General features: G+C 70.0%; 48 protein-coding genes and 1 pseudogene (2 of these 49 only partly in view). 33 read left to right on the top strand and 16 right to left on the bottom strand.

What is annotated here, in order from left to right; translation table 11 throughout:
* The 7 genes from nth to ABD437_RS28600 form a co-directional block, all read left to right on the top strand.
* Positions 1 to 168 carry the 3' portion of an endonuclease III gene (gene nth, locus ABD437_RS28630; protein WP_344652041.1) on the top strand. The gene continues 588 nt to the left of window position 1, outside the view, so only the last 168 of its 756 coding nucleotides appear in the window; the start codon falls outside the window, past its left edge; its stop codon occupies positions 166 to 168.
* Positions 165 to 749 (top strand): TlpA family protein disulfide reductase, encoded by a 585-nt coding sequence (locus ABD437_RS28625; protein ID WP_344652040.1) that lies wholly within the window; start codon positions 165 to 167, stop codon positions 747 to 749. The genes nth and ABD437_RS28625 overlap by 4 nt, the downstream gene beginning before the upstream one ends.
* A gap of 124 nt (positions 750 to 873) precedes the next feature.
* The gene (locus ABD437_RS28620; protein ID WP_425558277.1) at positions 874 to 1,587 is read left to right on the top strand and encodes an NUDIX hydrolase; all 714 of its coding nucleotides are present in this window, start codon (positions 874 to 876) and stop codon (positions 1,585 to 1,587) included.
* Positions 1,588 to 1,663: 76 nt separating this feature from the next.
* A complete protein-coding gene (locus ABD437_RS28615; protein ID WP_344652039.1) occupies positions 1,664 to 2,056 on the top strand; it encodes a cupredoxin domain-containing protein in 393 nt (130 codons plus the stop codon).
* A gap of 45 nt (positions 2,057 to 2,101) precedes the next feature.
* Positions 2,102 to 3,283, top strand: a complete 1,182-nt coding sequence (locus tag ABD437_RS28610) for a MarP family serine protease (protein ID WP_344652038.1) — start codon at positions 2,102 to 2,104, stop codon at positions 3,281 to 3,283.
* Positions 3,276 to 4,022, top strand: a complete 747-nt coding sequence (locus ABD437_RS28605; RefSeq protein ID WP_344652037.1) for an SseB family protein — start codon at positions 3,276 to 3,278, stop codon at positions 4,020 to 4,022. The genes ABD437_RS28610 and ABD437_RS28605 overlap by 8 nt, the downstream gene beginning before the upstream one ends.
* On the top strand, positions 4,019 to 4,432 hold the full coding sequence (locus ABD437_RS28600) for a hypothetical protein (protein WP_344652036.1): 414 nt from the start codon (positions 4,019 to 4,021) through the stop codon (positions 4,430 to 4,432). Before ABD437_RS28605 ends, ABD437_RS28600 begins: the two co-directional genes overlap by 4 nt.
* On the opposite strand, the gene ABD437_RS28595 is transcribed toward ABD437_RS28600, so the two are convergent.
* From ABD437_RS28595 to eccCa, 5 genes are all read right to left on the bottom strand, one after another.
* On the bottom strand, positions 4,383 to 5,117 hold the full coding sequence (locus ABD437_RS28595) for a hypothetical protein (RefSeq protein ID WP_344652035.1): 735 nt from the start codon (positions 5,115 to 5,117) through the stop codon (positions 4,383 to 4,385). The two genes, ABD437_RS28600 and ABD437_RS28595, sit on opposite strands and share 50 nt — an antisense overlap.
* Before the next feature lie 59 nt (positions 5,118 to 5,176).
* Positions 5,177 to 6,016, bottom strand: coding sequence for a type VII secretion protein EccE (locus ABD437_RS28590; RefSeq protein ID WP_344652034.1), 840 nt, complete (start codon positions 6,014 to 6,016; stop codon positions 5,177 to 5,179).
* A 2,391-nt stretch (positions 6,017 to 8,407) separates the two neighbouring features.
* A complete protein-coding gene (locus ABD437_RS28585; RefSeq protein WP_344652033.1) occupies positions 8,408 to 10,105 on the bottom strand; it encodes a WXG100 family type VII secretion target in 1,698 nt (565 codons plus the stop codon).
* Between the two features lie 11 nt (positions 10,106 to 10,116).
* Positions 10,117 to 10,701 carry a hypothetical protein gene (locus ABD437_RS28580; protein ID WP_344652032.1) on the bottom strand — a complete coding sequence of 195 codons (585 nt, stop codon included), beginning with the start codon at positions 10,699 to 10,701 and terminating at the stop codon, positions 10,117 to 10,119.
* Between the two features lie 64 nt (positions 10,702 to 10,765).
* Positions 10,766 to 14,719, bottom strand: a complete 3,954-nt coding sequence (gene eccCa / locus ABD437_RS28575; protein WP_344652031.1) for a type VII secretion protein EccCa — start codon at positions 14,717 to 14,719, stop codon at positions 10,766 to 10,768.
* Between the two features lie 98 nt (positions 14,720 to 14,817).
* On the opposite strand from eccCa, the gene eccD reads away from it, so the two are divergent.
* On the top strand, positions 14,818 to 16,182 hold the full coding sequence (eccD, locus tag ABD437_RS28570; protein WP_344652030.1) for a type VII secretion integral membrane protein EccD: 1,365 nt from the start codon (positions 14,818 to 14,820) through the stop codon (positions 16,180 to 16,182).
* On the opposite strand, the gene ABD437_RS28565 is transcribed toward eccD, so the two are convergent.
* Positions 16,114 to 17,004 carry an SUKH-3 domain-containing protein gene (locus ABD437_RS28565; RefSeq protein WP_344652029.1) on the bottom strand — a complete coding sequence of 297 codons (891 nt, stop codon included), beginning with the start codon at positions 17,002 to 17,004 and terminating at the stop codon, positions 16,114 to 16,116. The two genes, eccD and ABD437_RS28565, sit on opposite strands and share 69 nt — an antisense overlap.
* A 96-nt stretch (positions 17,005 to 17,100) precedes the next feature.
* Here ABD437_RS28565 and ABD437_RS28560 point away from each other — a divergent pair.
* The 14 genes and pseudogenes from ABD437_RS28560 to ABD437_RS28495 form a co-directional block, all read left to right on the top strand.
* A pseudogene (locus ABD437_RS28560) lies at positions 17,101 to 17,289 on the top strand (type VII secretion protein EccB); the annotation flags it as partial.
* A 152-nt stretch (positions 17,290 to 17,441) separates the two neighbouring features.
* Positions 17,442 to 17,765: a WXG100 family type VII secretion target gene (locus ABD437_RS28555; protein WP_344652028.1), complete on the top strand. Its 324-nt coding sequence runs from the start codon at positions 17,442 to 17,444 to the stop codon at positions 17,763 to 17,765.
* Positions 17,766 to 17,779: 14 nt separating this feature from the next.
* Complete coding sequence (locus ABD437_RS28550) at positions 17,780 to 18,085, top strand: WXG100 family type VII secretion target (protein WP_344652027.1); 306 nt, start codon at positions 17,780 to 17,782, stop codon at positions 18,083 to 18,085.
* A gap of 107 nt (positions 18,086 to 18,192) precedes the next feature.
* Positions 18,193 to 18,588: a YbaB/EbfC family nucleoid-associated protein gene (locus ABD437_RS28545; protein WP_344652026.1), complete on the top strand. Its 396-nt coding sequence runs from the start codon at positions 18,193 to 18,195 to the stop codon at positions 18,586 to 18,588.
* Complete coding sequence (locus ABD437_RS28540; RefSeq protein ID WP_344652025.1) at positions 18,585 to 18,956, top strand: hypothetical protein; 372 nt, start codon at positions 18,585 to 18,587, stop codon at positions 18,954 to 18,956. Before ABD437_RS28545 ends, ABD437_RS28540 begins: the two co-directional genes overlap by 4 nt.
* A 50-nt stretch (positions 18,957 to 19,006) precedes the next feature.
* Entirely contained in the window at positions 19,007 to 27,418 is an 8,412-nt protein-coding gene (locus tag ABD437_RS28535; protein ID WP_344652024.1) for a toxin glutamine deamidase domain-containing protein, read from the top strand.
* Between the two features lie 12 nt (positions 27,419 to 27,430).
* A complete protein-coding gene (locus ABD437_RS28530; RefSeq protein WP_344652023.1) occupies positions 27,431 to 27,646 on the top strand; it encodes a hypothetical protein in 216 nt (71 codons plus the stop codon).
* 2,281 nt (positions 27,647 to 29,927) lie between these two features.
* Positions 29,928 to 31,109 (top strand): toxin glutamine deamidase domain-containing protein, encoded by a 1,182-nt coding sequence (locus tag ABD437_RS28525; protein ID WP_344652022.1) that lies wholly within the window; start codon positions 29,928 to 29,930, stop codon positions 31,107 to 31,109.
* Positions 31,106 to 31,780, top strand: a complete 675-nt coding sequence (locus ABD437_RS28520) for a YwqJ-related putative deaminase (RefSeq protein WP_344652021.1) — start codon at positions 31,106 to 31,108, stop codon at positions 31,778 to 31,780. The genes ABD437_RS28525 and ABD437_RS28520 overlap by 4 nt, the downstream gene beginning before the upstream one ends.
* Positions 31,777 to 32,259 (top strand): SUKH-3 domain-containing protein, encoded by a 483-nt coding sequence (locus ABD437_RS28515; RefSeq protein WP_344652020.1) that lies wholly within the window; start codon positions 31,777 to 31,779, stop codon positions 32,257 to 32,259. Before ABD437_RS28520 ends, ABD437_RS28515 begins: the two co-directional genes overlap by 4 nt.
* A 62-nt stretch (positions 32,260 to 32,321) precedes the next feature.
* Entirely contained in the window at positions 32,322 to 32,720 is a 399-nt protein-coding gene (locus ABD437_RS28510) for a YwqJ-related putative deaminase (protein ID WP_344652019.1), read from the top strand.
* The gene (locus ABD437_RS28505) at positions 32,717 to 33,199 is read left to right on the top strand and encodes an SUKH-3 domain-containing protein (RefSeq protein ID WP_344652018.1); all 483 of its coding nucleotides are present in this window, start codon (positions 32,717 to 32,719) and stop codon (positions 33,197 to 33,199) included. Before ABD437_RS28510 ends, ABD437_RS28505 begins: the two co-directional genes overlap by 4 nt.
* Positions 33,196 to 33,912, top strand: a complete 717-nt coding sequence (locus ABD437_RS28500; RefSeq protein ID WP_344652017.1) for a histidine phosphatase family protein — start codon at positions 33,196 to 33,198, stop codon at positions 33,910 to 33,912. Before ABD437_RS28505 ends, ABD437_RS28500 begins: the two co-directional genes overlap by 4 nt.
* Positions 33,913 to 34,256: 344 nt before the next feature.
* Positions 34,257 to 34,562: a hypothetical protein gene (locus tag ABD437_RS28495; protein ID WP_344652016.1), complete on the top strand. Its 306-nt coding sequence runs from the start codon at positions 34,257 to 34,259 to the stop codon at positions 34,560 to 34,562.
* An 11-nt stretch (positions 34,563 to 34,573) separates the two neighbouring features.
* Here the strand turns inward: ABD437_RS28495 and mycP are convergent, their stop codons facing one another.
* A complete protein-coding gene (gene mycP, locus ABD437_RS28490; protein ID WP_344652015.1) occupies positions 34,574 to 35,887 on the bottom strand; it encodes a type VII secretion-associated serine protease mycosin in 1,314 nt (437 codons plus the stop codon).
* Between the two features lie 264 nt (positions 35,888 to 36,151).
* Here mycP and idi point away from each other — a divergent pair, with 264 nt between their 5' ends.
* A complete protein-coding gene (gene idi, locus ABD437_RS28485; protein ID WP_344652014.1) occupies positions 36,152 to 36,733 on the top strand; it encodes an isopentenyl-diphosphate Delta-isomerase in 582 nt (193 codons plus the stop codon).
* Here the strand turns inward: idi and ABD437_RS28480 are convergent.
* Positions 36,696 to 37,619, bottom strand: coding sequence for an alpha/beta fold hydrolase (locus tag ABD437_RS28480; protein ID WP_344652013.1), 924 nt, complete (start codon positions 37,617 to 37,619; stop codon positions 36,696 to 36,698). The genes idi and ABD437_RS28480 overlap by 38 nt on opposite strands.
* A gap of 119 nt (positions 37,620 to 37,738) precedes the next feature.
* Here ABD437_RS28480 and ABD437_RS28475 point away from each other — a divergent pair, with 119 nt between their 5' ends.
* Positions 37,739 to 38,725: a WD40 repeat domain-containing protein gene (locus ABD437_RS28475; RefSeq protein WP_344652012.1), complete on the top strand. Its 987-nt coding sequence runs from the start codon at positions 37,739 to 37,741 to the stop codon at positions 38,723 to 38,725.
* An 82-nt stretch (positions 38,726 to 38,807) separates the two neighbouring features.
* Here ABD437_RS28475 and acs read toward each other — a convergent pair whose 3' ends face one another.
* Positions 38,808 to 40,772 (bottom strand): acetate--CoA ligase, encoded by a 1,965-nt coding sequence (gene acs, locus ABD437_RS28470; protein ID WP_344652011.1) that lies wholly within the window; start codon positions 40,770 to 40,772, stop codon positions 38,808 to 38,810.
* Between the two features lie 161 nt (positions 40,773 to 40,933).
* Here acs and ABD437_RS28465 point away from each other — a divergent pair, with 161 nt between their 5' ends.
* Both ABD437_RS28465 and ABD437_RS28460 read left to right on the top strand, forming a co-directional pair.
* The gene (locus ABD437_RS28465) at positions 40,934 to 42,337 is read left to right on the top strand and encodes a TolB family protein (RefSeq protein ID WP_344652010.1); all 1,404 of its coding nucleotides are present in this window, start codon (positions 40,934 to 40,936) and stop codon (positions 42,335 to 42,337) included.
* Positions 42,338 to 42,354: 17 nt separating this feature from the next.
* The gene (locus tag ABD437_RS28460; protein ID WP_344652009.1) at positions 42,355 to 43,089 is read left to right on the top strand and encodes a Fic family protein; all 735 of its coding nucleotides are present in this window, start codon (positions 42,355 to 42,357) and stop codon (positions 43,087 to 43,089) included.
* Here the strand turns inward: ABD437_RS28460 and ABD437_RS28455 are convergent.
* On the bottom strand, positions 43,086 to 43,976 hold the full coding sequence (locus tag ABD437_RS28455) for a hypothetical protein (protein WP_344652008.1): 891 nt from the start codon (positions 43,974 to 43,976) through the stop codon (positions 43,086 to 43,088). The genes ABD437_RS28460 and ABD437_RS28455 overlap by 4 nt on opposite strands.
* A gap of 379 nt (positions 43,977 to 44,355) precedes the next feature.
* Positions 44,356 to 45,297 (bottom strand): HAD family hydrolase, encoded by a 942-nt coding sequence (locus ABD437_RS28450; protein ID WP_344652007.1) that lies wholly within the window; start codon positions 45,295 to 45,297, stop codon positions 44,356 to 44,358.
* A 504-nt stretch (positions 45,298 to 45,801) separates the two neighbouring features.
* Here ABD437_RS28450 and ssd point away from each other — a divergent pair.
* From ssd to ABD437_RS43100, 7 genes are all read left to right on the top strand, one after another.
* Positions 45,802 to 46,878, top strand: a complete 1,077-nt coding sequence (gene ssd, locus ABD437_RS28445) for a septum site-determining protein Ssd (protein WP_344652006.1) — start codon at positions 45,802 to 45,804, stop codon at positions 46,876 to 46,878.
* Entirely contained in the window at positions 46,875 to 48,056 is a 1,182-nt protein-coding gene (locus ABD437_RS28440; protein ID WP_344652005.1) for a TadA family conjugal transfer-associated ATPase, read from the top strand. Before ssd ends, ABD437_RS28440 begins: the two co-directional genes overlap by 4 nt.
* Positions 48,050 to 48,928: a hypothetical protein gene (locus ABD437_RS28435; RefSeq protein WP_344652004.1), complete on the top strand. Its 879-nt coding sequence runs from the start codon at positions 48,050 to 48,052 to the stop codon at positions 48,926 to 48,928. The genes ABD437_RS28440 and ABD437_RS28435 overlap by 7 nt, the downstream gene beginning before the upstream one ends.
* Positions 48,925 to 49,674 carry a type II secretion system F family protein gene (locus ABD437_RS28430; protein ID WP_344652003.1) on the top strand — a complete coding sequence of 250 codons (750 nt, stop codon included), beginning with the start codon at positions 48,925 to 48,927 and terminating at the stop codon, positions 49,672 to 49,674. Before ABD437_RS28435 ends, ABD437_RS28430 begins: the two co-directional genes overlap by 4 nt.
* A gap of 98 nt (positions 49,675 to 49,772) precedes the next feature.
* Positions 49,773 to 49,937: a DUF4244 domain-containing protein gene (locus ABD437_RS28425; protein WP_344652230.1), complete on the top strand. Its 165-nt coding sequence runs from the start codon at positions 49,773 to 49,775 to the stop codon at positions 49,935 to 49,937.
* A gap of 11 nt (positions 49,938 to 49,948) precedes the next feature.
* On the top strand, positions 49,949 to 50,323 hold the full coding sequence (locus ABD437_RS28420) for a TadE family type IV pilus minor pilin (RefSeq protein ID WP_344652002.1): 375 nt from the start codon (positions 49,949 to 49,951) through the stop codon (positions 50,321 to 50,323).
* Complete coding sequence (locus ABD437_RS43100) at positions 50,209 to 50,682, top strand: Rv3654c family TadE-like protein (RefSeq protein WP_425558271.1); 474 nt, start codon at positions 50,209 to 50,211, stop codon at positions 50,680 to 50,682. Before ABD437_RS28420 ends, ABD437_RS43100 begins: the two co-directional genes overlap by 115 nt.
* A gap of 1,135 nt (positions 50,683 to 51,817) precedes the next feature.
* On the opposite strand, the gene ABD437_RS28415 is transcribed toward ABD437_RS43100, so the two are convergent.
* The 5 genes in view from ABD437_RS28415 to ABD437_RS28395 are tightly spaced (at most 53 nt apart) and all read right to left on the bottom strand, a layout consistent with a single transcriptional unit that may run on beyond the window.
* The gene (locus ABD437_RS28415) at positions 51,818 to 52,153 is read right to left on the bottom strand and encodes a DUF4440 domain-containing protein (RefSeq protein ID WP_344652001.1); all 336 of its coding nucleotides are present in this window, start codon (positions 52,151 to 52,153) and stop codon (positions 51,818 to 51,820) included.
* Entirely contained in the window at positions 52,150 to 53,538 is a 1,389-nt protein-coding gene (locus ABD437_RS28410) for a metallopeptidase TldD-related protein (protein ID WP_344652000.1), read from the bottom strand. The genes ABD437_RS28415 and ABD437_RS28410 overlap by 4 nt, the downstream gene beginning before the upstream one ends.
* The gene (locus tag ABD437_RS28405; protein ID WP_344651999.1) at positions 53,535 to 55,055 is read right to left on the bottom strand and encodes a TldD/PmbA family protein; all 1,521 of its coding nucleotides are present in this window, start codon (positions 55,053 to 55,055) and stop codon (positions 53,535 to 53,537) included. Before ABD437_RS28405 ends, ABD437_RS28410 begins: the two co-directional genes overlap by 4 nt.
* A 28-nt stretch (positions 55,056 to 55,083) precedes the next feature.
* Positions 55,084 to 55,758 (bottom strand): chromosomal replication initiator protein DnaA, encoded by a 675-nt coding sequence (locus ABD437_RS28400; RefSeq protein ID WP_344651998.1) that lies wholly within the window; start codon positions 55,756 to 55,758, stop codon positions 55,084 to 55,086.
* Between the two features lie 53 nt (positions 55,759 to 55,811).
* A protein-coding gene (locus ABD437_RS28395; protein ID WP_425558276.1) for a DEAD/DEAH box helicase crosses the window boundary here: on the bottom strand, positions 55,812 to 57,671 show its 3' portion. It continues 489 nt past the right edge of the window; 1,860 of the gene's 2,349 nt are visible here — the last part of the coding sequence; its start codon lies beyond the right edge, outside the window — the gene reads right to left on this strand; it ends in the stop codon at positions 55,812 to 55,814.

Here is a 57,671-nt window from a genome sequence, read left to right as displayed (position 1 = left end):
ATCTTCCACGGCCGCCGGGTCTGCCACGCCCGCAAGCCCGCCTGCGGTGCCTGCACGCTGAAGGCGCTGTGCCCGTCGTACGGCACCGGCCCCACCGATCTGCCGGCGGCGGTGAAGCTGCTCAAGGGCCCGCGTGTCGACGAACTCGCCGCGATGGCCGGAGCATGAGGCGGGTCCTCGCCGTCGCGCTGGTGCTGCTGCTGGCGGCGTGCTCGGGCGGTGGCGGGGGGTCCGCACCGGCAGCGGCTCCGACGTCGAACGCGTTCGCGAACAGCAAGTTCGCCGCCTGCCCGGCGGCAGTCGGCGCGGTGCCCGGTGACAGCCCACTGCGGAGCGTCGAGCCGCTGTTGTGCATGGATCCGTCGGGCGAGCAGGTGACGATCGGCGCGCCGACGGGGCGTCCGGTGGTGCTCAACCTGTGGGGCTCCTGGTGCCCGCCGTGCGGGAAGGAGATGCCGTCGTTCGTCCGCCTCGCGGCTGCGGCGGGTGACCGGCTGAGCGTCGTCGGGGTCAACACGTCCGACGACGCCGCGCGTGCGGTCGCCGCGGCCGACGAACTCGACGTCCGGTTCGCGAACGTTTTCGACCGGGGCGAGGAGGTGCGGAGGGCGCTCGGCGTCACCGCGCTCCCGGCCACCGTGTTCGTCTCCGCGACGGGGGAAGTCGTCCACGTTTATCGCGGTACGCCGCTCACCGACGCGACGTTGACCGCTCTGGTCAGGCAACATCTCGGGGTGACGGTGGAATGACCGGGGCCGTCCGCGCCGTTGCTCTGCTCATGCGAAACCGTCGGCGACTGTGCGATGACGCGCCGCGGGGGCACTCTGGTGTGGTGACGACGCGAGAAGCGGTGCCGGAGTGAGCTTCCCGACCATAGGTCCGGACACTCCCGGGCATCCCGAACCCGGAGTCGAGAAGCTCCCGCCGTGGCTGCACCAGCTGGTGAACGCGTTGCCGCGTGTCCGCAGCGAAGAGATCTCCCGGTTCGTGCCACCTCCCGACGGGAGCGGCCGGCCGTCCGCCGTGCTGATCCTGTTCGGCGATGGGCCGGACGGGCCGGATGTCCTCCTGCTGCAGCGCGCGGCGACCTTGCGTAAACACGCTGGTCAGCCCGCGTTCCCGGGTGGCGCGACCGACCCGGGGGACGACGGGCCGGTCGGCACCGCGCTGCGCGAGGCCAACGAGGAGGTCGGTCTCGACCCGGCCTCGGTCCACGTGATCGGCGAACTCCCGCCCGTGCTGATCCCGGTCTCCGGCTTCGTCGTCACCGGCGTGCTCGGTTGGTGGGAGCGGCCGCACACGGTCGGCCCGGCCGATCCCGCCGAGGTCGCCACCGTCGCCCGGGTGCCCCTCGCTGATCTCGTCGACCCGTCCAACCGCTTCCGCGTCCGCCACCCCAGCGGGATCGCCGGCCCCGGCTTCGACGTCTGCGACATGTTCGTCTGGGGCTTCACCGCGGGTCTGATCTCGTTCGTCCTCGAGCTTGGCGGGTGGGCGAAGCCGTGGAACCGCAACTCGATGCGTGATCTGCCGGCGGAGGATCTCGCGCTGGCGATGCGGACACGTCCGCCGGACGCCGTCCGGTGACCTGGTAGCAGTTAGCTACGGTGGCCTTGTGCATTTGTCGCGTCGTCCCGGGGCTCTGACCCCACTGGCGGCCGTCGTGGTGCCGGTGATCGCCGCCGCACTCTCCGTGCTCGTCGTCGGCTCCTGCTCGAACGGCGGGCCGGGCGGCGAGGCACAAGAGTCGCCGACGACGATGGCGAGCGCGACAGCCGGCGCCGACGGGATCCAGACGATCACGGTTACCGGTGACGACCAGCTCCGTTACGAGCCGTCAGTAATCAGGGCCAAACCTGGCAAGTTGCGGATAACCCTCCGGACAATTGGCGGAACGCCCCACGATCTGGAGGTCCGTCCCGCCAAAATCAACACCGGCTTGGTTTCCAAGGACCAGGAACGGTCGATCGAGGTCACGCTCAGTCGCGGGCGCTATGACTTCGTCTGCACATTCCACCTCACGTCGAACATGGTCGGTGTCATCGACGTGAGTTGAGATATGAGTTAGCCCGCGACGTAAACCGCACCGGAAGGACCTCGAGTGGACGGAAGCCTCCTCGACCTCGCTTTGCTCGTCGGAATCGTGGGCTTCGCCGTGAGCGGCTACCGCCAGGGGTTCGTCGTCGGGGCACTGTCGTTCGTCGGGTTCTTCGGGGGAGCGCTGTTCGGTGTCCAGTTAGCCCCGGTCATCGCGAACCAGTTCGCGAGCCAGACGAGCAAAGTGGCGACCGCGCTCGCGGTCGCCTTCGGTTGTGCGCTGATCGGTCAGGTACTCGCCGTCGCGATCGGCAGCCGCGTGCGTGCCGGCATGCGTTCGTCCGGCCTGCGGGTGGTCGACGGCTTCGGCGGGTCGATCGTCTCGGTCATCGCGCTGCTCCTGGTCGCGTGGATGGTGGCGACGCCGCTCGCGTCGTCGTCCTCGCCGTGGCTCGCCGGGCAGGTGCGTCGGTCGGTCATCATCCCCGCCGTCAACGACGCCGTGCCCGACACCGTGCGATCGCTCTACGACCGCTTCGGTGACGTCGTCGAGCAGGGCGACTTCCCGCAGGTGCTGGGCCCGCTCACGCCCACCGAGGTGCGCCCGGTCGCCCCGCCGGACAACGCGCTGACGCGCTCGGAAGTGGTCCGGGCGTCCGAGCAGTCGATCGTCAAGGTCATCGGCCAGGCACCGTCCTGCGATCGCCGGCTCGAGGGCACCGGTTTCGTCTACAGCGACGGCCGGGTCATGACCAACGCCCACGTGGTCGCCGGCACCGAGGACGTCCAGGTGGAGTCCCTCGGCGAGAAGTTCCAGGCGAAGGTCGTCTACTACGACCCCAACGTGGACGTCGCCGTGCTCGACGTCGACGGTCTCGACGCCCCGGTGCTCAACTTCAACCAGCGGGCGTCCAGCGGCGACGACGCGATCGTCGTCGGCTACCCGGAGGACGGCCCGTACACCGCCACGGCCGCGCGCATCCGCGACGAGCGGACGATCAAGGGCCCGAACATCTACCAGTCCGGGCAGGTGACGCGCGAGGTCCTGATGTTGCGCTCGCAGGTTCGCAGCGGCAACTCCGGTGGTCCGCTGCTCGCCAAGGACGGCACCGTCTACGGCGTGGTCTTCGCCGCCGCCGTCGACGACAAGGACACCGGCTTCGCGCTCAGCGTCGACCAGGTCTCCGACGCCGCCGTGCAGGGCAAGCGCGCCACCGAGGAGGTCAGCACGCAGGGCTGTGACTGACGAACTGGGTGCCGCGCTCGCCGCGCTGCGGGACGCCGATCTCGTGGTGCCGGTGCCGCCTGTCGAGCCGTTGACGTGGGCGACGGTGTCGGTCTCGGGTCGGACGTGGCTGCCGGCCTTCTCGTCGGCGGAGTTGGTCGCCGAACCGTCGCGGCCGATCGCGCTCCGGCAGCTCGCCGCGTTCTGGCCGGATCCGAGGTGGGGGCTGGCCGTCGATCCGGGGTTGCCGTCGCAGCTGCTGCTGGAGGCGGGAACGGTGGCGAGGCTGGCCCGCGAGCCGACCGGCGGTGGCTTGCTGCAGATGGTGGTGACGTTCGACCAGGTGACCGGCTACCTCGGTGGCGAGGCCCTCGACATCAGCGGTTTCGCGCACGCCTGCGACGACGCTCGACTGCCGGGGTCTCCTGGTTCGTTGCTGGAAGCTCTCGGTCTTCCGGCTTCTGACGACGTCTATCTGCTGCGGTGGTTCTCGGTCGACCCGGCGCTGTACCGGATCCCGTACGGCTGGACCTCCGAGGCCGGAGCGGAAGCGATGTCGGGCTGGGTCGTCGAGCCGCCGCCGTTCCGTGGCACCGGTTTCGTGGCCGGCCCGGCGCTGGTGATCCGCGAGTACAAGGTGGACGGGCTGCTGCCGCCGCACGGGAGCGAAATCTTCCACCTCCCGGCCGACGGCCCCGAGCGGCGCATCGCGGTGTTCGACGCCGACCACCGGCGCTGGCTGATGGTGCGGCGCTCATGAACTACCGGGCGGTCTGGCAGGGCCAGACGTACGAGGCGTTCCCGGCACCACCGTCACCGGAGATCCGGCTGTACTCGGACGCCGCGGTGGACGGTTTCGAACTCGTGGGCGAGGGCCGGTGGCGCCGAGTGGTTCCGCTGTCCTCGGTGTCGCGGCTGACGTACGTGCGGGTGGTCGGGGTGTGGCGTGGTGAGCCGGTGCTGGTGCGCTCGTTCGCTGACGGCGGCTTCGCGTTGGTGGAGTACACCGGGGGCAACGCGGTGGTGGCCGAGAGGTTGGGGTGCGAGCGGGTTTTGAGGGGGGTCTATCGGGCTCGGGCGCGTGCCCTGGAGCTGGTGGACGTCCGGGAGGACGAGGTGGTCATCGACCTCGAAGAGCTGGCCCGAAATAGTGGTTCTCGACCGGCGTGATGTGGAGGTGCCCGGAACGGACGCGGTGACGATCCACGATCGTGAGGGTGGTTGGGGGTTGGTGGGGGCTGATTTTCTGGGGGATCAGGGCGGTTTCTTGGGGGGTGAGGGGTTGCAGGAGGAGGAGGTCCGCGTGGTCGATGAGGGTGGTTTCTCGAGGGGTTAGTGCTTCGCGGATCGTGAGGACGGTGGTCCAGGGGGTGGTGGGTAGGTCGGGTGGTGTCGGGGCGTCGTTGATGTAGAGAAGTGGTTGGGTGCGGTGGGCGGCTTCAGGGGTGGGTTTGTTTCGGGTGTCCTGGTTGGTTAGATCGGGTTCGCCGTTGTGGGTGGGCGGGACGGGCAGGCCGTCGGCGGTTTCCGAGTGGGTGTCGAACGGCGGGACGGGTAGGCCGTCGGCGGTTTCCGGGTGGGCGTCGAACGGCTGGATGAGTGCGCCGTGGGCGGCGATCGGTGCCCAGACGCGTGGGCGGGCCGTATTGACGATGACGTGTGCGCCGGTAGCCAGGGCGCGGTAGGCGATGAGCTGTGCACAAGCCGGAGAGCCGACGAATAACGCTCGGGTGTGAGCGGAACGAAAGAGGCGAACGCTGAGCGGTGCGCTCTGCTGATGACCGAGCACTACGCCGTCGCCACCGACTCGAAGGGACAGCGCCGAGCCGGAGCCTGAAACGACGTGCGTGGGCACGTGTCCCGGGGAGACAGCGGAGGCCGGCCGACGCTCAGCCAGCGGAGGTCGCCGCCGCGTCATCGGAGGAACGCTCCTAGCGGAAGGGTCGAAGCCACGCCGTGGACGTGCTCACCGTCCATCCGACGGAGCCGAAGCCCCCATGCCGCACCCGCCGCGTTCACGGCCGAGGCGGCTCGGTCGGCGTCGCGCTGAGTGGCCGCCACAAGCCGAACCGAGGCCTCGACCTCAACGCCGCTTTGGTCGCCGCTCTCGATGCTGGTGTTTGCTGCGCCGGCCGTGGCGTTGGCGTTGGCGCCCCGACCGACGCGCCGGATGCCGAGCGCCAGCACCGTAGGCACCCCCGCGACCTCCGGCAAGCGATCGATCACCGACAGATCACCGCTCGCGACCACCGAAAGCGTGACCGCAACGCAAGCAGGCGTACGCCAGTGCGCCCACTCCTCGACGATCGCCTCCCCGTCGTACCCGAGTTCCTCGATCGTGCCGGCAAGCTCCTGCGCCCCGAGCACGCGAGAACTGAACCCCGACTTGCCGAGCCGCCGCTGCGTACGACGTATCGCACCAGTAAGCGCGGCCCGAAGCTCGTCGACGTCGGAACCAGACCGATCGTTGGTGCGCACGGCCTGCAGAGCAACCCAGCCATGACGACGGGCGGGTATTGCTGAATCCGACACCGGAACGGTCTCGACCACGATCTGCGCTGTGATCGGCGGCTCCCCCACCTCGGCCATCGGCAGCAGCGCAAGAAGCGGCGGAAGCGGCGCCGGTGTATCGAGCTCCGGTTCGATCTCAAGCACGGCCGTGAGGCCGCCTTCATGAGCGATAACACCACCGGTGCAGTTCGGAAGGTCGATCTCGCCGATGCGCGCGCCGGGAGAGACGGCAGTGAGGACCAAAGGCTCGAGCTCATCGGTCCGTCGCCAGCTACGCCGACGGAGTGAGTAGCGGGCCGCCAACCCGAGCCACTCGTAGCCCCAACGACCCCGAAACCGAACTGCGGTGAGGCCAAGCGCGAGCCCTGAAAGGCCAGCGACCGCAACGGCGAGACCAAAGGGGCGGCCAATCGTCGCGACGAGCGCCGCAGCGATGGCCTGCCAACAGGCGATCTGCCCCAGGTGGACACGGACGTTTCGGGTGGTCGGTTTGCGTGGGGTAGTAGCCGCCGCCGCGGCAGCAGACGCCGCGGGGTGAGGAGCGGCGAGTCGACCTGAGCCGCGGTGGACTGCGGCGAGATGGGTTGAGGCAGCGCGGGCTGCGCCCGCTTGAGCTGCGGTCGCTCGAGCTGCGGTCGCTCGAGCTGCGGTCGCTCGAGCCGCGGTCGCTCGAGCCGCGACGGCATGGGCTGCGGCGGTGTGGGGTGCGGTGCCGTGCGCTGGGGCGCTGTGGGCTGGGGCGCTGTGGGCTGGGGCGCTGTGGGCTGGGGCGGTGTGGGGTGCGGCGCTGTGGGATGCGGCGGTGTGGGGTGAGGCGGTGTGGGGTGCGGCGCCATGGGATGCGGCGGTGTGGGGTGCGGCGCCATGGGATGCGGCGCCATGGGATGCGGTGGTGTGCGGCGCTAAAGCTTGCGGGACCGCGGCGCGCGGTGCGGTCGTGCGCGGGGCGGCGATCAACGGCGTTGCGGCGGCGTGAGGGACGGCTGTAGTGGCGCGGGCTGGAGCTACCACGCGACCGGTTGCGACCGGGCGGGCAACGCCCCCGGCCGCTGGAGCCGCCGTCGCTCCGAGCCGTGGCTGCGCCGGATGTCCGCCCACCGGCCCTGGCTGCACCACCGCGCGACCCACCGAGCCCGAGCCAGCACCTGCGCCTGCGCCCGCGCTTGGGTAAGTAGCCGGTTCCCGACGGGCTCCAGCGGCGGAATGCGGTCCCACTTCAGAACGCGCTTCAGCGCCGGGACGAGGCGCCACCTCCGACCGCATCTGAGCGTCGAGATTAGGTGCCACCTCCGACCGCATGTGAGCGTCGAGATTAGGTGCCACCTCCGACCGCATGTGAGCGCCGAGAGCAAGCGCCACTTCTGACCGCGCTCCAGCACCGGGATGAGGCGCCGACTCCATGCCCGCTCCAGCGCGTAGGTGGGGCACAAGATCTGAACGCGCCCCAGCGCTGCCGTGAGGCGCTGGTTCCGAACGTTCTGCAGCGCCGCGATGATGTGCCAACTGTGAACGCGCGCCAGAACTCAGATGAGGCGCCGGCTCCATGCGCGCCCCAGCGCTTGGGTGAGGTGCCAGGTCTGACCGCGGTCCAGCGCTGGAAGGAGGCACTGGTCCTGTGTGCACTTGGGCGCCGGGATGGCCTGCCGATGCGGGATACGCCGTAGCGCTGGCACGAGATGCCGCCTCCGGGTGCGCCCTAGTGGCAGAGCGCGGGTCTGAAGACACGTGAGCCGCCGGGCTCGAGCGCGATTCTTCGTCCGGGTGCACAACTCCGCTCGTGGGAGGCACTGAGTTCGCATGCGCCGCTGGGCTGGGGCGGGACTCCGATTCCGCCGGTGACACTGGCCAGGAACGCGGCGCCGAATCAGAACCCACCGCTGGGTGAGGCTCCAGCTCCCGCGACACCCCCGACCCGGGGTACGGCGCCGCGTAAGGGCGCGGAGCCGGATTGACGCCGGGGAAGGGCGCTGGTCGTTGATGGGGCTCGAGTGCGCGGGGTGCCAGCTCAGGGCGCTGCGGCCTCAGTTCTGGGCGGGGCGCCACTGCCTGGAAACCCATCTCCTGGTGGTGTCCGGTCTGGTGGGGGGCGCTCGGATGCGGCGCGCTCTGGTGCGGCGCGGTCTGGTGGGGCGCGGTCTGGTGGGGCGCGGTCTGGTGGGGCGCGGTCTGGTGGGGCGCGCCCGGATGCGACGCGGTCTGGTAAGGCGCGCTCGGATGCGGCGCGCCCTGGTGCCGCGCCGCCTGGGAGCGGGTGGCGGGATCGGGTTGCGCAGCTGCAAGCCGGTGAGGTGCCGGGACTTGGTCCCCACTGAGGTCTGATCGCAGAGCGGGAAGGACGGGCCCAGCGACAACCCCCGCTTGACCTGGTTGACCGAACGCAGTCTCCGAGTGGGCTGCCGCGGCTGGCAGTTGGCCGGGGGTAGTCGGCCGCATGGGCCACGTTGATGTCCCAGGTGGTGCTGAGTCTCCGCCGGGAGACGGGTCAGCCCCCGTAGGAGCAGACGCGGCAACGTCCCAACCCGGCGCCACCATGCCGAGGCGAGTAGCACCGGGCGTCTCCGCCGGCGATGGAGCGGCATGACGGCCACCGCTGGAACGCTCGGGCGTACTCGGATCGACGGTCATGGTCCCTCCTTACGATTCCGACGCTCGGCCGAGAGCAGGCCCGGCCGGCTGGGCAGCGGGAGCAGTCGGGCGCTCGATCACGGGAGGCGCCGACTCCGCCGGAGCGAACGACTCCTCCGGCATGGACACCAAGTCGGGGCCGGTACGACGGCCCTCCACGGCCGGACGGGTGTCGGGTGGCTGGATTCCGTGCGGAGCGGCTCGCCCGGTGAGTTCAGGAGCGGACGCCATGGCAGGAGCGGACGCCGCGAGAGGCGTCGAACCGCGGCGGCCTCCGAGCGAGGGCGGGGTTGGAGAGCGCGGGACGATCGCGGACGGATCCGCGCCTGGCTCGTTGGCCGTCGACCGGGCGCGCCGGAACTCGGAGGGCACGCTGCCGGACGTCGATATGGGCTTTAGTGGGTCACCGATTCGGCCGGGAAGGTGTGGCGGAGCTGCCTTGGGCAGTGTTTTTTCAGTGCGGCTCGAGCCGACCGGCGCGGATCGGCCGCCAAGGCGCGGCCCGACCGCGGGTGGAAGGGCGCCCGCGCGCTGAGTCAATCCTTTTCGCGGGACACCAGGCATCCCACGGGTGCGGCCCGGGAGGGCGGGCACAGCGGGCTTGCCTGGGCCCCGTCTTCCCTGACCGGAAACCGGCGGCACGGTGGGGCGAGCAGCCCGGGGTGCAGTGCGACCAGGCAACGCCGGTAGCGCAGGCGCCGAGGCCGGCCGGGCGATGGGCGTACTTCCCGGCGCGATGGGCGGTCGAGCCCCCAGAACTGGGGTGATGGGCGGTCGAGCAGCCAGGACCGGGGCAGTGGGTGGCCGCGCTGCCAGAACCGGAACGGCCGGGGGCCGTGCGCCGGGTAGCGCGGGCGGGCCCGGCAGTGCGCCCGATGGTGCCTCGACCGAGGGAACCGTTGGGGGCGCGACGACCGGAATCGCGGGCGTGGCGGGCTTTACTGCGGGCAGACCGGGAGCGCTGGGGAACGTCGGCCGAACGGACTTGAACGTGGTCGGACCTTTGAACTTGCCCGGCAGCGTGATCCCGGTCGTCGCCGCCGACGAGAAGTGGTCGGCGAGCTTCTTGACCAGCGGAAGCGCCAGAGCGGTGTACTTCCGGTCGATCTCGTCCTGCGGCACTGAATCGCGCGCCCAGCGGTACAGGAATCCGCCGTCGGCGATCGAGTTGCTCTCGCTCAGCATGCCGACGAGGTCATTCAAATCCTGCCCGGTGATGGCCTGGGCATCCTTGTCGCGTTTGGCGCGCTCGTTCGCCGACTCGGTGAGCCAATCCTGGTAAATACGCCGCACCTTCGGCTGCGTTGTTCGCACGTCGTCGGCGAGCCGACCGATCGTTGCGGCGTTGGTGGACGCGGCCTCGATCCATTGATCGAGCGAGAACAACGAGCCACCGACCCGCTCCAGGAAGGCCCGGGATGCCTCTCCGGTCCACTGCGGAGCCAGCCGCCCACCCGCGCCGCTCAGGCCGTTCTTGGCGCTGGTGAGCTGCGTCGAAAGCGTTCGCCAGCTGCCGGCGAGGTCGGCGATCTTGGTGGCGTCGAGGCCTTCGATCATCGGCCAGAGCACGCGGATGTGCGCGACCTTCACCTCGTCGGTGAAGTCGGTGGCTTGCTGCAGGTGCGTGGTGCCTTCCGGCACGTAGGTGTCGTGCTCCGCGACGCGGACGCTGCCCGGCTCCCACGTGTAGCCGTAGTAGTCCTCCATGTCCCCTCCGGTCACAGTTGGAAGGGCCGGTTCTTGTACTCGGCGGAGTCCGCATCGGGAACGTCCGGGCCGCCGCCCGGGAGCTTGGGGCGCTCGCCCCGCTCCGGTGCGCCCGCGTGGTGCCCCGTCAGGTCATCCGTCGCCTTTTTCGAATCCGCCGGCTTCTCCTCGTGCGACTCGGCGGCCGGCTGCGGATCTCCGAGTTGCGGCACGAATGCGTCCGCGACCTGTTCGATCGTGGCGCTGCTCAGCGCGTCACCGTCGCTGTACTGGGTGGCGATGCCTTCGGCGGCCAACCCGAGCGAGACCAGGCCGAGGACAGCGTCCCCGGCGAACCGCCCGGCCGCCTGGGCGTAGTCGGCCATCAGGCGGCCGAAGTGAACGGCCTCGCCCAGCGGAGCCACCGGGTAGGTGCCGCTGCCCGTTCCGGTTCCCATGAACCCCAGAACGTGCTGGGACATCGAGGCCGCGAAGTTATTGCCGAGTCCGGTCACCAGGTCGTCCTGTCCGGTCGATTTCACGTCTGCGCCGAACCGGCGTAGCGCCGGCAAGCTGGCGCGGACGGTCTCATCGCGGTCAGCCATGACGCTCCCCATTTCTGCTGTCGCTGAGCGTGCGGATTTACCACGGTTGACCCATGCCGCAGGTTCACGGAGGGCGTCAGCTGGACGGCGGAAGCCATCCGAGCTGGATCAGCCGGGAGCCTTCTTTTCGGGTCACCAACCAGGCCCGCCCGGGAGGCAGCGCCTGCGGGCGGACGTTGCCGAGCAGGACACCTTCGTCCCGGTCGCCGGACATCACGAGGCCGGACGAGCCGAGCTCACGCAGACGCAACAGGAGTTGGTCGTAGAGAGCCCGCCCGGCCCCGCCGCTTCGCCGGGCGACGATCAGATGCAGACCGATGTCACGGGCCTGCGCCAGTAGCTCGAAGAGCGGGCTGAGCGGGTTGGTCGACCCCGACGACACGAGGTCGTAGTCGTCGACGAGGAAATACAGGTCCGGACCGCGCCACCAAGTGCGGTCACGGAGTTGCTCGGGGGTGACGTCCGGCCCGGGGAGCCGGTTGCGCATCACGGTGGCCACCTCGTCGACGATCTGCTCGGTGACCAGCGCGGAGGAGCCGTATCCGATCAGATGGTCGGGCGAGACCGCGTTGAGCAGCGTCCGGCGGTAGTCGACGACGATCAGCCGAGCTTCGTCGGGCGCGTGGGAGTCGGTGATTCTCCGGGCGAGCTGGCGCAGGAACGCGGTCTTGCCGGCCTCGGAGTCGCCGAACACCAGGAAGTGCGGGTCGACGGTGAAGTCGATGGAGACCGGACCGAGGTCGGCCTCCGCGATTCCGATGAGTGTCCCCGGGCCGCTGAGCGACGCGTAGGGCACCTCGGCCGGAAGCAAACGGACGGGGGGAGCCGTCGGACCCGACCAGGCATTCGCCAGGTCCTGCACGAGCTTCGCCACGCCGTCGCTCAGGTCGGCGATTTCCGACCGGCTGTCCGCACGCGGAAGTGCCCCGAGGAAATGGAACTTGTCGGCGGTGATACCTCGCCCGGGCGTGCTGTCGGGAACGTTCAGCGCGGTACGGCGATCCAGGTAGGAGTCCGCGGGCTCACCGAGGCGGAGTTCGAGGCGCGTACCGAGGACGTCACGCAGCGCCGGTCGGACGTCCATCCACCGCGAGGCGCTGATCAGCACATGGATGCCGTACGAGAGGCCACGGTTGGCCAGGTCGGTGACCTGGGCTTCGAGCTCCTCGAAGTCGTTGCGGAGCGTCAGCCAGTTGTCGACCACCAGGAAGACGTCACCGAACGGGTCGTCGCCGAACTCGCCTTGCCAGCGCCGCCGCCGGTAGGTGGCCATGCCGTCGATGCCGTACCGGGCGAATCGGCGTTCCCGATCGAGCAGGAGGGTTCGCAGCTCGGCGACGGTTCGACGTACCTGGCCCTGCTCCAGACGGCTCGCCACTCCACCGACGTGCGGAAGGTCGCGCAGTGCGGCGAGGGCCCCGCCGCCGAAGTCGAGGCAGTAGAACTGTGCTTCCTGCGGCGTCTGGCACAGCGCGAGCGCGGCGACGATCGAGCGCAGCAGCGTGCTCTTGCCGCTCTGTGGCCCTCCGACCACTACGGCATGCCCCTGACTACCGGAGAAGTCCAGCGTCAGCAGGTCGCGGCGCTGCTCGAGCGGACGATCGACGAGGCCGACGACGGCCCGGAGCGCTCCACGGCGAGTGGGGTCGGTGACCGTCAATCCCCGGCCGGGTTCCACCGCCAGCGGTGGGAGCAACTGGTCGAGCGTCGCCGGTTCGTCGAGCGGCGGGAGCCAGACCCGGTGTGCCGGAACTCCGCGGCCATGCAACCGCTCGACAAGGATGTCGAGCAGGCTCTCTCCGACGCCTTCGTCAGGGTCCGGAGCGGGTGCTTCGATCGCGTCCTGCTGCTCGCCGCGTAATGGTTGGTAGGCCGTGGAGAACAGCCGCACCGGCGTGCTCTCGACGCTCGGACTCTTGGCGCGGCGGCCGCCCTCACGGTAGACGCCGGAGACGTACGCGCCACGGAAGCGCGTCATCTCCTCGGTGCCGAACTTCAGGTAGCCGTGGCCAGGAGCGCGGGGCAGTTCGTACGCGTCGGGCACACCGAGAACCACGCGGCTCTCCATCGAGGAGAAAGTCCGCAGACCGATGCGATAGGAGAGGTGCCCGTCGAGCCCGCGGAGACGGCCTTCCTCGAGACGCTGGGAGGCGAGCAGCAAATGGACGCCGAGTGAGCGACCCAACCGGCCGATCTGCACGAACATGTCGATGAAGTCAGGCTTGGCGCTGAGCAGTTCGCTGAACTCGTCGCAGATGATCAGCAGGCTCGGCAGCGGATCGAGCGGAGCACCCGCGGCCCGGGCCTTCTCGTAATCGCGGACCGACTCGTACTTGCCGGCGGCCCGGAGCACTTCCTGGCGACGGCGGATCTCGCCATTGATCGCGTCGGTCATGCGATCGACCAGCGGCAGTTCGTCCTCCAAGTTCGTGATCACCGCGCTGGTGTGCGGCAGCCGATCGAGCTTGGTGAACGTCGCGCCGCCCTTGAAGTCGACCAAGACGAAGTTCAGCAGTTCCGACGAGTGCGTGGAGGCGAGAGCGAGCACGAGCGTGCGCAGCAGCTCACTCTTGCCCGAACCGGTGGCGCCGATCAGCAGACCGTGCGGGCCCATGCCGTCCTGCGCCGACTCCTTCAGATCGAGCTCGACCACGGCGCCGTTCTGCCCGACGCCGATCGGAACCCGGAGCCGTTCGCGGCTCGGCCGGGGACGCCAGGCGTTGACCGGATCGAACTGCCGGGGCTCACCCAGATTGAGGAGTTCCGCCAGCTCCATCTCCGCGGTGAGCGGACGTTCGCCGCGGGTAACCGCGGAAAGCCGCAGCGGAGCGACATGTCGCGCCAGCGCTTCGGCCTGCGCCGCGCCCAGATCATCGGCGGTGCCGATGTCGGCGTCACCCTCCATCGTGGTGCTGCGGAGCCGGCCGGCCCGATCGACGTCGAGCACCAGCGCCGAGGCGTCGAGCAACCGGGGCGGCGGGGCCGCCAGGTCAATGAGCGTGACGCCTTCGATGCCGGTATCGGTGGCCAGATGATCGGACCCAGCTGGATCGGCACCGTCGAAGAGAACAACCAGATGTGGCGCCACTTCCTGGCCCGCGCCGGTCGGGTTCCAGCGAGGTCGACCGGAGAGCAGGTCGTCGAGCATCGCCTCCGCGGCCACGACGGTCGGGGCGACGAGCCGTACGGGCCCGAGCGCATCCGTGCGCTCAGGGTGCTGCGCGTGCGGGAGCCACTTGACCCACTCCCAGCGGGCCATCCGGTCGGGTGCGGCACAAATGACCACGCGCATGTCGTCCGGAGCGTGGAAAGTAGTGACCTGGGCCAGCAACGCACGGGCCAGCCCGTGCACGTGGTTGTTGTCGCCCCGTAGATAGATGCGGGCGAAGCCGTTCAGAGCCAGTGCCACTGGCATGTCGGGAACTACGGCGTACGTGGTGACGAACCGGCGGAGAGCCTGGGCGCAGAGCGGCTCGAGATCGTCGGACGCGGTGATCGCCGGAGGGACCATCGGAGTGGCCAGATCCTGCGGGCCGATACCGATGCGGACGACTCCGAAGTCGTCGTCAGCGGGGCGGCGTTCCCAGAGGCGGAAGCTCGACACGGTGGCCCACAGCGTGGCCGGCTCCGGATGGCGGTAGAACATCGCGTCGCGCTGCGTCTGCACGGCGGTGCGGGTGCGTCGGCGCAGCTGGGCCAGGTGACGCATGTACTCGCGTCGCTGCGACGCCATCTGCTGCTTGCCCGGCTGCCCGGAGTACGACCCGAGTTGAGTGCTGAGCATGCCGATCGCGGAGAGGCCGAACAGGCCGCCGGTCACCCAGCGCAGCGTGCTGCCCGCGCCGCCGGTGCCGGCGAACATCAGCGCCATCGCCGCGGACCCGGCGAGCATCGGCAACATCATCATGGCCTGGCCCCACGCGCGGCCGCTGGGCGGCGGGATCGCTGGAGGCGCGTCCAGGATCAGCTCGCCCTCGGGGAATCCTGGCGCAGGGCGGCGCGGTGGCCGCTTGACGATGACCGTGCCCACCGATCCTCCCTCCGTGTGATTCTGGTGTCACCTATCGTAAAGAAGTGCGGTGACGGGCGTCTCGCTCGTGAACAGGGTTGTGGATAAAGGAGCGTCCGGTGTCGACAACCAGCGCAGACGGGCTCGCTCGGATCACGCTCGCCGCGCCACGCCGTCGCGTCGACCTCGCGTTGCCGGAGGCGCCGTCACTGGCGGAGCTGCTTCCGACCCTCTTACGTCACGCCGGCGAAGGGCTGGCCGACGACGGGCAGGCGCACGGCGGCTGGTTGCTCCGGCGATCGGACGGCGGGCCGTTGGACCCGGAGAAAACCCTGGGTGAGCAGGGCATTCGCGACGGCGAGGTGTTGCACCTCGTGCCGCAACGCACCGAGTGGCCCGAGCTGGATTACGACGACCTCGCCGACGCCGTGGCGGCCGGCGCGCGTCGGCAGGGGCGGGCGTGGTCCCCGGCGGCCACGCGACTCACCGGGCTGATCTTCGCGGCGTCGCTGTTCCTGTTGGGGCTGGTCGCGGTGCTCTCCGCGGGTCCGGCTTCCGCGGTGGGTGCGGTGCTGCTGGCCATGGCCGTCGCGTTCGTCGGCATCGGTGGATTGCTGTCGCGGGTCCTCTCCGACTCGGTCGCTGGTGCGATTGTGTCGATCGTGGGCCTGCCTTATGGGTTCGTCGGCGGCGCGGTGCTGGCGTCCGGGTCCACGCGGATGGGATGGCTCACCACTGAGCAGGTGCTCTTCGGCTCGGTGTGCCTCCTGGTGGTGGCGGCGCTCGGCTACTTGGCGGTCGGCGATGTGGGGTGGGCTTTTGTCGGCGCTTTCGTGACCGGGTTGTTCGGCGTGCTGGGCGGCGGTTTGCCCGGAACTCCGCCCCGAGGGGCGGCGGCCGTGGTGGTGGGGGTCGCGCTGCTCGTCGTTCCGATGTTGCCGCTGGTGGCGATGCGGATGGGTCGGGTGCCGCTGCCGACGTTGCCGCGGTCGGCGGACGAACTGATGGCGGACGTGTCGCCAGGACCGAGTCGCCGGGCGGTGTACGCGGCCGTGGCTCGAGCCGACGACGTGCTGACGGGAGCGCTGCTCGGGATCGCTGTCGTGATCGGCGTGGGGTTCGTGGTGCTCGCGCGCACTCGTGACGTCACGGCGGCGGTGCTCGTCGGGGTGGTCGCGTTGGCGTTGATGCTGCGAGCGCGCCTGCTGGCGACCGTTCGGCAGCGGGTGCCGCTGCTGGTGGCGGGGGTTGTCGGGGTGGGGTGCGTGACGCTGTTCGTGCTGGACGCGTCGGTGGGGCCATTGGTGTTCGTGGGGGTGGGGGGAGTGGCGTTGGCGGCCGGGGTGGTTTACAGCCGGCGGCCGCCGTCGCCGTATTTCGGTCGGCTGGCTGAGTTGTTGGACGTTGCGCTGGTGCTAGCCGTCGTCCCGTTGATCTGTGGAGTGCTGGGCCTCTTCGGCTACGTCCAGTCCCTCGCCGCTTGACGGACCCCTCGTAGTCGCTGGATCAATGGGCTCCCCCGCGAAGTCGGTGTAGTGGATCTGCCCGTCTCTTCCTACCCACGGCAGAATGCGATCATCGCCTTGTAGCGCTCTGACCAGCGCCCAGTCGAAGGTCTCGCCTAGCAGATAGTGGCTGTGGCCCGCTTCGCTTGCGTAAAAGACGCGTCCATCCTCCGACATGAGAATTTCCGTGTTGAAGGGTGAGATCATGGCACCGATTGGTGTAATGGCTTGCCCAATCTTCGAATCCAAGCCGCCGACCAAGGCCATATCGGGATCAAAATCTGCTGGCTGCATCGCCCACGTGACCCAGCCAGGTCGATCGATCACCAGCCCGCCGAATTCGCGAAGAACCGCCCTCGTTTCGTCCACGACACCGAATGTCGCCCGAGGTCGTGCCGGCAAGCCGCCTAGGTGTAGGGCAAACCGGTCAATATCCTCGTCAGGTATAGAGCGACCAGGATGCCAGCCCGATTTCCGCAAATAATCCTCGATATCTGTCGGAAATCGCCTCATCTCAGTCCCCCGGCTTCGCGCGATGATCTCCTCTACCGGCAGCGGCGGCCAACTGGTGACCTTCCCCGTCACCCGATCCACCACCACCCGCGCATCCCCAACCCGATCCGGCAGCACCCCCGCCACCGCATCAGCCACCCCCCGAAAAGCCACCCACCCTTCGTCGAACTCCCGAAGCTCGACGACATCCCCAGGCACCCCGAGCCACCGAGACGCCAACTCCGCAGCTTCATCGCGGCTGACGATGGCTCCTCCCTCCCTCGCGAAACCAACCACCCCAGTCTCCACCTCGGCCGATCCTCGCGATTGCCGGTTGTCCGAGAACCCCACTCTTTATGGTGATTCCACCGCGCCGGGCCGGAGCCACCGAGAGGAGAGCGTGCGATGGCCTCCAAGAAAGACCAGCTGCAGTCGTACCAGTTCCTTGTTCAGCGGTTCGTGTCCGCGCTGGTCATGCGGGAGACCGACCCAGCGCAGATGCCGTTCCGCCGTCTCGCGGGTGCAGCGTTCGCCAGTGTCATGGTTGCCGTCCTCGCTCTCGCCGGCGTCGGCATCTACGGCTTGCTCCGGCCCTAGTGGTTGACAGAAAGTTAGCGCGCCTGTCGTAGCTGTGAACCGTTTTCCACAGCCCTGCGTGTAGCTGCGGAGTGGCGGTGGATAGCCGCCTCCTGGTGCGGCCGGTTCACTACCGTCGCCGCCAGCGATCCGACGGGGTGAGGAGCAACATGCGCGCGAACACCGCCACGATGGTGAGGTCCGAGAAGGACGTTGATGACGTCGCCGACCGGCTCACCTACACGCTGACCACCTTGATGAGTGAGTTGACGCCGCTGCAGTCGGCGTGGCTCGGCCAGGGCGGCGCGTCGTTCCAGCAGGTCCGCGACCGTTTCGACCAGGACATGGGCCGTCTGAACAAGTCCTTGCGCTCGCTTGCCGAAGCGGTCGGCACGTCCGGTCGTAACTACAACGTGAGCGACCAGGAGATGAAGTCCGAGATGGATGCCGCCGGCGCCACGGCCGGCTCGATCACCGCTGCGCTGCAGCTTTGAGCCGGGGAGACGCCATGCCGTACCAATCCGACGAAATCGCGGTCAACTTCGCCTCTCTCATGAAGGCCTCGGAGGACATCCAGGGCGCCGTCAACAAGCTGAACGCCGAGTTGGACGCGCTGGAGCGGGGCGTCCAACCGTTGGTCGCCACGTGGGACGGACCAGCGAAAGCCGCTTACCTCGTCCGCAAGCGCGAGTGGGACGGCGCGTCCGCCGACCTGACACAGCTGTTGACGAGCATCAAAGGTGCCGTTGTGCGCTCGGCGGAGATCATGTCGGCGCAGGAAGCGAAGAACACGAGTCTCTTCAATCCTCACTGATATTCGACAGTCACACGTGCACTACTCAGGAAAGCGAACTGGGCCCGGAAAGATCATCCGCCTGCTTTCCTGATAGGGCGGGGCCGCGCACAGAAGGGCATCACGTCGTGGACGCACGTGGTTTACAGGCGCGGGCCGACGAATTGATGGAAGAGTTCCATCGTTTGCGCTCCGGTGTCACCGAGTTGCAGCAGCAGCTCCAAGCGATCCGAGTGGTCGTCCAGTCCGATGACCGGCTCGTCACGGCGACGGTCGGTCCTCGCGGTCAGCTCATCAAGCTCGAACTCGATCCGCGGGTTTATCGAGATCCCAACTCGCGGAAGCTCGCATCGACGATCACCGAGACCATCCAGCAAGGCTCTCGCCAGGTCGCCGATCGAACGCTCGAGTTGTGCCGGCCGTTCCTTCCGCAGCAGGACATTCGAGCGCAGCTCGACGGTGACCTGGACTCGTTCTTCACCCGCCTCGACAACGAGGTGATGGGCGGAGACGCCTTCCGATGACCGACGGCAGCACTTTCCTGCGACCGAAGCAAGCGGCGCGGGCCGCGATACAGCTCGCCACCATCGCCGACGATTTGAAGGCCAAGCTCGACGCATCGGTAGAGCGAATCAAGGCGATCCAAGCCAGAGGAACGCAGGTCTGGGGTGACGACGAGCCCGGCACCCAGTTCGTGAAGAACTACAACAAGGGCGGCGACGGAGCTGCTAGCGCCACGCTTGACGCGGCGACGCGCTATGCCGACGTCTTCACCGACGTCGGACCGATCGTCACCCAAGCCATCGACGGAACCGTCGACGTCGACATGGCAGTGGGTGAGGCGATTTCCAAGCTGACGGGCCAGCCTGGAAAACCGCCGACTGACATCTGACGAGGCCGGGCGCATTGGGGGGCGCAATGACCGGAATCGAGCAGTAGCCGATGGCCGTCTGGAAGCCGGACTTCGGCGAATACGACTACGTGTGGGACTTCATCTGTGGAGTGACCGCAGGCAACCCATGGCCGGAAGGCAACGAAGACGACCTGTGGGCCCTGGCCGAGGAATGGACTGCGGTCGCCCAAGCGCTATCCGACGCCATGCAGGACGCCGGCCCAGTCGTCAACGACCTCATGGCGGCCTGGGGAGGCGACTCCGGCTACGCGTTTCTAGGGCTGTGGGAGGTACTGGGCCAATCGTCCGAGGCCGGCCTGGGCGCGGTCGCCGAAATGGCGAGCTCGCTCGCGGACATGAGCGACCACGCCGCTCTGGAGCTGCAGTACAACAAGCTGACGACGCTGATCACGGTCATCATCACGATCATCAGTGTGTTCACGGCGCTGATCGGCGCGTTCTTCACCGGCGGCGGCTCGGCTGCCGCGATCCAGCCGATCATGACCGGCGGTCGGATCGCGGTTCAGCAGTCATTCCGGCAGTTGGTCCGCAACATCGCGCGCAAGGTCGTCGAGAAGGAGTTGCGCAAGGAACTGCTGAAGAAGGCGGTCACCCGTGAGGGCCTTCGTAAGCTCGGCAAGGAAGCGGCCGAGGAACTCGTCGAGGAAGTGCTCGAGGAGGTCGTCCTGGTCGATGGCCTGAGCCAGGCCATTCAGATGGCTGGTGGGCATCGGACCAGCTGGGATGGCTCCAAGACGGCGGCCTCGGCGATAGGGGCGACCGCGGGCGTCCCGATCGGAATGGGCGTCGCCCCCGCCGTGCGGTGGGCCAAGAACCGAGCCGGACGTCTGGTGACAGACCGCCTCTCCGACGCCACGATCGATCGCATCAACCGCGGCATCGACCGCACGAACTCGCCGACGACGAGGTTCGGTGGTCTCGGAAAGCAGTTCGCCGGGACTCCGGGTCAGGCGGTGTCCGTCGGTCTCGTCAACGCAGTGACGTCACCGACCTCGAGCTGGATCGCGAACGGAGTCGTCTACGGCAACTGGCAGTACCCGGCCGACTCGATCATGAGCTCAGCCCTCGCCGGCGCGAGCCGCGCGAACACGATCTCCCCGGCACAGCTAGCCGCCGCGTACCTGACCGGCGGCCCGACCGCCTTCCGCGAAACCCTCCTGGGCTCCCATCAAGCCGCCCTGAGCTGGGGTGTCCCCACTACGCCCGACTCCAACCTCTCTCTACCCGGGTCGAACGACTCATTGGGTCTGGGAGCTTCGTCCCATTCGCCGACGAATGCCTCTGGTTCGGTAGCCGCGCAAGTACCACTTTCGTTCGCGGGATCAAGCCCAGGTAATTCGACTGATACGAGTATCTCCGCATCGACCTCTGCTTCAACAGTGCCATCGAGTTCCATAGCGGCTGCGCTCGCGCCATTTTCCAACCTTGATCCGACTGCACCGATGCCGGCTTCCAAGGCATCTGTCGCATCGATGGCGCCAAGCTTGGTCGGCGAACCGGCGAGCCCTCTAGTGACCAAGGTCGCTACACATTCTTCAAGGGACGAGACCCCGATTGGCAGCACGCCGATGGCCAACTCGCCCGCACCTTCGGCTAACCCGTCGCATCGCCCAGTTGGCCACTTACTGGATGAGTCGCGCACTGGGGGCGCGAGCCCAGCGGCGCCTCCGGCGTCGGCGCCAACCACAGTCGAACGGGGAGCCACTGCGCAGCTGCACCAGGTCTCTCCCTCTCAGCAGACAGCGGCCACCCCCGGTCCGGAGTCCGCTGTCGGTATCGAGAAAGAGGAGGCCAGCGGGCAGCGCACCGGGCTAAGGACCAACGATGCAGATAGGTCAGCCCGTGTCAGTAGAAATCGGACCCTGGTAGGCCCCGATCGGCTGGCTGTACCCGCATCACCCGCTGGTCAGGGTATGCAACAAGGGCGGACGTCGCCCTCTCTTCCACCACCTCGCCAAACCTCCACAGCAGCGACCGGGCAGAACACTTACAGCTATCGTATTCAGGATTCGAAATTTGACCCGTCAGAAAATTTGCAAGAACGGGCCGCGCAAAAGGCGCGCGAATTGGCGGTGGTCGTGCGTAGCGAGATTGCCGACCAGCGCTGGGACGAAGCTGCTAAAGCCGATTTTGCTCCGAGGATATCGGGCTCTTTGGTTACCGCGGATGGGGTCGTCCGCACGCACACCAGCATCAAGACTGATGAGGGCGCTCCAGAGCCGACGCGCCACGAAACGATCCAGAAAATCTTGAACGAGATAAGAAACAACGAGGTCGAAAGGGTAGCGCGGAATAGATTAGCTGAGAGGGCTGGTCGCGCCGGAGACGGGTTGGGTGGATCGAGGCTTCCGCTCTGGCACGGATTCTGTGCAGAGGTAGCGTTGCTGTCGGATTTCCTATTCGATTTTGACCAAAAATACACGGGTCCAGAGCCTGGCCGACTCGATGCGCAGCTCGCTGCATTGCGAAACGCGCAGATTATCTCGATACAGATATGGTCAGACTTTCCAAACGGGGAGGATAAAGTACGGCCCCCATGCTTCACGTGCGAAAAGCTTCTTGAGCGGCTCGGGGTGGAACAGATATCGGCGGAGGATGTATCAAAACCCGCCAGAAAGAGTCATGATAAGACCCGAGCAGAGCAATCTAGACCGCCGTTAGCGCCTGGCGGTGAGCGGCCGATTGGGGAGCCGGGTGGGTTGGATGAGCCGGACCCCGTTGATCAGCGGGCGCTCGAGGACGCGGTGCCGCGTGACGGTCGCGGGCGGCCGGTGCGGTTTCCGCATCCGTTGGGTCGGTGGCTGGGACTGGTCAACGATGGAGGGCCGGCGGCCACGCCCTTCCGTGCTAACAACTGCCTTGATACTGCGTTGAGTCTGCTCGGTACCTGGCAAGGGAAGCCGCAGGTATCGGCGCCTCGGAAGGCTGAGTATTACGCCGACGACACGCCTTCGACGGCGGGTGAGACTGATGGGCGGCAGCGCGCTGAGGAGACGCTTGGGGCTGAGTTCGAGTACCAGGGGGCGTCGGCCGATGCGGCGTTTCCGGCGCTCAGTGCGCAGCTCCTCGCGGCTGGACACGGGGCCTCGGCGGTGCTTATCACCAGTGTCGCGCCTAGGCATGGTGGCGGCTCGCACGCGTGGAATGCGGTCAACCACCACGGGACTATTCATTGGATCGATGCGCAGATCGGTGCCGTTTCTACACGGCCGCTTTTTGAGTATGCGGTTGATGGGGTCTGGTCGATCGTGCTGGATCCGAGTGGGCGGGCGGTCCGGGCTGGTGACATTCCTACGGTGGTACGGGGAATGGCGTCGATCGAGGAAGACGGAAAGGCGGGGGGTGGGGCACCGGCGGCACCAACGGTGCCACTGACCTCGTTCGCGCCTGATGGGAGAGCCGACCACCTACCCGACCTTGAGCCGGCGGAGTTGTTGGCTGCGGCCGCGCTGGTGCGGCCGGAGGACTTCAAAGGGCGGCTGGTCGAGTCGGTCGACGTCGGGGAGGCCGTGACGGTTCGGCTGCGGGACGGGCGGTCGATTCGGTTCGAGGCGGCGGTCGCTTCCGGAATGGAGGATGTGGCGGCGACTGCGGTGGGACGGAACCGAAACGTTGTCACGGTTAATGTGCGGGTTGCGCCGGAGCAACTCGCGCGGGTGTGGGTACACGAAATTGCGGTGGCCCTGCAGGAGAAGGCTCCGCGTGGATTCTTCCGCAGGGCGTTGGAGCGGGTTTTGTGTCGTGGTGCGGGGGCGGACGCGTTGCTCGAGGCGCGGCTCAGTGAGCGGAGATATCTGGTTCGGGCGTTGGGTCGGGGAGGCAGCGCTGAGTTGTCTCGGGAGCTCGACGAGTTGGACCGGTATCTCTCGGATGCTGGAGTGCGGCGTTTGCCGCGGCGGCCGGTTCCAGCATTGGTTCCGGTGGCCGGAAATGATCGGGATTCTGTTGCCGCCGCGGTTTCGTCGCGGTTGGCGCAGGCGAGTTACGCCGGGTTCGGAGTCCGAGTCGGGGCGGTCGACGCGGGGTCGGATCGGGTGGTCGTGCGGCTCGATGTGGTGAACGCGGCCGGGCGGCAGGTCGGCATCGTGCATTTCTCGGTGAATCGGGATGCGTCCGGCGCGCTCTATGCGCGGCTGGAACAGCTCCGGATGAACGAGAGCGGCGCTGGTTTCGTGACGACGTTCAATTCGGCGTTGGAGTCGTGGCTGGTTGAGTCCGGGGTTTCGCGGGTCGAGGTGCGCGCCGTGGACGCGGGGGCTTTTGCGTGGGCGCGTCGGGGCTTTTATTGGGGGTCGCGGGCGTCGGCTGAGTCAGTGTTCTCGCGACTGAGCGTCGAGCGCGGTCGGGTGGCTGCGCAGGCTTCTGTGGTTCGGCGATGGCTTGCTGGGGAGTTGGTTCCGCAGGACGAGCTCGAGGCGGTGGCCGCCGATTATCGCGGCGTGGCGCCGGAGGCGGTCCTCGCGGATTTGGAGCGGCAGGTTGTTGCCGTTGATCGAATTTTGCTCCGGGCTGGGCGGGCGGAGTTCGGTTCGCCGGGATATCCGAGTCCGAATGAGGTGGCGCTGGCCGGGTGGTCAGGGGTTGGGAGTGGTTGGGCCGGGCGGCGGGCGTTGGTGGGGGCGAAGTGGGAGGGGGTGCGGTGGCTCGATGCGGCGCTTCGGCCGGATGCGCCGGCTGGGGCTGAGTCGTCGGATGTTGGGCCGGTGTTGCCGCGGCAGATGATGAAGCCGACTGCGACGGTGCCGGTGGGAACCCGGGCTGCCGCGTGGAGCGATCTCGGATTCGCCAATGTGGATGAAGTTCCCTCGGACATCCGGCTTTCGATCGAGAACGCCTTTCCCTATGTTCGGATGGTCGATCCCACTCGTATTGCGTTCACTCAGCGATCCATTAGCGAAATCACGAGCGATCGGATCGATATTGACGACCTGGTCCAGATGATCACAGCCTGGCGCGGGAAACCCCTTCACGGTGTCCAATGGGGGGACGGCTCCCTGGTGAGCATCGACAACCGGAGGCTGACCGCCGCCCGGCGGGCAGGAATTACTGCCGTTCCGTTTGTTCCCCATGCGCCTACCGAGTCGCTCCTCGACGAGAGGTGGCGTCACGACTGGCCGCGAAGGCGTCGGCGGAAGGCTGCCCTGAGCACTGAGATTCGTGAGCTTCCAGATGGAAGTTGGGTAGTGGGCGGAGACGTCGGGAAGGTGGTCTACGAGGCTGGCGCGGTGCCGCAGACCTTTGGCGAGATTGCGCTGTTCCGCGCTGCTCTCGGCCGAGACTTGCTCCCTGGGATCCTTTTTGGCTCACACACGCTGCCAGTAAGGGTTGGTTCTCCGCCCACTCGAGCGAATGCGCGCTCTGCCATTGTTCAGGTCACCAGCGATGAGATGGTTGCGGTCGAACGGGATCTAGCGAGTGTCGCAGGCCAGCTGGAACTGCGTCTAGCGCGGCGCTCGGACGAATCGGCGTTGAACCGCGACATTTCCGAGGACTACTTCGGCACCAAGCCGACCGAGATCCCTTCTACGTTCTCGCTCGAACTTCCCGGTGGAGAACAGTACGGGCGGGCTCTCGAAGATGTGGTCCAGGCGCTGAAAGACCTCGGATATGAGGCGCTGCGGGCGACGAATACGTGGGGCGAAGGGAACGCGACGCAAGGTCTCCGCATCTCGTGGCGCTCGCCTCACAGCGACAGGGTCATCGACCTTCTGCTGCCGACCGACTGGTCCGCCCGGATCGTTGAGGAAACGACGGGTTGGAGCCAGATCCTTGCTCACCCGGATGAGTCCGCAGCACGGAAGATCCACGTGATTCTGCGACGCCTCATGCTGAACGGTCGGGTAGCGCGCTCAAGGATTCCGGATCAGATCGATCCACCGCCGCGCGTACTCGCGAATGTCTGGGTGAATCAAGACGACAGCCTCGCTGCCTGGGTGGCGAAGCTTCCTGGTGTCTTCAGTGAGTATCAGCGGTGGCTCAGTCGCGAAGGGTGGCAGCTCGGGGACGTCATCGCGGAATACGGTCTAGGGGAACGGGATCTTCCGATTCCCGCCGAGGCACGCGAACGATTGGAGAGGTGGAAGCCGGATGGGCCTGACTTACTACACGCTCTACAGGAACTCCACGGCGGATCGCGAGCCGACGAGCGTGGTGATCCTGGACCCGATGACGTCGGACGCTCTGTTGTGGAACCTTCGCCAGAAGGCATGGGTCTACGACCCGGAAGCGGCGCAGCGGATTCTCTTCGAGCAGGACAACTGGGATCGCTTCCGGGAGGTGGACCGGACGGAGGCGGAGGGTTTGACTCCGGGGATCACGGGCGGGGAGATTTTGCCGGACGAGGAGACGATTCGGTGGCTCTTCCGGTGGAAGGGGGAGCCGCCGGGGCTGGATCCGCTGTAGTTCCGCCCGCTGATCCCGCTGGCGGGGCGTCGTGGTCTGGGCCGGCCGGGCCGTTTGCTCGGGAGGATCCGGCGTTCCCGCTCGACCTGACCCGCGGTTTTGGCAAGCAGCGACTGCGGCGGCTGGAAAACCGTGCGTACCAGTCGGCGGTCGACAAGGTGTTGAGCTCGGCCGACGGCATTCTGGTCGGCGCAGACCCGCGCTTTCACCCGTACGGTGCGTTGATCAACGACGGTGGTCCGACCCAGCCGGGACGTGACATCAACTGCCTGGATTGCTCGCTGGCCGCGATTTCGTCGTTCTACGGGCGTCCCGAGGTTTCGATGGCGCGCTGGCCGGACGGAACGACCATGGGGGAGCTGCGCGGGATCGAGCGGGCCATGGGATGGCTCGATGCGGACACATGGCTGCACCACGATCACCTGCCGTCGATGACGGAGCAGTTCTGGGCTTTGCACGATCACGTCGCGGAACTGGGTCCAGGATCAGCGGCGCTGGTGGTGAACGTCTGGCAGGACGCCGACGAGAACGGTCTGCTGTTCGACGCTGAGAACCGGCCACTTCACGGGGAATCGCACGCAACAGTCGTGGTCTTTCCCCTGGGTGCGGATGGCCCGGTGTGGTGGGACCCGCAAGAAGGCGCGACGTCCGATACGCCGCCGGATGATCTGGTGTCGGACACGGTCGAGTTGTCCTACATCACGGTCGAGCTGGATGGGAGGGTCAACGGTGACGGAACCGCTGGATACGAGGGAAGCGGCGCAGGCCTACCTGGATCGCGTCTTCCGTCCCGGCCTGCGGTGGAGCATGCACCGGTTCCCGCACGGGTGGGCGCTTCGGTCGATTCCGGGAACGCCGGAGGAAGCCGAGCGGGCGCGACAACCGGGCAAGGCGACGCTGGTGCTCGAGGAGAGCACCGGCCGAATCACATCGCATGGGCCCTATCCGCCCCGAGTGATCATCAACCGATATCTGGCGGCGGTAGCGGAAGGCCGGGACCCCGGAGGGGCGCAGATCTATCCGGAGCCGCCCCCGCCCGACCCGCGGGCCAACGCGGAGCGCCTGGCTCCCACCCCGTCGGACGGAACGGCAGTGCATTACTACCTGGACCATTACCAAGGCTTCGATCGTCCGGCATCGGGAGTAACGGTGCTGGTCAGCGGGGCGAAGGGGCATCGATCGGTGACTCCGACGCCTCTTCGACGGGAGTGGGAGGCCGATTCGGCCGAGTACCTGGCCCAGGACCGGTACCTCTCAATTCTCCGGCCGGTGCCCCGGGAGGAAGCGGCAGCGTTTCTCCAGGAGCGCATGGCGGTGGACCTGCCGGCCGAGACAACGTTTCTGGCCCTGTACGACCAGAGCGATTGACATCTGACCCAGAGCGGGAGGGTGCTGTGCGGGGAGCTGCGGAGGCCTATCGGTTGGGGGAGCCTGGCGAGCTTGCTGCGATCGCTTCGGCTCATGAGGTTGCTAGTCGGTGGACCGCTCCTTATTTGGTCGCGGCCGTTGATCGGGTTTTGCGGAGACTCAACCCGCTCGCCACCGGGGACGCTCGGTTCCTGTTCGTCACCGCGGACGATGTGGTGCCGTGGATCGTTGGGCGGCTCGCGCCGGACTTTGCTCGTCGGCATGCGTTGTGGGTGCAGTGGCCGCCTACGCCTAGTGGATGGCGGCACCTGAACGCACAGCATCCGTCGATGCTGGTTACCGATGATCCCGCGACGCTTTCGGAGGCGCACCAGTTGTTGTCGCCGTCTGCGCCGGGGAGTCGGGTGGTCTCGCGGTTGCACGGTCCGGTGCCGGATGCCAGTGCGATGACTCGGGCGCAGCGGATGGCGGCGCGGGACGCGGTGACGGCGGTGGTGCGGATGGCGATGCGTGCCGGGCCGGAAACGGGACGGACCGCGGTCTACGCCGCGGCCAACGAGCTCGACCGGCGGGTCGCCGAGTTCGACCTCCGGAGCGCGGTGCCGGCCAGGGCCGGGGGGCACGGGTCGCGCAGCGATGAGCAGCTGCTGGCGGAGTGGTTGCAGCACTGAGAGGAGTCAGCCGTGGAACCGCCGCACCCCGACGTCGTCGAGCGCTTGTCTGCGCTCGCGCGCCTGCATCACGAGTGGACGCTCGAGCACGCCGGAGCCGAGGCGCAGCCGAACGACGCCCCCGACTACCTCGTCCACCACGTCGACATCGACCCGCCGCCCGGTGCCGAGAACAAGTTCGTGCGACGCGCCCGTGAGATCGAAGGGAGTGGCGACCACGTGGGGTAGCCTCGCCGCTACGAAAAAATAGGCCCTCATAACTGGATATTGCTGCCCCGCGCGTCACGATGACCGGACGCAGCGGATGCCACACGCGTACCGTGTGCACGTGGAATCCTCCGCCGTCGACGGTCGCGTGACCGAACAGGGCAGTGATCCCGACGTCGAGCGTCTCGGTGCTCCGGAGGAAGACCCGGGTGCTACCCGGTGGTCAGCGGGGCCTGCGCTCCCGGCCAGCACGGCTGAACCGTCCTTACCGGAGGGTCCGGCGTCGCCGACCAGCATGCCGCGTGCGTTGCTGCTCGTCCGTGGAGAACGTGACGGGCGCGGGCAGCGGTCGCGGTGGACCCGGTCGGATTTCCGCTTGGCTGCGGATCCGGACGTGGAAGCCGGCCCGCCTCTGCTGCAGAACACGCCTGCGTTGCAGGACACGACTGCGCGGATGATTGCCGATCGGCGGCGACGGTTTGTTGACGACCCTACGCAGCCGTACCGAATGCCCGATCCGGCGGATTTTGAGCCGGGGCCTACGCCGCCGGAGTTGCTCACCCCGCCGGAGTTCGTGAGCGCGCCGTTCGCGGAGGTCGCGCCGGCGGTGGAGTCTGCGCCTGGGTCGGAGTCTGCGCCTGCATCGGGGGTTGCGCCTACGTCGGAGGTTGCGCCTACGTCGGAGGTTGCGCCTACGTCGGAGGCTGCGCCTGCGTCGGAGGCTGCGCCTCCGGAAAAGCCGTTGAAGGGTCCGTCGCGGGTCCCGCTTGCCCAGGCGTTTTCGGTTGATGCGGACGAAGGGCAGGGTGCCGACGACGCGTCGGCGGAGGTGCCGGCGCCGCGGACCGTGGAGCGGGCGCCGTCTTCGGCGGCGATTCCGGCGGCCGCGCCGACCACGTTGCTCCCGATCTTGTCGGATGAGTTCCTGTCCGCGTCGATGATTCCGCGGCCTGCGCAGCCGTCCGAGCCCAAGACCTCGCCGACCGGCCCCGCTTCGATTGGCACGGATCGGCCCGGCTCTGCTTCGAGCGGCTCCGCTTCGAGCGGCTCCGCTTCGAGCGGCTCCGCTTCGAGCGGCTCCGCTTCGAGCGGCTCCGCTTCGAGTGCTCCCGCTTTGGATGGCGCGGAATCGGGTGGGCTCGGCTCGAGCAGTTCTGGTCCGCGCGGGCCTGGGTCGGGCGGCCGGGGCTCGGGCGCTTCTGCCCTGGATCGCGCGGTTTCGGGCGGCCCCGGTCGGAGTGCCTCTGCTTCGAATGCCTCTGCTTCGGCTGCACCTGATTCGAGTCGCCCCAGCTCAGAGGGCTCCCGCTCGGGACGCCGCTCGCGCTCGAGTGGAGCTGAGGCTGCGCCTTCGTTGAAGTCCGGGACCAAGACGGAGCCGGTGGCATCGGGCAGCCGGGTGGACGGCTCGCGGCGGAGGTCGGGCGCAGCGGCGCCGGAGCGTTCGGGCGCCGCTGAGTCGTCGGTGCGGGAACTGGGTGGTCGGAGGCGAGCCGGCCCGTCGCCGCGTACTCCGATTGCGCCCGTTCTGCCGGGTGGCCCCCCGACCAGCTCGCTGGCTCGTGCTTTCGCGCCGGACACACCAGAAGACACCTCGGCCCCGGGCGACCCGACCTCGAGCGACTCCGCAGCCCCGAGCGTCCCCAGGCAAGGCACCCGCCGCAGCTCCGCCACGAGCACCCCAACGCCGGACCGCGCCGAGTCGAACGCCCCAACCACAACAAAACCCCCAGCGACCGCCCCCGCCCACGCAGCCACGTCCGCGCCAGCCCTCCGGCCCGCCCCCACGCCGAGCGCCCCCACGCCGAGCGCTCCCACGCCGAGCGCTCCCACGCCGAGCGCTCCCACGCCGAGCGCTCCCACGCCGAGCGCTCCCACGCGGAGCGCTCCCACGCGGACCGCCCCCACGTCGACTGCCGCAGCGACCGCTCCGGCGTCGACTCCCCGGGCGACCATCCCTGCCCAGGACGTCGCGAAGACCGCGCCCGCTGTTGGCACCTCAAATCCCAGCGCCCCGAACACCGGCCTCGCAGCGACTACCCGCGTAACCGCCAGCCCCACCGAACCACCCACAAACCCCGCTGATCACGACCCTCTCTTCGCGCTCCTTCAACCCACCCCTACCGCCACCACCCTCGAACGGGACCCCTTCGGGGGGCAGCGTGACTACCGGCAGGCCGTCGCTGACCGGCTTCCGCGCGCCATCCGGCTCCTCATGCCGCCTCCCGTCCCACCCCCGGACACCCTTCCGCGCACTCAAGCGCTCGAATCCGGGCGTCGCCGGTCCGACGTCGAGCTCCAAGTGCAGGCCCACCGATCCGGGCGGGACGCGATCGCGGCGGAGGATCGGGCCGCTGAGCTGAGTCGTCAGGCCGCCCAGGCGCGCGACCAGGCCTACGAGGCTCGCGCGACCTGGCAGTGGACCGCCCATCGGCGCACGACGCTCGCCGAGGAGCTGCAGCAGATCACCGCCGAGGCCAACACGGTCGCCGGTGAGCAGCAGAAACTGTCGCAGCAGGCGCAGGGCGCCATGCGTGACATCGCGGCTTGGGACGCGTGGCTCGCGCAGCAGCCGGACGAGAACGCCGACCAGGTCGGGCAACTGCGTGAGTGGCTCGACCGCGCCGAGCAGCGGTTCCGGCAGCTCGGCGCCCACCTGCAGACCCTGGCCGACGAGCGGGACGCCCGGGTCGCCGAGTCGGTCGAGCTGGCCACTCGGCAGCAGGCGCTCGTCGAGGCGTACCAGCGGCTCGGCAGCGACGCCCAGCGCATGGACCGGGAGGCCGCCGGGTGCGCCGCCGAGGCGATCAGGTCGCGGCTGGATTGCCGGGAGCAGCTGATCGACCTGGTCGGGTTGCGTCCGGAGCTCTGCCGCTGGGTCAACGGGGCCGCGGTGGCGCTGGTAGGCGACTACGAGATCCCGCCCGGCCACCGGCGGCCGTTGCAGGCCGAGCACAACGCGCTCGAACAGGCGCTCCCGGGAGGCAAGGCGCCCGAACCGACCGCGGCGTGGCTCTCGCGGCTCAACGGCGTCGGAATGCGTGCCGACCAGAGCCGGGCCCAGAACTGCGTCGACGCGACGCTGGCGTTCTTCGACACCTACGTCCGCGGGCGTCCGCGCGTCGCCGTGCCGCGGATCGTCGACGCGCACCGGAGCGGAACCACGCGCTTGCCGCTGCGCGGTGAACCGGCCGGACGCGAGCGGCTGGAGAAGGCGCTCGACGGTCGCCTGGAAACCTGGTTCCAGCAGTCGGAGTCGCCGGCCACCGCGCAGGAGGCGTTCGACCGGGTCGCCGCGGAACTCCGCCGGAAGGGCCACGGTGCTTTCGCCGCGCTCGTCATCGGCTGGGTGGACGGCACCGCGCGCGCGTCGGCCGCGGTGAACCACCAGGACACGATCCGGTGGGTGGATCCCCAGCTCGGCCTGGTCTCCGACCAGCCCGTGCCGGCGGAGTGGGTCCGGTCCCTGGAAGTCCTGCTGTGATCACCAGTCACGAGGCACGCCGGATCGCGGCCCGCTGGATCGCGGAGAGCAACCCCGATCTCTCCCCGAAGCTCTACGAGTTCGACGCCGGCTTCGTCGTCTGGGGAGTCACGGACGAGCCGCAGCTGGGCGCCGGACGAGGGGTCATCGATCGGGAGACCGGCGAGCTGTCGGTGTGGCCGGCGATGCCGGTCGAGGTCGTCGCTCAGCAGTACCGCGCCACCCGCAAGAGCTCGCAGCTCGCGCAGGTGCGCCGGGACCTGAACCGGGTCGGCACCCCGGCCACGATCACGTACCTGCTGCTCGACGGCCCGCCGGTCACCGCGCGCAGCGTCAAGGGCGACACCCCGCCGGAGCACCACCCGCTGGTGCGTGACGCGCTCCAGCGACTCCCGCTGGAGTTCCGGGAACGTGGTTACGAGCGCTGCTCGGAGATCTTCGCGCTGTCCGCCGCGCTCTTCGCCGAGGACGCCAGGCGCCCTCAGCCGGCCACCCTGGACGAGGCCCGCAAGCGGGTGTTCCGGGGCGCGGAACTGGTGACCTACCGGGTCCGTGAGCCCGCCGACCCGCAGGACGCGGTGCCGGGCCCGCCGTGCCTGTCGTGTCTCGCGATGATGGCCTACTTCGGGTTCGACGTAGCGCCGCCGGAAGACTTCTGGAGCGACGAGTGAGCCGGTTCCCCACCGACGTCGAGGCCGTTCTGCGCGCCAGCGGCTGGGACGAGGGCCGTCAGGTGCCGGAGTCGAGCGCCGAGGCGATACGGATCGTGTGTGCCCAGCCGGGTGCCGACGGTTCGCAGCACGTTCCGTTTCCCGCGGCGGAGGCGGCCCTCGCCGAGTTCGGCGGCATCTTCGTCCGCCAGGACGAACCCGGCCTCCAGCTCCGTCGCCGCCCGTTCGCGCTCGACCCGACGATGGCGGCCGCGACCGCGGCGACGCTCGCGGACCTCGGCCGGCTGCTCGGCGTCCAACTGTTTCCCCTCGGGGTGGAGGGTGACGGCGACGCGGTGCTCGCGATCGACGAGCAGGGGCGTGTCTTCGCGGTCGACCACGCCGGCGAGTGGTTCCTCGGCCCGACGCTGGACGCGGCGCTGACGACGCTGATCACCGGTCTCGAACCGCCACGCGTCACCGACGACGGCACGTGGTGAGGGCGCACTCGACGACAACTCCGCTCGGCCGGGGCGAAGAACCGGACGGTAGGGTCCACCGCATGCCCGCGCCCGCTGCACCACGTCCGCTGCCGATGACCGCGGGTGCGCTGATCGTCGGCGGGACGGTGCATTCGCACACCTCGATGCGTGGTGACGTCGCGCCGAACCTGCACCCGCTGGTGGCGCGCCTGCTCGACGAGCTCCCGGCCGAGAAGCGGGAGCGGTACGCCGGGTGGTGCGCGGAGGTCGCGCTGATCTCCGACCGGCTGCACGACGCCGACAAGAACGCCGGGCGTCCGATCACCGTCGAGGAAGCCAGAGCAGCGCTGTCCGGCGGCCAGATCCACATCTCGCGCATCCGCGAGGACGGCGACCCCACCCACGGCCAGTTCCAGCCACCGTGCCGGTCGTGCACGGTGCTGCTCGACGAGTTCGGCATCACGACGGTGAGCGCATGACACGTTTTCCCGACCAGGTCGAGACCGTGCTGCGTGCCTCCGGGTGGGCGCCGGACCGCAAGGACGTCCAGCGTGCCCGCCACTGGGGGCTCACGCTCAGCGCCTGGGCGTCCCCGGCCGGGCACCAGCACACGTTCTCACCGAAGGCGTCGGTGGCGCTCGCGGAGTTCGGCGGCCTCACCGTGCACCAGGACGGCCCCGGCGTCGACGTCGCCCGCACCACGTTCACGCTCGACCCCGAGTTGGCGCTGCACACCTGGCTCACGCTGCGTGGCCTCGGTGCGGCGCTCGACGTCGGGTTGTTCCCGCTCGGCGTCGAGGACGACGGCGTCTCCATCCTCGCGATCGACACCACCGGCCGCGTGTTCGCGCTCGACCACACTGCGGAGTGGCTGCTCGGCCGCACGATCGAGGAAGCACTCACCACGTTGGTCCTCGGCCGCAAACCCCGGCGTGTCCGCGCGGACGGATCCGTATGAGCATCCCCGGTTTTCCCGCGCCCGCGGTCGACGTCGCCGAGCTGACCGTCGTCCGGCACGGCCAGAGCCGGTCGAACGAACTTCTGATCGCGGCCAACCAGGCCGGCATCGCCGACGTCACCGGGCTGCCAGCGCGCGACGCCGACGTGCCGCTCTCGGCCCGCGGCCAGCGCGAAGCCGCCGCGGTCGGGCGCTGGGCGGCGTCGCTCGACAACCCGCCCGACTTGGTCATCGCGTCGCCGTACCTGCGGGCCCAGCACACCGCGCAGGCCGCCGTCGACGCGCTCACCGCCGTCGGCCGCGCACCCGAGTTCCGTCTCGACGACCGGGTCCGCGACCGCGAGATCGGTGTCCTCACGCTGCTGACCGAGGCCCGGCTCCGCGCCGACCACCCCGAAGAGGTGGCCCGCCGCGAGGCCACCGGCTTCCTCTACTACCGTCCGCCCGGCGGCGAGGCCCACACCGACATGGCGATCCGCCTCCGCAGCTTCCTCACCGACCTGGGGGAGGCCGCCGCCGGACGGCGCGTGCTCGTCGTCGCCCACGACTCGGTCGTGGTGATGCTCCGTTACGTGATCGAAGGGCTCGTCGAAGCGGACGTGGCCGCGATCGCCGCCTCCGGTGGCATCAGGAACGCATCGGTGACCCGGTGGGAACGGCGCGGGTGGAGCCTCCGGCTGACCACCTTCAATTCGGTGGCCCATCTCGACTGAGTCGCGACGACGTGCGCCTGTCACGTCAGCTAACTGTTTTCGCAGGTGAGCGGGGTCGCGCGAACCTCGCATTTAGGTACTCTGCCGGTATGGCATTACCGGTGGCCCGAACTCGGGACGAAGCTCATCTCTACATGGATATGCGCCCGTGTCCCGCCTGTGGCAAAAGCGACGTCCAATGGGACAGTGCCCTGACGTCCGACGAAGGGGCTCCGGCTCGGCGTTACAGCGGCTCCTGCCCTGGGTGCCGGGCTCCGCGCGAGTTCGTTTTCCGTCTGCCCGAGCGGCCGCTGCTCCCCGGTCCGGGCGACGTCGTTCTGTTCGGCGGTGACGACCCGTCGGAGTTGCTCGACGCCGGCGAATGGCTCTACGTGGCCGACGTCTGTGCGCAGGCCGCGGCCGGTGGCCCGGGCCGTGAACCGGGCCCGGTGCTGAGCGCCGAGGCCCGCGAGTCGCTGATCGTCGCGGTCGCGGCCATGGACGAGGTGCTCAAGTTCATCCCGCCCGACAAGGACGAGGTGCCGCGCGCCGGGTTCTGGTCGGACCGCGGGCGCACGCTACGGCAGTCCGAACCGGGTCGCTTCCGGCGTCCTCGGCTGCAGACGGTCCGGGGTGCCTACCGGGACGCGCTCGCGCGGGCCGCGAGCTGAGTGCTCGCCGTCTACCAGGGCGGCGGACGGTGATCGTCCGGAGGAATGTCCCATCCCTTCCGGCGGGTCCTCGGTGGTTGACGGACGAGGACGAGGCCGACCGTGCCCAGTGCCAGCATCAGCACGGCGGCGATCGCACCGCCGAACAGGAGCGTTCGTGTCCGGAGACTGTCGATCCGGCTGGCCAGCACGGGCTGTGCCGACGGGGACTCCGCGGTCGTGGCCGGCCCGGGTGCCGTCACCGCCGACTGATCGGACGACGGGACGCCTGGCGCCGGTGTCGCTGACGGTGCGCTGCCGCCCTGGTTGGACGCATGACTGGTCAGCAGGGGATTCCTGCTGACCGACGGCACCTCCTCGGTGAGGGCGCCGACCGGATCGACGGTGCCGTACCCGTACTGGCCGTCCCGCCCGGCCGGCCCCTTGTCGTCGGCGGTGCGGATCAGCCGGTTCACGACGTTGGCCGCGGACATGCCCGGGTAACGCGACCGGATCAGGGCAGCGGTGGCGCTCACCATCGGCGCGCCGAAGCTCGTGCCCTGCACTTTCCAGTAGCCGTGGTCGAGGCCGGCCGCGGTGAGCTCGGTGGCCGGTGCGGACAGCACGGTCTCCGGCCCCTGCAGCGAACCGGTCCAGAACGTGCCGGTACGCACCAGGCCGGAGACGGCGACGACGCCGGGCTCACGCGCGGGGTGCCAGACCTTGGCGCCGCGGTCGTTGGAGAGGTTGCCGTCGCACGCGACGACGACGACGTCCTTCGAGAACGCGTAGGCGAGCGCGTCGGTCAGCACCTTGGCGGTGTCGGCGCTGCCCAGCGACAGGTTGATCACGTCGGCGCCGCGGTCGACGGCCCAGCGCACGGCCTTCGCGATCGTCGCGGCGGAGTCGTACTCGTTGCGCGGGTCGAGCACGCGGATCGGCAGGATCTTCGCCCGGTGCGCGAGCCCGACGACGCCGTTCGTGTCGTTCAGCCCGGCGATGAACGCGGCCACCGCGGTGCCGTGCCCGACGACGTCGGTGCGCCCGTCGGTGGAGCCGTCGACGAAGTCGGTGCCGGGCAGCACCTGGCCGACCAGGTCGGGGTGGGTGGCGTCGACACCGGAGTCGATGACCGCGACCGTCACGTCCTTGCCGGTGGAGTACCGCCAGGCCGCCTGGGCGTCGAGGAACGAGAGCTGCCACTGCTGGGCGCGGACCGTGTCGGCGGCGGCCGGCGCGGCCGGTGCCCCGACCCCGACCAGCACGAGGACGGCCAGGAACGACGCCAGCGTGGTGCGGGCACGCCGGAGGAAGGGCCGTGGCCCGATGTCCCGGTCGTGGACCAAAGCGCGTCTCCGCAGTTCACTGTCGTGGCGTCGATTGACACGGTACGGCGAAACAACACCCCGTGCCCCGTCGGTCCCGAGAGGCGCACTCATCTCTTCCCGGGCAGACTGGAGAGCGGAATGTGTGCAGCGCCGTGGATGGAAGAGGCTTTCGTGGGGTTCGCCGACACAGACAGGGCCGAATCGGGCGGGTCCCAGGTCCTGGGGTGTGAGGAACGGCACAGTACCAACGGGCCGGCCGCCGACGGGATTCAAGCCGATCCGGTGGTCGACGACGAGCTGATCGTCCTGCTCAGCGACGACGGACGGCCGATCGGAACAGCTCCCAAGCTGGCGAGTCATCATCGGGAGACACCGCTGCACGCGGCGTTCTCGAGTTACGTGTTCGACCGCGATGGTCGCTTCCTGCTGACCCGGCGCGCCCTCTCGAAAAAGACCTGGCCCGGCGTCTGGACCAACTCGTGCTGCGGACATCCGGCGCCGGGTGAGGACGCGGTGTCGGCGGTACGGCGCCGGCTGCACCACGAGCTCGGCCTGTCGGTCACGGCCGAGGAGATCGTGCCGCTGCTGCCCGACTTCCGCTACCGCGCCGAGCTGGACGGCGTCGTCGAGAACGAGATCTGCCCGGTCTTCGGCCTCCGCGTCGACGCCGAGCCGGTGCCCAACCCGGACGAGGTCGAGGAGTACCGCTGGGTCGACTGGCCGACGTTCGTCACCGAGGGCCTGGCCGGGCGGTCCGAGGTGGGCCTGTCGCCGTGGGCGTTGCTCCAGCTCGCCGAGCTCGAGGACCACCCGGTGGTGGCCGCGCTCAGGAAGCCTTCGCCCAGCGGAGAAGCTCCTCGGTGACGAGGTCCGGCTGCTCGGCCTGCGGGAAGTGGCCGACGCCGTCGAGCACCTGCCACTCGTACCCACCGGTGACGTAGCGGCTGGAACCCTCGGCGGTGCGGGGGAGCAGGTAGGTGTCGTCGGCGCCGTGCAGCTGCAGCGTCGGCGCGGTGACGTCGGCCTGCATGAGCTTGGCGTAGCGCCACCCGGCCGGCCGGGTGAGCGACCGGAGCGACCAGCGGTAGTACTCCATCGCGCAGAACGCGGCCTGCGGGATCTGGATCGCGGTGCGGCACGCCCGGGTGTACTCCGCGTAGTCGTCGGTCTCGCGCCACCGCGGGCCGGCCCACTTCGCGAACAGGTTCTCGACGTAGGCGGCGTCGTTCGCGGTGACGCGGTGCTCGTAGCGGGGCGTCTGGAACGTGAACAACGTTCGGCTCGCGGCGAGCTGGCCGCGGGGGTCACCCGCGATCGCCGCGCGCAGCCGGAGCGGGTGCGGCGAACCGATCACCACCATCCGCCGCACCTGGCGCGGGTGGAACGTGGCGGTGGCCCAGGCGAGCGCACCGCCCCAGTCGTGGCCCACCAGCATCGCGTCCCGTTCGCCGAGCGCGCGGATCAGCCCGCTGACGTCGCTGGCCAGCGTGAACCCGTCGTAGCCGCGCGGCGGCTTGTCGCTGGCGCCGTAACCGCGCAGGTCGACGGCGACCACGCGGTAGCCGGCCTCGGCCAGTGGTTCGAGCTGGTGTCTCCAGGTCCACCAGTACTCGGGGAAGCCGTGCAGGAGCAGGACCAGTGGGCCCGTTCCGACCTCCACGACGTGAAATCTGCTGCCGTTGGCACTGACGAAGCGGTGACTCCACGGTCCGTCATGGAGAACGACCACGTCGTCCGGCGGGTTGGCCATGACGGCCAGCGTAGAGCGCCCGGCGCCCGGCGCGGATCTTCCCATCGTTCGCGTGCATGTTTATTGCGCTAACGCGGCTGACAGACGCTACCTTCGACGCCGGGGAGAGGAAGGTATCCGTGATCGACGTGTACGCGCCAGCTGAGGTCCCCCGGTGCCCCGACTGGACGATGTCGTGGGACGCCGACCCGCCGGGAAGGGCCGCGTTCGCCGTGGACGACGGCGAGCAGACTCTGCTGCTGGCCGCCGACGGGCGACGAATCCGCATGGTGGGGGCCGAGCGCCTGGACGACCCGGGACAGCTGTCGCCGGACGGCACGAGGCTCGCCCTCGTCGTCGACCGGCCGGTACCCACGGTTTCCGTGCTGGATCTGCGTGACGGCAGCCGACGGGGGTTCCCGGCTACCGTGCGTGGCGCCGAAGTGCTGTCCTGGCTGCCGAGCGGGCGGCGGCTGCTCTACGGCAACGACGAAGGCATGTACCTGCTCGACCTGGAGACCGGTCGCAGTGACGCCTACGACCTGTCCGGCGAGGAGCCGCGCGAGGTCGCGGTCGCGCCCGAGGGTGCCCGGATCGCGGTCGACGTCGGCGCGTACGTGCGTATCGCCCCGCTGGCCGGCGGGCCGCCGGTTCGGGTCCCGCTGCCCGAGGACGCCGCCCTCGGTGCCCACGGGTGGTCACCCGACGGGCGGCTGCTCGCGGTCGGGCGCGAGATCACGCCGTCACGCGAGCAGCGGGGAGGGTTCGACCTGGTCGTCACCGCGCTCGACACCGAGCGCGGGTTCCGGCCGGCGGCTCAGGTCAGCGTCGTCGGAGTGGTCGCTGGTGCGTTCGTCGGGTGGCGCTCGATGAACTCGATCCTGCTGCTCGAGCGCCGCTTCGATGAGCCGTTCCGGCTGGTCGTGCGGGGGCTCGACGGCTCGGAGATCGAGACGCTGGCGCATCTGCACGGCTCGGTGTGGGAGGTTCGTGCCGCGGCCGGGCTGCTCGAGGTGGTGCGCACCAACACCGACGGCGAGCCGGTGGACCTCGGCGTTCCGCCGCGCTGGCAGCGCATGACCGGTGCGATGAGGAAGAGTTTCCGTAAAGACCGCACTGCGCAATAGCGACGAGGGTTCGCCGAATGGCGTAATCCTGGGAAACGGAAGCGGCCCCGGCCTGAGCCGGGCCCGCTGACCTGCGGTAGCGCTAGTCTTCCTTGCCGCCGGTGAGGCCGGCGCTGATCAGGTTCATCACCGTCGGGTCGGCGAGCGTGGTGACGTCACCCAGCGAGCGGTTCTCGGCGACGTCACGCAGCAGGCGGCGCATGATCTTGCCGGACCGGGTCTTGGGCAGCTCGGGCACGACCAGGATCTGACGCGGCTTCGCGATCGGGCCGATCTCCCGGGCGACGTGCTGGCGCAGCTCGGCCGCCGTGTCGGTGCCCTCCTCGGCTTCGCCACGCAGGATGACGAACGCGACGATGCCCTGCCCGGTGGTCGGGTCGGTGGCGCCCACCACCGCCGCCTCGGCCACCGACGGGTGGCTGACCAGCGCCGACTCGACCTCGGTGGTGGAGATGCGGTGCCCGGACACGTTCATGACGTCGTCGACGCGGCCGAGCAGCCAGAGGTCGCCGTCGTCGTCCTTCTTCGCCCCGTCGCCGGCGAAGTAGTAGCCCTGGTCGGAGTAGCGCGACCAGTACGTGTCCTTGAAGCGCTCGTCGTCGCCCCAGATGCCGCGCAGCATCGACGGCCACGGCTCGGTGAGCACCAGGTACCCGCCGCCACCGTCGGGCACCGGCTTGCCGCTCTCGTCGACGACGTCGGCCGAGATGCCGGGGAGGGCTTTCTGCGCGCTTCCCGGCTTCGTCGACGTGACGCCGGGCAGCGGGGAGACCATGATCGCGCCGGTCTCGGTCTGCCACCAGGTGTCGACGATCGGCGCGTTGTCGCCGCCGATGTGGTGGCGGTACCAGATCCACGCCTCGGGGTTGATCGGCTCGCCCACCGAACCCAGCAGACGCAGGGTCGACAGGTCGAACTTCGCCGGGATGTCCGCGCCCCACTTCATGAACGTGCGGATCGTCGTGGGCGCGGTGTACAGGATCGTCACCTTGTACTTCTGGATGATCTCCCAGAAGCGGCCCTGGTGCGGGGTGTCCGGAGTGCCCTCGTACATCACCTGCGTGACGCCGTTGCTCAGCGGCCCGTAGACGATGTAGCTGTGGCCGGTGACCCAGCCGATGTCGGCCGCGCACCAGTAGATGTCGGTCTCCGGCTTGAGGTCGAAGACCGCGTGGTGGGTGTACGACGCCTGGGTGAGGTAGCCGCCGCTCGTGTGCAGGATGCCCTTCGGCTTCGCCGTCGTACCCGAGGTGTAAAGAATGAACAGGGGGTTCTCGGCGTCGAACGTCGAGTGCTCGTGGGTCTCCGGCTGGCGGTCGACGACGTCGTGCCACCAGAGGTCGCGGCCCTCGGTCCAGGGCACGTCCTCGCCGGTGCGCCGGACGACCAGCACCTTCTCGACGCCGGTACCGGCGATCGCCTCGTCGGCCGCGGGCTTGAGCGCGGACGGCTTGCCGCGCCGGTAGCCGCCGTCGGCGGTGATGACGATCTTGGCCTGGGCGTCGTCGATCCGGTTGCGGAGGCTGTCGGCGGAGAACCCGCCGAACACCACGCTGTGCGCCGCACCCAGCCGGGCGCAGGCGAGCATCGAGACCGCGGCCTCCGGGATCATCGGCATGTAGATCATGACCCGGTCGCCGGTGCGGACACCGAGCTCGTGCAGCGCGTTCGCGGCCTTGGAGACCTCTTTTTGCAGGTCGCTGTAGGTGATCGTGCGGGTGTCGCCCGGCTCGCCCTCCCAGTGGATCGCGACCCGGTCACCGTTGCCGGCCTCGACGTGCCGGTCGACGCAGTTGTAGGCGACGTTCAGCTTCCCGCCGACGAACCACTTGGCGAACGGGGCGTTCCACTCCAGGGCGGTGTGCCAGGGCTCGGACCAGTCGAGCCGCTTGGCCGCTTCCTCCCAGAACGTGATGCGGTCGTTCTGGGCTTTCTCGTACGCGTCGGCTTTGACGTTGGCCTGCTCGGCGAACTCGGCCGACGGCGGGAACGTGCGCTCCTCCCGGAGCAGATTCGAGAGGGTGGCCTCTGTGGGTTCATCGGTCATGTGCGGGACCTCCTCGGTGAGCCGTCGCCAGACTCAAACGTAGTGCCGCGAACGTCGCGGCACAGTACGTGGGCAGGGGTTCCGGCGTTGAGCGGCCTTCTGTCGGCGGTCGATGGCACGCTGTCGTACGGTCGGTGGCTCTCTCCCGAAGGAAACAGCGGATGCGTAAGAGACCGGTGCTCGTGGTCTTGGTGGCGGTGTTCGTCGCCGTGCTGCTGTCGGTGGGGGCCGGGGTCGTGGCCGCGCTGCTGGTCGGAACCGGGGACGACGCGGAGGAGTTCGCCCAGCCCTCCTACCCGAGGAGCGCGGAATCGTTGCCGACGCTGATCTCCGACGTGTCCGAGTCCGTGCCGGGGCGCTCGATCGTCCTGGCCGAGACCACCGGCGCCTTCACCGACGGTCACGTGCTGTTCTCGGCCGACTCCGACCGGGTCCGTGACGTCTCGGCGATCGAGGAGCGGGTCAACTCCGACTACGGGGCGGCGACGACGCGGTTGTCGCCCGACGGCAGGCGGCTGGCCGTCGGAGATCTGAGCGGAACGTTCGACGACGTCCTGGTGCTCGATCTGGTCACCGGGGCGTCGCAGCGGTTCGCGGTCGGGGGTGGCTCCACCGACGTTCTGGCGTGGTCGCCGGACGGTCGGCGCCTCGCGGTCTCGTCGGACGCGCTGGACGTGCTCGACCTGGACACCGGTTCGGTCAGCCGGGTCGCGACCCCGAGCACGAGCACGACGCCCAAGACCGACCTGCTGCCGGGCGAGGCGCCGATGCCGACGGGCGGGGGCGTGGCGGCGCCGAAGACCGTCGACGGGATCACCAAGATCCAGGCCGCGTTCTCGCCCGACGGGCGGTCGATCGCGTACGACGACGGAGTCGACATCGAGGTCTATCCCCTCGGTGGTGCCGGCCCGGTCGTGCGGCTCACCGACAAGGCGGTCTGGTTGGCCGGCCCCTCCGCCTGGTCGCCGGACGGGAAGCGCGTGCTCGTGACGCGCGACGAGACGAACGACGTCACCGGCGCGACGTCGCTGCTGGCGATCGACGTCGCGTCGCAGAACGCCACGCGGTTGGTGACGTTCGACTACGTCGATTTCACCCTGCCGACGCCGGTGGGCTGGCGGAGCCCCTCCGAGGTGCTGCTCTCCGGCACCGATGACGACGGGGCGCTGGTCGTGGAGGCGTTCGACGTCGACGCGCAGCGCCGGGGCGATCGACTCATGACGTTCGGGTACTCGACGTACTCGGCCGAATTCGCCAGCGGGTTGATCGCCACCGCGGTCGGGCGCGACGGGAACTTCTCGGGCGGCCCGACGCCGACCTGGTGGCGCGCGGTGATCGGGGTGACCGTCGGGGGCGTCGTCGCGGTGGGGGGTGCGGTCGTGGCCACGGCGGTGGGGGTGCCGATGGTGCTGCGGCGCCGGGCCGCCGGGCGGCGAGTGGCGCCGCCCCTGCCGGCGAATCCGCGCTTCGTTTCGCCCGCATACGTGCAGTCCCCGCCGGTTCCGCCGACGCCTGCGCCTCCGCCGGTGCGGGTACCGGCGTCGGACTGGGCCCTTCCTCGGTGAGCGGATACGGTCTTACCGTGTCGGATCCCCTCGCGCCGCTGCTCGACCTGCCCGACGTCGCCGACGCGGCGGCGGACGCACGCAAGCAGATCGACCAGCTCTTCGGGCACCAGCTCCTGCGGCGCAACTCCGGGCCGGTGAGCGTCGAGGCCGCGCTGCGCGGGGCCCACGCGTCGGCGGCGCTCGAGGGCGCCCGGTACGACCTGGAGTCGATCCGGGCCGGCGCGGTCACCGACCCGGTCGTGCAGGGCTCGCTGCGGGTCGCGGGTGCGCTCGGTTCGCTCGTCGACACCTGGTCCAAGGCGCCGCTGCAGGTCCTCGCGCGCCTGCACGTCCTCGCGGCCCGCGACGTGCTGCCGCCGGACGCGCTCGGCCGTCCCCGCACCGACCCGGAGGTCGCGGCGCGTCTGTCCGCTCTCAGCGACCTGCTCACCGGCGGTACCGAAGCCCCGGCCGTCGTCCTCGCCGCGATCGTGCACGGCGAGCTACTCGCGCTGGCGCCGTTCGACGGGCCCGGTGGGCTGGTGGCCCGCGCGGCGGCCCGCCTGACGCTGATCACCAAGGGCCTCGACCCGAAGGCGGTCTCGGTACCCGAAGCCGGTCATCTGGCCCGCGAACCGGAGTACATCGGCGCGACGAACGCGTACGCCACGGGCACTGCGGACGGCGTCCGCTCCTGGTTGAAGCATTACTGCGCGGCGGTCGCGCTCGGCGCGGACGAAGGCTTCGCGATCTGCGAGGCGATGAGTTAACGCCTCTTCCGGACCGAATCCGGTAGCGGCCACACCGTCGGGCCACCGGTGGTCCAGAGGGCTCCGGCCAGCTGCGCCACCGCGGCGAACAGCATCAGGTAACCGCCGCTGTCCAGCGACAGCGTGGAGTCGACCATGACCCCGGCCTCGGTGGCCTGGGGCCGGCCGTCGCCGAACAGCACGGTTTTTGACGACACGGCGAGCGAGAACAGGATCAGGACGCTCAGCCCGGCGAGCAACCCGCGGATCTGCGCACCGGTGAAGCCGAACAGGGCCAGCTGGCCGCGCTCCACTACACGCAGGACGCCGAGCGTGGCCACCAGCACCGCGGCCAGGATCGCCACCCAGCTCAGCGGGGCCAGGAACGTACTGGGTGACCAGGCCGTCCAGGACGTCGCCAGTTCCTCCCGGTTCGCGACCGCCACGAATCGCTCGTCGGTGTAGGAGACGAACGGCAGGAGCGAGAACGCGAGGACCAGCACACCGCCGAGGACGGTGAGCACGTCGCCGAGCGTCACCGTGGGGCCTTTGTGCCGGCCAGGGCGCGCGGTACCGCGCGCGGTCGGCGGGCGGTGGGTGGGGATCGGTTCGGTGACGTGCTGTTCGGGGGGCTCCGCCGTCGGGTGGTTGGGCAGGAACGCCGGTGCGCCGCCGTAGATGGGCGGCGGGGCCGCGCTCGTGTCGTACGTCGGCGGATGCGGGGCGGGAACGTCGTCGACGTCCGGTGGCGGCCACGCGGGGCCGCCGGACTGGAAGGCCGGGCCGTGCCAGGTGGCGTGCCCTAACTGATGAGAGGCGGAGCGCTGCTGGTCGGGCCGGGCCGACCACCCGGTCACGGCCGACCACGGAGGAGCCGTCGTCCGGCGAGGCTCGTCCGGCGAACTCATCGTGGTGCTCCCCTCGACGCTGGCCGCAGCATAGTCGTCGGGCAGAACGCGAGAACTCCGGTCAATCGGACCTCGCGGGCAGCGACGACACCAGCAGTGTCGAGTATGTACGGAAGTGACAAATCCGCTGCCGACAAGACGACGGCGCCCCCAGAGGAGGCGCCGTCACGCACAGGAATTCCGGGCTACCAAGCGTGCACCTGTATCGACGAGCGCGGATCCCGTCGAACCCGCCTCGACGCGCCTCGCGCGGCTGGTCGCGCGTGGGTACCCGGAGCTGTGCCCGAGCTTCGTCCGTCGGATGTGCCGTCCGGGCGGAGCCCGTGACCTCTTTCTACGCTCGTTCCGCGGCGCACGGAAGGGGCGCTGAGCAGTACGTTCATACTCCCGCGGACACCCCCGGAGCCGGCTTCGCGCGGTGCCGCCCGTACCAGACCATGCCCGCGAGCGCGGCCGCGCCGACGCCGAAGCCGACCGCGGCGGTGGCCAGGATCGGTGTCGACGGCCGGACGAATCGGGTGGGCAGCGTCACCGGACGACGGAACACCAGCACCGGCCAGTCGTGCTCGAGCGCGGCTTTGCGCAGGCCGCGGTCGGGGTTGACGGCAAAAGGGTGGCCGACCGTCTCGAGCATCGGCACGTCGCTGATCGAGTCGGAGTAGGCGTAACAGTCGGCGAGGTCGTATCCCTCGCTCACCGCCAGCTCGCGGATCGCGGCGGCCTTCGCCGGGCCGGCGGCGTAATACTCGATCTCGCCGGTGTAATGCCCGTCGACGACTGCCATCCGAGTCGCAACCACGCGGTCGACGCCGAGAAGAGCGCCGATCGGAGCGACTACTTCTTCGCCCGACGTACTGACTATGACGACATCACGACCGGCGGCGCGGTGTTCGCCGATCAGTGCGGCGGCCTCGGCGTAAATCGTCGGTTCGATCAGTTCGTGCAGTGTCTCGGCGACGATCTGACGCACTTGACTAACGTTCCAACCGGTGATCATCGCGGTCACCGAGTCACGGATACGCACCATCTGGGCCTCGTCGGCACCGGCGCGCTGAAACATCAACTGTGCGTAAGCACTACGCAACATCGCGCGACGGGTGATCAATCCGCCCTGGTAGAACGGTTTACCGAAGGCCAACGCGCTCGACTTCGCGATAACCGTTTTGTCCAAATCGAAGAACGCGGCGCTTCGAGCGTGGGCCGGCGTGACGGTGCTGGGGGCGCCCGGGGCCGCCGGATCCGCCCCGTGCGGGAGGTCACTGTCCACATGCGGCCGGCGCTCGGCGGGTCGCTCGTCGCCTACGTTGGCGCTCACGCTCATGGCTCGAAGTCTAGGACCCGCTCGACGCCGGGGCGTGTTTCCGGCACCCTTGAGTGGGTACCTATGCGCTAGCCGCTGCGCGTGAGCTTAAGAAAACACTTACGGATCTTCTTTCCGGGCCCACTCGGTTGCAGATCAGCGGTCGGTTGCTAGACAATGTATTGGGTTCTGGGCCGAGTGTGTGGAGGGGGATTACACTTACCAGTCTCGGCTGCCCTAATTTTTGACGGCCTGGTTGACCGCACCCCCCCCGCGGTCATCTGGGCGGGTTCGGCTCGGCCCCCCCGGAGCCGGACCCCGGACGGTCACCGCCCACCCCCCCGGCGGTGACCGTCCCCTTTTTGTCTGAGGCGTTATTTCTCGTTAGTTCTCACTTTTGGCGAAATAGCAAGCCTGTCCACAGGGCGGGGTGGTCGTCGGGCCTCCTGTGGAGAACGTTCTCGCGGGCCTCCGGGTCGGCGACGGTGATCGGGTCGATATCGCGATCACCCGCCGGAGGAAGTCATGTCGCCGCCCGAGGTGTGCCCGCTCGTCTGCGTACGAGACCCGGAGTTGACCGACCACCTCCTTCGTCTCGCCGCCGCGGCCGGCGCGGACGTCGAGGTTCCGGTCGATCCGATCGGTGCTCGCCCACTGTGGATCGGCGCGCCGCTGGTCGTCGTCGGCACCGACGTCGTCGCCGAGTACGTAGCGGCTCGATTGCCCCATCGGCCCGGGGTCGTTCTCGCGGCCGACGAGCGCCACTTCAGTCCCGACGATTCGGCCGTCTGGCGGGTCGCGTCGGAGCTGGGCGCCGCGCACGTCGCGTTCCTGCCCACCGCGGAGGCGTGGCTCGTCGACCGTCTCACCGAGGCGGTCAGCGGGCCACCGCGCGCCGGCCGGGTGGTCGCGGTGATCGGGGGTCGCGGCGGGGCCGGTGCGAGCGTCCTGTCCACGGCGCTGGCCGTCACCGCGGCGCGGAACGGGTCACGCACGATGCTGGTCGACGCGGATCCGTTGGGTGGCGGCCTCGACCTGCTGCTCGGCCGCGAGAACACCGGCGGGCTGCGCTGGCCGGACCTCGTCGACACCGCCGGCCGGGTGAGCCCACCCGCGTTGCACGACGCGCTGCCCCGCGTCGGTGAACTCAGCGTCCTCTCCTGGGACCGCGGTGACGTCCTCGCGGTACCACCCGAGGCCGCGGAGGCCGCGCTGGAGGCCGGGCGCCGCTTCTCCGACCTGTTGGTGGTCGATCTGCCGCGCCGCCCGGACGACGCGGCCGTGCGGGTGTTGCAAGCCGCCGACGTGACGCTCCTGGTCGTTCCGGCCGAGGTCCGGGCCTGCGCGGCGGCCTCGCGGGTGGTGCGGGCGGTGCGTCCGCACTGCGCTCAGCTCGCGTGCGTCGTCCGCGGCCCGGCCCCGGCCGGGCTGCGGTCGGCCGACCTCGCGACCGCGCTGGAGCTGCCGCTGGCCGGGGTGCTCAGGGCGGAGCCCCGCCTCGCCGGTGCCCTCGAACGCGGTGACGTACCGGCGGGGTCCGGCCGAGGGCCGCTGGCCGGCTTCTGCCGGAGCTTCCTGGCGGAGCTGGAGGCGCCGGTATGACCACGTCCGCGACGGATCCGGAGGCGCTGGCGGAGCGGGTCCGCAGCCGCCTGATCACGCTCGGGCACCCGCCGACACCGGCTGCCGTGGCCACCGCGGTGCGGGCCGAGTACGGCTCGCCGATCGGGGACCGGACACTGTTCACGCTCACCGCGCGGCTGCACGCCGAACTGGTGGGCGCCGGTCCGCTGACCGCTCTGCTGGCCGAGCCCACCGTCACCGACGTCCTGGTGAACGGGCCGCAGGAGGTCTGGGTCGACCGGGGCGCCGGTCTGCAGCGGGTGAACTGCGATCTCGGCGACGACACCGCGGTGCGTCGGCTGGCCCAGCGGCTCGCGGCGGCGTGCGGGCGCCGGCTGGACGACGCGTCGCCGTTCTGCGACGCGAAACTTCCCGACGGGACGCGGATCCACGCGGCCCTGCCGCCGGTGGCGGCCACCACGGTGCACCTGTCGCTGCGTACGTTCCGGCCGCAGGGCTTCACGGTGGACGACCTGATCACGGCCGGGACGTTCACGCCGGAGTCGGCGGCGATCGCCCGCGCGGTGCTGGCGGCGAGGCTGGCCTTCCTGGTCAGCGGCGGAACCGGCAGCGGCAAGACGACGCTGCTGTCCGCCCTGCTCGGCGAGGTGCCCGCGGACGAGCGGCTGGTGATCGTCGAGGACGCGACCGAGCTCCGGCCGGTCCATCCGCACGTGGTCTCGTTGGAGGCCCGTCCGGCCAACGCCGAAGGCGCCGGGGAGATCCCGGTGCGCGCACTCGTCCGCGAAGCGCTGCGGATGCGTCCGGATCGGATCGTGCTCGGCGAGTGCCGGGGGCCGGAGATCGCCGAGCTGCTCGCGGCGCTCAACACCGGGCACGACGGCGGCGCCGGCACGCTCCACGCGAACACCCCCGACGCGGTGCCGACGCGGATCGAGGCGCTCGGTCTGCTCGCCGGCCTGAGCCGCGACGCGGTGCACGCCCAGTTGGCGGATGCGCTGCAGGTGGTGTTCCACGTCGTGCGCCGGATGCCTGGGGGTGGTCGGCCGGGGCTGCGGGTTCTGACGGAGATCGGCGTCTTCCGGGTGGGGGCGGAAGGGCGCGTCGTGGTGCTGCCGGCGTGGCGCCGGGACGGCGGTGCGACGCCGGGACTTGCGTTCTTGCGCGGGCTGCTCGACGCGGCGGTCCGATGGTGACCGGGGTGGTGCCGGTGGTCGCCGCGCTCGCGTTGCTCGGGGCGGCGGCGATGGTCGCCGTGCCCGGGAGTGCGCGTGGGCGGCTGCGGGTGGTCGCCCGCTCCGCCGGGGCGGCGAGCGGGCCCGGGCCCGGTGCGCGGCTGCTGGGAGCCGGTCGTCGGCGCGCGCTGCCGAGGCGGCGCCTCGTGGTGCCCCTGCTGGCTCTTGCCGCGCTCCTGACGGCGGTGGTGGTGGGGCCGGTCGTCGCCGGTGCGGCGCTGGCCTACGGTCTCGCCGGCCGCCGCGCGTTGGGTCAGCGGGCCGCCACCCGGGCCGCCGACGAGCTCCGTGCGCTCGGCGGGGTGGCGCTGGCCGGCCTGGCCGACGATCTCCGCGCCGGCCGGACGCCGTCGGCGGCACTGCACGCGGCGATCGTCACCGTCGAGGACGGACCGGTGACCGCACCCGTCGCGTCCGCGCTGGCCGCCGCCAGGGTCGCGGTGGTGCGGCACCCGTTCGGCGACGTCGCGGCGTTGTTGCGGGCCGTGCCCGGCCCGCTCGAGCCCGCGTTCGGCCGGCTCGCCGCCGCGTGGACCCTTGCCGACTGCGGCATCCCTCTGGCCGACGTGGTCGGACAGCTGGACGTCGAACTGCGACGGCTCCGTCGCCTGAGCGAGCGGGCCGCCGTGCACACCGCCTCGGCGCGGACCACGGCCCGGCTGGTCGCCGGGCTCCCGGTGCTGGGGCTCGGAATCGGGCAGCTCCTGGGCGCCGCACCGCTGGCCGTACTCACCCGGACGCCGGGCGGGGCGGCGTGCGCGGCCGCGGCCGTGGCCCTGCACCTGATCGGGTTTTCGCTCGCGCGTCGCTTGAGCCGGGTGGTGCTCACATGAACCGCGTTTTCCTCGCCGCGGTGCCGGTGCTTCTCGGCGCCGCCTTGCTCGCGGCCCGCCCCACGGCCCGCCGACGCCTGACCCGCCTCGGCCGCACCTTCGGCGGCTCGAGTCGGACGGGCGGAGCAGCCGCGCCCGGGAGCAGGAGTGAGCTGGTCTCGCGGTGGGTGGTGCCCGGGCTGGTGGGGCTGGCCGCCGCGGGGATGGTCGGGTCGTGGTGGGGGCTGATCGTCGGCGCGGCCGTCGGAGTGGGCGTTCATCGGCTCGTGCGTCGGATGCCGTCCCCGGCCGTCAACCGCGAGCGCGAAGCCGCGGCGGCCGAGCTGCCCTACGCGGTCGACCTGCTCGCCGCGGTACTGAAGTCCGGCGCACCGCTGGACCGTGCCGTGGCCCTGGTCGGGGCGGCGATCGGCGGGCCGCTGGGGAAGCGGTTCGCGCTCGTCGGCCGGGCGCTCCGCCTCGGCGTGGTCGGCGAACCCGGTTGGCGCGCGCTCGACGACGTCCCCGGCGCGGAGGGGTTCGTCCCCGCGGCGATACGCGCGGCCGACAGCGGCTCCGCGTTGGCCGCCGCGTGCACCCGCTGCGCGGGCGACCTCCGAGAGGGCCGCGAAGCACGAGCGGAGGCAGCGGCGCACCGCGCGGCCGTCTGGGTGGTGCTGCCGCTGGGGTTCTGCTTCTTACCGGCGTTCGTCCTGGTCGGCGTGGTGCCGATCGTGCTGGGGGTGCTCGATGAGCTGCTCACCTGAGCGCGGTCGGCGGAGCGCGGCGGGCGTCGGCGGAAAGTTGCCGGGGACGGCCCGGCCGACGAGAGGAGATGCCGATGAACGCGGTCCTTCGGGGCGCGATGCGACGGGTCCGGCTGGTGGGAGAGGCCGGGATGAGCACGGCCGAGTACGCCGTCGGAACGATCGCCGCGGTGGCGTTCGCCGGGGTGCTGTTGAAGGTCGTGACGTCGCCGGCCGTGCAGTCGGCGCTGACCGCGATCCTCGCGAAGGCGCTGAAGGGGTAGCGCGCGGGTCGGTGACCGCGGAGTTGGCGGCGGCACTGCCGATCGTGGTGCTGTTGTTGACCGCTGGGCTGACGGTGCTGGCCGCCACTACCGCGCACCTCCGTTGCGTCGACGCTGCGCGGGAGGCCGCCCGCGCAGCGTCACGCGGCGATCCGGAGGCGGTGGCGGTTGGCCGGCGGGTGGCGCCGTCGGGTGCGAGGGTGCGGCTCGTTCATGAGGGTGGGCTCGTGCGTGTGGTTGTTTCCGCCCCGATGCCGGCGGTGGGTCGTGCGTGGCCCGGGGAGGTGACGGCTACGGCCGTGGCCGAGCTCGAGCCCGACTCGCAGGCAGCGTTCGGGTCTGGGTTCCGGTTTCCGCTTGGGGCGCGGCTCAAGGCGGGGCCGTGACTGACGCGCGGGGTAGTGCCTCGGTGCTCGCCCTGGCGGTCGGGCTGGCCCTGTTGCTGGTGGGGCTCGGCTTCCAAACCGTTGGTGCTGCCGCGGTCGCTCGTCATCGCGCTGGCCTGGCGGCCGATCTGGCTGCGCTCTCCGGCGCTTTACATGTTGCGGAAGGCGCTCCGGCGGCCTGTGCTCGAGCTGCGGCGATCGCTTCTGAGAACGGAGCCACACTCACCGATTGCCGGACGACGGGTACGCACGTGATCGTCAGCACCGCCGTCCCACCGACCGGCCCAGCGGCCCTGATCGGCCAAGCCACCGCCACCGCACACGCCGGCCCGGTTACCCCACCCCTGCAGCCGCCGTGAACAGCGCTACGGCCCGGGTTGGAGTTCGGCCGGAGAGCGCGGCTCCTGTTAGTGAGCGCGGCTCCCGTCAGAGCCTCGCTGTCTCTTGGTGAGCCTTCGAGGGCTGGTGGAGCTCTGCGGAGGAGTTAAGGCGCCTGAGTGGATCTCAGGGCTGCCGCCGGTGGATCTCGGTGGCCGCGTGATCTCGGCGGCCCATGCTGCTCCGACGAAGCTCAGCGGCGCTGTGAAGCTCAGTGGCGCTGTGAAGCTCAGTGGCGTTGTGAAGCCTGGTGGCGCCCGTGAAGTTCAGTGGCGCCCGTGAAGTTGAGCCCCACCCAGGTTGGCGGCCCGCTCTTCGGCGGGGTTTCGTTCGGCGGCGGGGGTTCGTGTAGCGGCCCGGCCGAGTTCGGTAGCCGGTCATGTTGGCGGCGCCATGATGCTCGGCGGCCAAAGTGAAAGTTGGGCACAGCGGTGATTTGGGCACCCCGGTGACTTAGGCACCCCGGTGATTTGGGCGGCCCCGATGAAGCTCGATGACCCGTGAAGGCTCGTTGGCTCGAGGCTGCGCGGTCCGGTGTGGTGACCCCGCGCTTTAGTCGGCAGCCCCCGTGCGAGCCAACGGGTCGATCACTGCGCACGCCTGACTTGGCGGCCTCGGCATGCCAGCCCCGTGAAAGCTCGGGGGCCAGGATCACGGCGCCTGCGATCCCGGCGCCTGCAACCCCGCCGAATCAGGTTTCAGGAGCCTCCGTGAAAGGAGATCCCAACGAGGACAGAAGGTCGGTAGGTCGAGCGGTCACCATGTCCAGCCGCTCATGGCACCGAACAACGCAGGAAGCCTTACCCCGCAGGCAGCCCACCCGAGCGGGGAGTCCCGGTCCGCATCAGCCCAGCCGAACTGAAAGCGCCGCCCACCACCAAGCACGAAGCGCCACCAAGCACGAAGCGCCGCCGAGCACGAAGCGCCGCCGAGCACGAAGCGCCACCAAGCACGAAGCGCCGCCGAGCACGAAGCTCCACCGAGTACGAAACTGCGCCAAGCACCGAGCCCAACCAGACCCGAGATCACCCGAGTTCGAAGCGCGGCGGCGCACCAAGCCCTCGCCACGCACCAATCCCCACCCGCACCACGCCGAGCAGAGCCACCCGAACCACCTCAAAAAGCGAGGCGGCCGCCGAAGAACACCTGGGTTTCGATCAGCAAGCCATCCCTCACCCGGGACACCTCCGCATTGCGGTAGCGCCCACCTTCCACCACGTACTCGTACAACAGAAAAACCTCACCACCCCCCAGATCAACCACGTGCACGATCTCCTGCTCCGTGAACCGATCCGCGGTCGGGAAGCAGCGCGCGAGGAACGTGGCCTTGTCCAGGTGGTCGTCCTGCGGGCTGGTGAAGACGTAATCCGCAGCCAACAACGCCGACGCAGCGTCCAGGTCCTGCGCCCGATACGCCGCCATCGAGGACCGCACCACCTCGACCGGGGTCATGAGGCCGGGGAGACGCTGCTCATGTTGAAGTCGGGCACCCGCAGGGCGGGCATCGCGGTGCGGTGGAAGTAGTCGCCCCACTCGCGGGAGAAGGCCGGCACCGTGGTGGAGGCCCCGGAGAACCTCGACAACAAATCAACCGGTGACTCGTTGAAACGGAAGTTGTTGACGGCTCCGACGACCTCGCCGCCCTCGACCAGGTACACGCCGTCGCGGGTCAGGCCGGTGAGCAACAGCGTCTGCGGGTCCACCTCGCGGATGTACCAGAGGCAGGTCAGGAGCAGCCCTCGGTCGACGCCGGCGACCAGGTCGTCCAGGCCTCCGGACGCGCCGCCGACCTCCATGATCAGGTTCCCAACCGCGGGTGTCACCGGTAGGTCGGTGATCTCGGCCGAGCGGCGGGTCTGGAGCAGCGCGGTGAGTGAACCGTCGCGCATCCAGTCGGTCGGCTCCAGGGTCAGGCCGTTGTCGAACACGCTGCTGGTGCCCGAGGAAGCCTGGGCCAGCACGAACGGTGCGGAGGCCAGCCCGGACGCCCCCGGGTCGGAGCGCAGCGTCACGGGGTGCGGGGTCAGGCGTTCGCCTACCCGGGTGCCGCCGCCGGGGCGGGAGAACACCGTGCGGCCCTCGTGGGCCGAGCGGGCGCTCATGTTCCAGTACGCGTAGATCATCAGGTCGGCCACGGCGGTCGGCGGCAGCACCGTGTCGTACCGGCCCGGCTCCAGGTCGATCCGGCGGGCGGACCAGGCCAGCCGCCGGGCCAGTTCGGCGTCCAGGGAGGCGATCGACACGTCGGAGAAGTCGCGTGTCGCCTGGCCCACCCACGCCGAGCGGCTCAGGTCGGAGCCGACCTTGCCGGTGATGCCGATGTGTCCCTGCGGCTGGACGTGGCGCAGCCGCAGCCCCGTCGAGGTGCCCAGGTAGTACGTGTCGACCTCGTGCTCCACGAAACCGTAGAGCAGCCGGTCGGCTCCGCGGGCCTCCACGAACGCGTCACCCAGAGCCGGGGCCACCGACGAGAACACGTCGATCGACGTCTCGGAGGGCGCCAGGTCCCAGTCCGGTGAAGCGCCGCCGGGCACCAGCGGGTTGGCGTCGTCCGCCGCGCCGTTGCCCCGTGCGGTCTCCTCCGAGGCGCGGACCAGCGCCTCCAGTTCGTCCGCGGAGACCGACGTCCGGGACACCGCGCCGCTCGCCACGCCGGTGCCCACGCCCACCGTGGAAATCACCGTGATCGAGCGTGAGCGCATGACGCCGTTCGTCGTCAGCGTGTTCGTCGCCCAGCGGAGGTTCGCGCTCGTCGACTCGCCGGCGATGACGATGCACCCGTCGCCCTTCGACAGGGCCAGCGCCCGCTCGACGAGTTCCTGCGCGCTGGCGGTCATCGCCCGCCCTCCTGCACCGTGTTGAGGATCGAGACGTCGCGGAACAGTGCGCTCGGGCAGCCGTGCGACACCGGCGCCACCTGGCCCGGCTGGGCCTTGCCGCAGTTGAACGCGCCGCCGAGCACCCAGGTCGACGGGCCGCCGACGGCCTCCATCGAGCCCCAGAAGTCCAGCGTGTTGCTCTGGTAGGCCACGTCACGCAGCTGCCCGGCCAGTCGGCCGTTGCGGATCTCGAAGAAGCGCTGGCCGGTGAACTGGAAGTTGTAGCGCTGCATGTCGATCGACCACGACTTGTCGCCGACCACGTAGATCCCGCGCTCGACGCCGCCGATCAGGTCGTCGGTCGTCACGTCCGAGGCGGCCGGAGCCAGGGACACGTTCGCCATCCGCTGGATCGGCACGTGCCCGGGTGAGTCGGCGAACGCGCACCCGTTCGAGCGCGACACCCCCAGCTGCGAACCCAGCAGCGCGGCCATCCGCCGGTCCAGCTGGTAGCCGACCAGGGTGCCGGAGCGCACGATGTCCCACGACTGACCGGCCACGCCCTCGTCGTCCCAGCCGACCGTCGCCAGGCCGTGCTCGACGGTGCGGTCGCCGGTGACGTTCATGACGCCGGACCCGTAGCGCAGCGTGCCGACCTTGTCCGGGGTGGCGAACGAGGTGCCGGCGTAGTTGGCCTCGTAACCGAGCGCCCGGTCGAGCTCGGTGGCGTGCCCGACCGACTCGTGGATGGTCAGCCACAGGTTCGACGGGTCGATCACCAGGTCGTAGCGGCCCGGCTCGACGCTCCGCGCGGCCATCTTCTCGGCCAGCAGGGACGGCAACGACGCCAGTTCGGTGTCCCAGTCCCACCCGGTGCCGGTGAGGTACTCCCAGCCGCGGCCGACGGGCGGCGCGATGCTGTCCATCGTCTCGAACCGGCCGCTCGCGGCGTCCACCGACAGCGCCTGGATGGCGGGGTTCACCCGCACCCGCTGCTGCGTCACGACCGTGCCCGCGGTGTCCGCGTAGAACTTGCCCTCGAGCACCTGCGCGAGGCTCGCGGTCACGTGATTGACGTTCGAGGCCTTCAGCAGGCGTTCCGAGTAGTCGGCGAGGAGCGCGACCTTCTCGGTCTCCGGCACGTCGAACGGATCGACCAGGTACGAGGAGACCCACTCGACGTCCCGGTAGACCGGCTCGTCGGCCAGCTCGACCCGCTCGGTGCTCATCCGCGCGCTGACCTTCGCCACCTGCACCGCCGTCGAGGCCGCCGCGACGACCGCGTCGACGGTCAGGTCGACACCGGCCGCGAAGCCCCAGGCACCGTCGTGCACGACACGGACCGCGAAACCGACGTCTTCGCCGTCGTGGCTGCCTTCGAGGCGGCCGTCGCGCAGCGACAGCCCCTGGGAACGCAGCCGTTCGAGGCGGAAGTCCGCATGGCTCGCGCCGAGGTCGCGAGCCCGTTGCAGGGCTGCGTCGGCGAGCGCGGTGCGGGGTAGGGCGAGGAAACGCTGATCGATCTCGTGCGCCACTCGACCGAGACTAGCGTCTGAACCGCTTTCAGTACGGACGGTGCTGCGGAGGCTGCTGAGGGCCGTTGCCGTACGGGTCGTTGTCGGGGTACGAGTGGCCACCCGACTGGTACACCGTTCCGGTGGTCCGCGGCGGCTCGTCGCGGTAGGGGTCGACCGTCGGGTACTCCTCGGTCTTGTGCTCGCCCATCATCGGGTACGCGTCGGTGGGGGAGTTGTCACCGCGGTACGGCTCCGGCGGCCGGTGGCCCGGGTAGGAGTCGGGCGACGCCGGCGGGTACGGGTCGGGCTGGTGGGTTTCCGAGCGGGCCCGCAGCGCCGCCTCTTCCTGCCGCGCGGCTTCCTCCCGGCGGGCCGTCTCGGCGCGTTCCCACGCGGCGAGTTCTTCCCGGCGGGCGGCCTCGTGGTCGGGCTCGGGCTCGGGCTGCTCGCGCGGAGCCACCGGGGCCTCGACCGGCGCCCGCTTCGCGGCTTTCCGCTCCCGACGCCGACGACGCGCGATCGCGAAGCCCCAGCGGATGAACGAGACGCCGATCATGAACAGGATGCCGATCGCGATCCCGACCAGGATCAACGTCCGGCCGTTCAGGTTCGGGATGTTCAGACCGAAGAAGTGGACGTTGGCTGTGTCACCCGGCTGCAATGCCAGCCCCACCCCGAGGGCGATCGCCACTGCGGCGAGCAGCAGGCCCAGCAGAACCATGGTCCGCGTCCTCTCCGAATCAGCCCGGTCCCCACCGGCAACCGACCCGTCGGTCACCGAGGGTGTGACCCCCCGACCTGGAGGCCAAACGTACTCTGTCGGGGCGCGGCGCGCCGCACGCGGTCGACTACTGCTGTCAGCAACCGGACAGCACCGGCTTTGTCCAGCGGATCGTTGCCGTTGCCGCATTTCGGCGAGTAGACGCACGACGGGCAACCGGTCGCGCACTCGCACGCGGCGATCGCGTCACGGGTGGCGGTGAGCCACTCGACGGCCGCGTCGAACCCGCGCTCGGCGAACCCGGCGCCGCCCGGATGGCCGTCGTAGACGAACACGGTCGCCAAGCCGGTGTCCTGATGCGACGCCGTCGACAACCCGCCGATGTCCCACCGGTCGCAGCTGGCCACGAGCGGCAGCAGACCGATCGCCGCGTGCTCGGCGGCGTGCGCGGCGCCGCCGACGTCGGGGAGGTCGAGGTCGGCGGCGGCCAGCACCGCATCGTCGAACGTGTACCAGACCGCCCGGGTGCGCAGCTGCTGCGGCGGCAGGTCGAGCGGCTGCTCGTCGATCACCTCGCCGGACAGGATGCGCTTGCGCTGGAACGACACGACCTGGTTCGTGACGTCGACGGTGCCGAAGCACAGCTGCACACCGTCGGCGTCGATCCGGTCCTCCACCGACACCACGGCGAGGTCCGTGACGTCCTGGGACTGGGTGTACCAGTCCGGTTCGGCCGGCCGCACCAGCGCCACCAGGTCGTCCAGGTTCAGCTCCTCGACGACGAACGTCTCGCCGCGGTGGAGGTGGACGGCGCCGGTGTGAACGCTCGACGGGGCCGAGCCGGCGTCCACGGTGCCGAGCAGCCGCCCGGTCGAGGCCTCGACGATCGAGACCGGCTCGCCGCCGGTGCCACGCAGGTCGGCGTCCGGACGACCGCGCGAGGTCCAGTACCAGCCGGCCGGGCGGCGCCGGAGCACACCCGCGGCCACCAGGCCGTCCAGGGCGTACCGGGCCGCGTCGCCGCCGAACAGCGGCAGGTCGGCCTCGGTCAGCGGCAGTTCCGCCGCCGCGCACGCCAGCTGCGGCCCGAGCACGTACGGGTTCGACGGGTCCAGCACGGTCGCCTCGACCGGCCGTCCGAACACCGCCGACGGGTGGTGCACGAGGTAGCTGTCGAGCGGGTCGTCGCGGGCCACCAGCACCGCGAGCGCGTCGCGGCTGCCGCGCCCGGCGCGCCCGGCCTGCTGCCAGAGCGACGCGATCCGCCCCGGATAACCGGTGAGCACGACCGCGTCCAGCCCGGTCATGTCGACGCCGAGCTCCAACGCGTTCGTGGACGCCAGGCCGAGCAGCGCCCCCGAGCGCAGCGCGTTCTCCAGTTCGCGCCGATCGTCGGCCAGGTAACCGGCGCGGTACGCGGCCACCTGCTCGACCAGCTCGGGCACCGCCTCGGCCAGCGCCCGTTTCGCGCCGAGCGCCACCGCCTCCGCGCCCCGCCGGGACCGGACGAACGCCAGCGTCCGTGCACCCTCCGCGACCAGGTCGGCCAGCAGGTCCGCGGCCTCGGCCGTCGCCGACCGCCTGGTCGGCACGCCCCGCTCACCCACCAGCGGGGAGACGGGCGGCTCCCAGAGCGCGAACGTCGTCGCGCCGCGCGGCGACCCGTCGTCGGTCACCGCACGCACCGGCAGACCGACGAGCGAGAACGCCGACGCTCCCGGGTCGGACACCGTCGCCGACGCGCACACGAACACCGGCGAGGACCGGTACCGCGCGCAGATCCGACGCAACCGGCGCAGGACGTGCGCGACGTGCGAGCCGAACACCCCGCGATAGGAGTGGCACTCGTCGACGACCACGTACCGCAGCCGCCGGAAGAACGACGCCCACGCCTCGTGCCGGGGCAGGATCCC

This window comes from Cryptosporangium japonicum, from assembly GCF_039524755.1.
GTDB lineage: Bacteria > Actinomycetota > Actinomycetes > Mycobacteriales > Cryptosporangiaceae > Cryptosporangium > Cryptosporangium japonicum.
This window is presented reverse-complemented; position numbering and strand designations above follow the sequence as displayed.

Coding starts and splice junctions, on each gene's coding strand:
- ABD437_RS28400 (WP_344651998.1), bottom strand. CDS start 55,758: ATGGTTCTGCTGGGCCTGCTGCTCGCCGCAGTGGCGATCGCCCTCGGG.
- ABD437_RS28600 (WP_344652036.1), top strand. CDS start 4,019: ATGAACTACCGGGCGGTCTGGCAGGGCCAGACGTACGAGGCGTTCCCG.
- ABD437_RS28465 (WP_344652010.1), top strand. CDS start 40,934: ATGCGTAAGAGACCGGTGCTCGTGGTCTTGGTGGCGGTGTTCGTCGCC.
- ABD437_RS28550 (WP_344652027.1), top strand. CDS start 17,780: ATGCCGTACCAATCCGACGAAATCGCGGTCAACTTCGCCTCTCTCATG.
- ABD437_RS28580 (WP_344652032.1), bottom strand. CDS start 10,701: ATGGGGAGCGTCATGGCTGACCGCGATGAGACCGTCCGCGCCAGCTTG.
- ABD437_RS28450 (WP_344652007.1), bottom strand. CDS start 45,297: ATGAGCGTGAGCGCCAACGTAGGCGACGAGCGACCCGCCGAGCGCCGG.
- ABD437_RS28425 (WP_344652230.1), top strand. CDS start 49,773: ATGCGACGGGTCCGGCTGGTGGGAGAGGCCGGGATGAGCACGGCCGAG.
- ABD437_RS28585 (WP_344652033.1), bottom strand. CDS start 10,105: ATGGAGGACTACTACGGCTACACGTGGGAGCCGGGCAGCGTCCGCGTC.
- ssd (WP_344652006.1), top strand. CDS start 45,802: ATGTCGCCGCCCGAGGTGTGCCCGCTCGTCTGCGTACGAGACCCGGAG.
- ABD437_RS28455 (WP_344652008.1), bottom strand. CDS start 43,976: ATGAGTTCGCCGGACGAGCCTCGCCGGACGACGGCTCCTCCGTGGTCG.
- ABD437_RS28505 (WP_344652018.1), top strand. CDS start 32,717: ATGACACGTTTTCCCGACCAGGTCGAGACCGTGCTGCGTGCCTCCGGG.
- ABD437_RS28430 (WP_344652003.1), top strand. CDS start 48,925: ATGAACCGCGTTTTCCTCGCCGCGGTGCCGGTGCTTCTCGGCGCCGCC.
- ABD437_RS28625 (WP_344652040.1), top strand. CDS start 165: ATGAGGCGGGTCCTCGCCGTCGCGCTGGTGCTGCTGCTGGCGGCGTGC.
- ABD437_RS28510 (WP_344652019.1), top strand. CDS start 32,322: ATGCCCGCGCCCGCTGCACCACGTCCGCTGCCGATGACCGCGGGTGCG.
- ABD437_RS28410 (WP_344652000.1), bottom strand. CDS start 53,538: ATGACCGCCAGCGCGCAGGAACTCGTCGAGCGGGCGCTGGCCCTGTCG.
- ABD437_RS28535 (WP_344652024.1), top strand. CDS start 19,007: ATGGCCGTCTGGAAGCCGGACTTCGGCGAATACGACTACGTGTGGGAC.
- ABD437_RS28415 (WP_344652001.1), bottom strand. CDS start 52,153: ATGACCCCGGTCGAGGTGGTGCGGTCCTCGATGGCGGCGTATCGGGCG.
- ABD437_RS28555 (WP_344652028.1), top strand. CDS start 17,442: ATGCGCGCGAACACCGCCACGATGGTGAGGTCCGAGAAGGACGTTGAT.
- ABD437_RS28480 (WP_344652013.1), bottom strand. CDS start 37,619: ATGGCCAACCCGCCGGACGACGTGGTCGTTCTCCATGACGGACCGTGG.
- ABD437_RS28435 (WP_344652004.1), top strand. CDS start 48,050: ATGGTGACCGGGGTGGTGCCGGTGGTCGCCGCGCTCGCGTTGCTCGGG.
- ABD437_RS28540 (WP_344652025.1), top strand. CDS start 18,585: ATGACCGACGGCAGCACTTTCCTGCGACCGAAGCAAGCGGCGCGGGCC.
- acs (WP_344652011.1), bottom strand. CDS start 40,772: ATGACCGATGAACCCACAGAGGCCACCCTCTCGAATCTGCTCCGGGAG.
- ABD437_RS28500 (WP_344652017.1), top strand. CDS start 33,196: ATGAGCATCCCCGGTTTTCCCGCGCCCGCGGTCGACGTCGCCGAGCTG.
- ABD437_RS28440 (WP_344652005.1), top strand. CDS start 46,875: ATGACCACGTCCGCGACGGATCCGGAGGCGCTGGCGGAGCGGGTCCGC.